Annotated in this window: 44 protein-coding genes (2 of these 44 running past the window's edge); 24 read left to right on the plus strand and 20 right to left on the minus strand. The window is 60.5% G+C overall.

Annotated features, from left to right (window positions below; translation table 11 throughout):
• From ACR9Y2_RS25440 to ACR9Y2_RS25455, 4 genes are all read right to left on the minus strand, one after another.
• Positions 1-164 carry the 5' portion of a BMC domain-containing protein gene (locus ACR9Y2_RS25440; RefSeq protein ID WP_323745317.1) on the minus strand. The gene continues 412 nt to the left of window position 1, outside the view, so the window shows 164 of its 576 coding nt (coding positions 1-164); it begins with the start codon at positions 162-164; its stop codon lies beyond the left edge, outside the window.
• A gap of 150 nt (positions 165-314) precedes the next feature.
• Positions 315-1049 carry a polysaccharide deacetylase family protein gene (locus ACR9Y2_RS25445; protein ID WP_435044518.1) on the minus strand — a complete coding sequence of 245 codons (735 nt, stop codon included), beginning with the start codon at positions 1047-1049 and terminating at the stop codon, positions 315-317.
• The gene (locus tag ACR9Y2_RS25450; RefSeq protein WP_435044519.1) at positions 1036-2379 is read right to left on the minus strand and encodes a glycosyltransferase family 2 protein; all 1344 of its coding nucleotides are present in this window, start codon (positions 2377-2379) and stop codon (positions 1036-1038) included. Before ACR9Y2_RS25450 ends, ACR9Y2_RS25445 begins: the two co-directional genes overlap by 14 nt.
• A gap of 60 nt (positions 2380-2439) precedes the next feature.
• Positions 2440-5100, minus strand: coding sequence for a glycoside hydrolase family 2 protein (locus ACR9Y2_RS25455; protein WP_435044520.1), 2661 nt, complete (start codon positions 5098-5100; stop codon positions 2440-2442).
• A 131-nt stretch (positions 5101-5231) separates the two neighbouring features.
• On the opposite strand from ACR9Y2_RS25455, the gene ACR9Y2_RS25460 reads away from it, so the two are divergent.
• Complete coding sequence (locus tag ACR9Y2_RS25460) at positions 5232-7229, plus strand: CocE/NonD family hydrolase (RefSeq protein WP_435044521.1); 1998 nt, start codon at positions 5232-5234, stop codon at positions 7227-7229.
• On the opposite strand, the gene ACR9Y2_RS25465 is transcribed toward ACR9Y2_RS25460, so the two are convergent.
• On the minus strand, positions 7226-7738 hold the full coding sequence (locus ACR9Y2_RS25465; RefSeq protein ID WP_435044523.1) for a PilZ domain-containing protein: 513 nt from the start codon (positions 7736-7738) through the stop codon (positions 7226-7228). The genes ACR9Y2_RS25460 and ACR9Y2_RS25465 overlap by 4 nt on opposite strands.
• 515 nt (positions 7739-8253) lie before the next feature.
• Here ACR9Y2_RS25465 and ACR9Y2_RS25470 point away from each other — a divergent pair.
• Together ACR9Y2_RS25470 and ACR9Y2_RS25475 are read left to right on the plus strand one after the other, a co-directional pair.
• Entirely contained in the window at positions 8254-9666 is a 1413-nt protein-coding gene (locus ACR9Y2_RS25470; protein ID WP_435044525.1) for a sigma-54-dependent transcriptional regulator, read from the plus strand.
• 218 nt (positions 9667-9884) lie between these two features.
• Entirely contained in the window at positions 9885-13223 is a 3339-nt protein-coding gene (locus ACR9Y2_RS25475) for a TonB-dependent receptor domain-containing protein (RefSeq protein ID WP_435044526.1), read from the plus strand.
• A gap of 80 nt (positions 13224-13303) precedes the next feature.
• Here ACR9Y2_RS25475 and ACR9Y2_RS25480 read toward each other — a convergent pair whose 3' ends face one another.
• Genes ACR9Y2_RS25480 through ACR9Y2_RS25490 form a run of 3 tightly spaced genes read right to left on the minus strand, consistent with a single transcriptional unit; the run spans position 13304 to position 15293 of the window.
• Positions 13304-14200 (minus strand): hypothetical protein, encoded by an 897-nt coding sequence (locus tag ACR9Y2_RS25480; protein WP_435044528.1) that lies wholly within the window; start codon positions 14198-14200, stop codon positions 13304-13306.
• A gap of 4 nt (positions 14201-14204) precedes the next feature.
• Positions 14205-14729 carry a hypothetical protein gene (locus tag ACR9Y2_RS25485; protein ID WP_435044529.1) on the minus strand — a complete coding sequence of 175 codons (525 nt, stop codon included), beginning with the start codon at positions 14727-14729 and terminating at the stop codon, positions 14205-14207.
• Between the two features lie 6 nt (positions 14730-14735).
• Positions 14736-15293 (minus strand): RNA polymerase sigma factor, encoded by a 558-nt coding sequence (locus ACR9Y2_RS25490; RefSeq protein ID WP_435044530.1) that lies wholly within the window; start codon positions 15291-15293, stop codon positions 14736-14738.
• Positions 15294-15677: 384 nt separating this feature from the next.
• On the opposite strand from ACR9Y2_RS25490, the gene ACR9Y2_RS25495 reads away from it, so the two are divergent.
• From ACR9Y2_RS25495 to ACR9Y2_RS25510, 4 genes are all read left to right on the plus strand, one after another.
• Entirely contained in the window at positions 15678-16436 is a 759-nt protein-coding gene (locus tag ACR9Y2_RS25495; protein ID WP_435044532.1) for a DsbA family protein, read from the plus strand.
• An 18-nt stretch (positions 16437-16454) separates the two neighbouring features.
• Positions 16455-17051 (plus strand): hypothetical protein, encoded by a 597-nt coding sequence (locus ACR9Y2_RS25500; RefSeq protein WP_435044533.1) that lies wholly within the window; start codon positions 16455-16457, stop codon positions 17049-17051.
• A gap of 130 nt (positions 17052-17181) precedes the next feature.
• Positions 17182-18063 (plus strand): cupin domain-containing protein, encoded by an 882-nt coding sequence (locus tag ACR9Y2_RS25505; RefSeq protein WP_435044535.1) that lies wholly within the window; start codon positions 17182-17184, stop codon positions 18061-18063.
• A 36-nt stretch (positions 18064-18099) separates the two neighbouring features.
• Positions 18100-19464: a mandelate racemase/muconate lactonizing enzyme family protein gene (locus ACR9Y2_RS25510; protein WP_435044536.1), complete on the plus strand. Its 1365-nt coding sequence runs from the start codon at positions 18100-18102 to the stop codon at positions 19462-19464.
• Between the two features lie 4 nt (positions 19465-19468).
• Here ACR9Y2_RS25510 and ACR9Y2_RS25515 read toward each other — a convergent pair whose 3' ends face one another.
• Positions 19469-22525: a glycosyl hydrolase family 28-related protein gene (locus ACR9Y2_RS25515; RefSeq protein WP_435044537.1), complete on the minus strand. Its 3057-nt coding sequence runs from the start codon at positions 22523-22525 to the stop codon at positions 19469-19471.
• Between the two features lie 198 nt (positions 22526-22723).
• Between ACR9Y2_RS25515 and ACR9Y2_RS25520 the strand changes: the two genes are divergently transcribed.
• Positions 22724-23092: a hypothetical protein gene (locus ACR9Y2_RS25520; RefSeq protein ID WP_435044538.1), complete on the plus strand. Its 369-nt coding sequence runs from the start codon at positions 22724-22726 to the stop codon at positions 23090-23092.
• A gap of 96 nt (positions 23093-23188) precedes the next feature.
• Positions 23189-24220 carry a uroporphyrinogen decarboxylase family protein gene (locus ACR9Y2_RS25525; protein WP_435044539.1) on the plus strand — a complete coding sequence of 344 codons (1032 nt, stop codon included), beginning with the start codon at positions 23189-23191 and terminating at the stop codon, positions 24218-24220.
• Positions 24221-24226: 6 nt separating this feature from the next.
• Here the strand turns inward: ACR9Y2_RS25525 and ACR9Y2_RS25530 are convergent, their stop codons facing one another.
• The gene (locus ACR9Y2_RS25530; protein WP_435044540.1) at positions 24227-25489 is read right to left on the minus strand and encodes a mandelate racemase/muconate lactonizing enzyme family protein; all 1263 of its coding nucleotides are present in this window, start codon (positions 25487-25489) and stop codon (positions 24227-24229) included.
• A 521-nt stretch (positions 25490-26010) separates the two neighbouring features.
• Between ACR9Y2_RS25530 and ACR9Y2_RS25535 the strand changes: the two genes are divergently transcribed.
• From ACR9Y2_RS25535 to ACR9Y2_RS25555, 5 genes are all read left to right on the plus strand, one after another.
• A complete protein-coding gene (locus ACR9Y2_RS25535; RefSeq protein ID WP_435044903.1) occupies positions 26011-28215 on the plus strand; it encodes a DUF5916 domain-containing protein in 2205 nt (734 codons plus the stop codon).
• Positions 28216-28513: 298 nt separating this feature from the next.
• Positions 28514-31435 carry a PAS domain S-box protein gene (locus tag ACR9Y2_RS25540; protein WP_435044541.1) on the plus strand — a complete coding sequence of 974 codons (2922 nt, stop codon included), beginning with the start codon at positions 28514-28516 and terminating at the stop codon, positions 31433-31435.
• Between the two features lie 14 nt (positions 31436-31449).
• Positions 31450-32079, plus strand: coding sequence for a response regulator transcription factor (locus ACR9Y2_RS25545; RefSeq protein ID WP_435044543.1), 630 nt, complete (start codon positions 31450-31452; stop codon positions 32077-32079).
• 72 nt (positions 32080-32151) lie between these two features.
• On the plus strand, positions 32152-32526 hold the full coding sequence (locus tag ACR9Y2_RS25550) for a response regulator transcription factor (protein WP_435044544.1): 375 nt from the start codon (positions 32152-32154) through the stop codon (positions 32524-32526).
• Positions 32527-32757: 231 nt separating this feature from the next.
• Positions 32758-33798: a sigma-54 interaction domain-containing protein gene (locus tag ACR9Y2_RS25555; RefSeq protein WP_435044545.1), complete on the plus strand. Its 1041-nt coding sequence runs from the start codon at positions 32758-32760 to the stop codon at positions 33796-33798.
• A gap of 152 nt (positions 33799-33950) precedes the next feature.
• On the opposite strand, the gene ACR9Y2_RS25560 is transcribed toward ACR9Y2_RS25555, so the two are convergent.
• Positions 33951-34772, minus strand: coding sequence for an enoyl-CoA hydratase/isomerase family protein (locus ACR9Y2_RS25560; protein WP_435044546.1), 822 nt, complete (start codon positions 34770-34772; stop codon positions 33951-33953).
• 1146 nt (positions 34773-35918) lie between these two features.
• On the minus strand, positions 35919-37238 hold the full coding sequence (locus ACR9Y2_RS25565) for an IS701 family transposase (protein ID WP_435044547.1): 1320 nt from the start codon (positions 37236-37238) through the stop codon (positions 35919-35921).
• Between the two features lie 237 nt (positions 37239-37475).
• Here ACR9Y2_RS25565 and ACR9Y2_RS25570 point away from each other — a divergent pair, with 237 nt between their 5' ends.
• From ACR9Y2_RS25570 to ACR9Y2_RS25585, 4 genes are all read left to right on the plus strand, one after another.
• Entirely contained in the window at positions 37476-38354 is an 879-nt protein-coding gene (locus ACR9Y2_RS25570) for an RNA polymerase sigma factor (RefSeq protein WP_435044548.1), read from the plus strand.
• A 113-nt stretch (positions 38355-38467) separates the two neighbouring features.
• On the plus strand, positions 38468-38869 hold the full coding sequence (locus ACR9Y2_RS25575; RefSeq protein WP_435044904.1) for a YybH family protein: 402 nt from the start codon (positions 38468-38470) through the stop codon (positions 38867-38869).
• Positions 38866-39294 (plus strand): DUF3788 family protein, encoded by a 429-nt coding sequence (locus tag ACR9Y2_RS25580; protein ID WP_435044549.1) that lies wholly within the window; start codon positions 38866-38868, stop codon positions 39292-39294. Before ACR9Y2_RS25575 ends, ACR9Y2_RS25580 begins: the two co-directional genes overlap by 4 nt.
• Before the next feature lie 547 nt (positions 39295-39841).
• Entirely contained in the window at positions 39842-41056 is a 1215-nt protein-coding gene (locus tag ACR9Y2_RS25585) for an NADP-dependent isocitrate dehydrogenase (protein WP_435044550.1), read from the plus strand.
• Between the two features lie 89 nt (positions 41057-41145).
• Here ACR9Y2_RS25585 and ACR9Y2_RS25590 read toward each other — a convergent pair whose 3' ends face one another.
• From ACR9Y2_RS25590 to ACR9Y2_RS25625, 8 genes are all read right to left on the minus strand, one after another.
• Entirely contained in the window at positions 41146-42063 is a 918-nt protein-coding gene (locus tag ACR9Y2_RS25590; RefSeq protein WP_435044551.1) for a glycoside hydrolase family 130 protein, read from the minus strand.
• Positions 42060-43097 (minus strand): glycosyltransferase family 4 protein, encoded by a 1038-nt coding sequence (locus tag ACR9Y2_RS25595; RefSeq protein WP_435044552.1) that lies wholly within the window; start codon positions 43095-43097, stop codon positions 42060-42062. Before ACR9Y2_RS25595 ends, ACR9Y2_RS25590 begins: the two co-directional genes overlap by 4 nt.
• Positions 43094-43948 carry a transglutaminase family protein gene (locus tag ACR9Y2_RS25600; RefSeq protein WP_435044553.1) on the minus strand — a complete coding sequence of 285 codons (855 nt, stop codon included), beginning with the start codon at positions 43946-43948 and terminating at the stop codon, positions 43094-43096. Before ACR9Y2_RS25600 ends, ACR9Y2_RS25595 begins: the two co-directional genes overlap by 4 nt.
• 15 nt (positions 43949-43963) lie before the next feature.
• The gene (locus tag ACR9Y2_RS25605; RefSeq protein ID WP_435044554.1) at positions 43964-45448 is read right to left on the minus strand and encodes a glycoside hydrolase family 130 protein; all 1485 of its coding nucleotides are present in this window, start codon (positions 45446-45448) and stop codon (positions 43964-43966) included.
• A gap of 7 nt (positions 45449-45455) precedes the next feature.
• Positions 45456-47744, minus strand: a complete 2289-nt coding sequence (locus ACR9Y2_RS25610) for a glycosyltransferase (RefSeq protein ID WP_435044556.1) — start codon at positions 47742-47744, stop codon at positions 45456-45458.
• Positions 47745-47791: 47 nt separating this feature from the next.
• Positions 47792-48055 (minus strand): hypothetical protein, encoded by a 264-nt coding sequence (locus ACR9Y2_RS25615; RefSeq protein ID WP_435044557.1) that lies wholly within the window; start codon positions 48053-48055, stop codon positions 47792-47794.
• 11 nt (positions 48056-48066) lie between these two features.
• Entirely contained in the window at positions 48067-49800 is a 1734-nt protein-coding gene (locus ACR9Y2_RS25620) for an NAD-dependent malic enzyme (protein WP_435044558.1), read from the minus strand.
• 315 nt (positions 49801-50115) lie between these two features.
• Entirely contained in the window at positions 50116-50307 is a 192-nt protein-coding gene (locus ACR9Y2_RS25625; RefSeq protein ID WP_435044559.1) for a Thivi_2564 family membrane protein, read from the minus strand.
• Positions 50308-50546: 239 nt separating this feature from the next.
• Here ACR9Y2_RS25625 and ACR9Y2_RS25630 point away from each other — a divergent pair, with 239 nt between their 5' ends.
• The 6 genes from ACR9Y2_RS25630 to ACR9Y2_RS25655 form a co-directional block, all read left to right on the plus strand.
• Complete coding sequence (locus ACR9Y2_RS25630) at positions 50547-52358, plus strand: sigma 54-interacting transcriptional regulator (protein WP_435044561.1); 1812 nt, start codon at positions 50547-50549, stop codon at positions 52356-52358.
• A 305-nt stretch (positions 52359-52663) separates the two neighbouring features.
• Positions 52664-53707 (plus strand): hypothetical protein, encoded by a 1044-nt coding sequence (locus tag ACR9Y2_RS25635; protein WP_435044562.1) that lies wholly within the window; start codon positions 52664-52666, stop codon positions 53705-53707.
• A gap of 249 nt (positions 53708-53956) precedes the next feature.
• Positions 53957-54652 carry a lipid-binding SYLF domain-containing protein gene (locus ACR9Y2_RS25640; RefSeq protein WP_435044563.1) on the plus strand — a complete coding sequence of 232 codons (696 nt, stop codon included), beginning with the start codon at positions 53957-53959 and terminating at the stop codon, positions 54650-54652.
• 30 nt (positions 54653-54682) lie between these two features.
• Positions 54683-56416 (plus strand): OmpA family protein, encoded by a 1734-nt coding sequence (locus ACR9Y2_RS25645; RefSeq protein ID WP_435044564.1) that lies wholly within the window; start codon positions 54683-54685, stop codon positions 56414-56416.
• Positions 56417-56488: 72 nt separating this feature from the next.
• A complete protein-coding gene (locus ACR9Y2_RS25650; RefSeq protein ID WP_435044565.1) occupies positions 56489-57268 on the plus strand; it encodes a slipin family protein in 780 nt (259 codons plus the stop codon).
• A gap of 80 nt (positions 57269-57348) precedes the next feature.
• Positions 57349-57671, plus strand: the 5' portion of a protein-coding gene (locus tag ACR9Y2_RS25655) for a DUF6804 family protein (protein WP_435044566.1). Its footprint extends 124 nt past the window's final position; 323 of the gene's 447 nt are visible here — the first part of the coding sequence; it begins with the start codon at positions 57349-57351; the stop codon falls past the right edge of the window.

The following is a 57671-nucleotide window of genomic DNA, read 5'->3' on the forward strand; positions in this document are numbered from 1 at the left end:
GCCTTTACCGCCGCCACATCACCTTCCACAAACGCCGTCACCAGGCCGCTGCCCACTGTTTCCCAGCCCACGAACGTCACGTTCGCAGCCTTCAACATGGCGTCCGAGGCCTCAAACAGGGCGACCAGGCCTTTGGTCTCGATCATGCCCAACGCTTGTCTCATCAGTCCTTTTCTCCTGTACGGCCGGCACCGGGGCCGCCGCCCGTCTTCCCGAAATCAAATCCTCGACCTATGCTGCATGCCACTCCCGCTGCCCTGGAGTACGCGCACGAGTCTGCGAATATCCTATCGACCTTTCCTTTTCAAAGTCAATCAGAAGCGAGCAAAAGGAATCATCGCTCGAATCCGCCGCAAAGATCGTCTCGCGGCCACATACTGCTCGGCTTTGCCCGCTACCAGGCTCTCGAACCGGGCCGCTGCCTGGAAGTAATACATATCCAGACGCGGCAGAAACGCCGGATCCGCGCCGGCGCGGACGAAATCCAGTTCCACACTGCAACACCAGTCGAACCGCTCGCCCGCCAATTGCCGCACTTGCGCGTCCGCGACCCCATAAGGATAGGCGAATGCTCGAACCTTTCGCCCGGTCCTCTGTTCAATCTCACACCGGCTCTCATCTAATTCGCCCGCCGCGGCCTCCGGAGCCAGCTTGCGCAGGTCGGCATGCGTCGCTGTATGCGCGCCTACACTCACCCGGTGGCTCCACAGTTGCCGCAATTGGCTCCAGTCCATCAGCGGCTTGCCCGGTCCCGAACCCGCCCAGGCGGATCGCTGCCCGCATAGCCGGGTCACCGCAAAAACTGTCGAGGGGAATCCGAAGTCGTCCAGCACTGGCAACGCCTGCTCGAAGAAGTTCTCATAGCCATCGTCGAAGGTGATCGCCGCCGCATTCGGTGTGACCGTAATCAATTCCAGAGGCACCACCTTCCGTCCACTCGCATTCAGGACTGCCATCTGGCGCCGGAAGAGCTGCGGTGTGACGGAAATGACAGACCCCGATTCATCCAGGGAATGATAGGTCAGGATGAAGGAATCAGCGCTGGCCATGGTCTGAGGTGGCGTGCACCGTGGGACGTTGGAACGCTTGCCGCCACGTATGCCGCACAAGCCCTACCGCGAACGACAGGCCGTTGTAGAAGTGATACAGAAGGTGGAACGGAATCGCCGCCAGCGCGAACCAGCGGCCTCGTTTCTCTGCCAGGAAGATGTAGAACTGCGAATTCAGGACCAGCACCAGCAGCAGAATCAACGCCGCCGGATAGGCCAGGGGATGGTGCGGCAGATACTTGCCGATCACCACCAGCGCCAGTACGAAATACAGCACCGTGACGATTTTGAGCATCAGGCCCCGCGTCCCGTGCTTGAGTTCGTACCTGTGCCTCAGCATTAGGGCAGGGAACGTCAGAACGACCAGCGGAATGATGCCCATCATGCGGTGCCACCACGCCAGGCCGACAATCAGCAAACCCGTACCGAACATGGTGATCAATACGCCCTTCGACCTCTTCGCCGCTCCATCCAGCCAGTAACGGCCCAGCAGGAAGAACACAAAGGCGAATAAAGGCGTCAGGAAGTACCCGCGCCAGTAGATCGAGCACGCCATCCCGAAGAGGGTCAGGACATACACCAGCGCGACGCTCACCCTCTGGCTCAACTGGATGTTGAGGTCGTTGGGCATGTGCTTGTCGCGCAGGATCAGTTCCGTCCACGGAATGCCGCGGTCGAAAATGTCGGTTTTCAGTAGATTCCAGAAGCTCCAGCGTTTCAGGTGCTTCACCTGGACATTACGGTCGAGCACCACCCGCCGCCCGGCTTCGGTCAACCGGTAGCCCAGTTCGATGTCTTCGATCGCCGGCCGGTCGTAGCTTTCATCGAAGCCGCTATAGGCGAAAAAGATCTCACGCCGGATCGCACCGCAGCCGCTCCAGAACGTGCACGCCTCGCTGCGGGAGGTGTGGTGCACGAAGCAGTGCATCAGGTTTTTATACTGCGACAGGAAGTCGGGTTCCGAAGGGTCGTCGTCGTATGACCCGATCAGGGCGTCCAATTGAGGATCCAGGAAGGCTTCCAACACCAGCGCAGTGGTGTCGGGATGCACGCAGACATCCGCATCCAGGAAGAAAAGAACATCGCCCTTCGCGGCCCGAGCCCCCAGATTCCGGGCGTGCGCCGGACCGGATTGCTTCGTGGTGTGCAGCACCTGTGCCCCAAACTGCTCTGCCACCGTAGCCGAATTGTCGGTGGAACCGTCGTCCACCACCAGCACTTCGAACGGCTTGACCCTCGACGCAGCCATGGCCGTCAGCGCCTGGGTGAGCACAGTGCTGCCGTTATAAACGGGGATGACGACCGACAACCTGGGAGCTATCGCGCTCATGGGGGAGACCGAATGACCATCTTCACACACTCCGCCCGATTCGGCGGGCTCGGGAGCGGTTTAGTTCAGCCGGTTTCCCTGCACGTTCCAACCCTCCACAACCACCACCGGTTGCCCGTGCTTCACTTCGGTCAGGCGATACGAGGCCGAAATGCTTCTCCGCTCTCCGGGCATCAGCACGAAATAGTTGTCCTCCCAGAGCACCGGCAGGATCTCCAGCTCGCGCTCGGGATCGGTCGGATTGTCCGGATCCAGTTCGCTCGTATTCACCTTCAGGTGGACTGAGAAGGCAAGCGACCGCGAGGGATTCTCCAAAGTGACGCGGGTTACGCCTCGCTCGCCATCCTTCTCGTTCCGGAAGGAATAATTCACCTTTACCTGCGGAAGGCTGTTCAATCCCTTCAGGTCCGCGAACTCTTTCGTCGGCGTCACATACCAGGTGGACTTCGCCCAATCCAGCACTTCCGGCTTGGTCGACAGCCAGTAGAAGTTGGTGCTGAGACTCTTACCCGTTGAATCGTCCAGCGCAAGCCGCACAAAGTAGGTTGTGGACAGCCCGTCAATCCCCGGTAAGGTCAGAATCCGGGTGGCACTATCCGCGCCGGCATCGATTACCGTCTCTTTCGACCACTTTTCCGTCATATCCAGGTTGTAGACCCAGACCTTCGCTTTCAAACCCGCAAACCGCTGATACAGCGAGTTCACAACGACAATTGACGCATCGTCGTAACTGTACTGGATATGCACCGGCTCACAGCCCTTCTTCGCCCCGAAGTAGCTGCCGCCCGGCCGCAGGTACCAGTCATACAGGTGCCAGATCATCGAGGGCCAGGCGTTGTTCAACATCCACTGGATCACCCCGGTCGACCGGTACTTATTCCGGCCAAAGGCCTCAAACATCGCCCGGTGTCCTTCGTACGCCATGACTTGAGCCTTGCGCGAATACTCTTCCACTCCGGCCGATCGCCCGTACCGCGCATCCAGCGCTTCCGTGAAGACCTTCACATCCTTGAAGACTGCGCCGCCCGAATGAAAGTCCCATACTTCATTGATAGGCCAGAGTTTATCCTCCGGCAGCATCGCCCGCAGACTTTCCAGCGGCGGCACCGCCGGCCCCGGGCTCGTCTCCGTGTTGAACCCATGCGCCCCGCCGCGGTCTTTGTCCAGTAGCCAATAGCTCGGTGCGATGTATTCATACGGACCGGTCATCTTTATACCCGGCAGTCCGGTGACCTCCGTGGGCTTCGACATAGCGGACGACTGGAATGGATTCGGCCAGTTCAACTCCTTCAGGATCTGGACGTACATTTTCTCGACGGCGGGCGGAGGCGGTCCATCACTGCCGTTCAACCACGTGAACACCGCAGGATGGCTCCGCAGCCGCCGGATCTGGTCCCTCAGCGAAGCCCCGGCGATCGAGTGATCCTCTTCCTTCCAGTTCTCCCACTTCTCCCAGTGATCGCAGCAGCACCAGCCGGCCATCACCAGAATCCCCATCTCGTCGCACATTTCCAGGAAGTGATCATCCTCGATCTTCCCTTCCATGCGCACCGTGTTCAGGTTCATGTCCCGGACATACTCCAGGTCGGCCCGCTGCCGTTCCGGCGAACTTCGCAACAGCATGTCGAACGAGTAGCCGGCGCCGCGTATGAGGATGTTCTTCCCATTCACCTGGAAGATCCGGTGATTCTCCTCGTTCAATACGGAGGTCACCTCGCGGATGCCAAACTTCATAACGCTCGAATCCGACACCGAGCCGCCGGTCTCAAACTCCAACTTCAGCGGGTACAGATTCTGGTGACCCGTCTGCACTGGCCACCAGAGTCTTGGGTTCTCTATCCTGAGTTGCGCAAACTCGCCGGGCGCAAACGCAACGACTTTCGTCTCTCCGGCGGCGAGTTGAACCGGTTTGGCGAAAGTAACCCCCTCAATCTGTCCTTTTAGGGTGCCTTTGACCGGCTTGCTGGAGCCATTGCGCAGATCCGCCGTCACAGTCAGCTCCGCTTTGGAATTCTCGGGCAGGTTCAGGTGCGTGATCACCTGCGGGAACCGGATGGCGACCGGCCCGGTGGCGTCGAGGTGAACGTTTCGCCACAAACCCATGCCCTTATCTGCGGGCGTGGGGTTCCAGTCGACAAAGGTGATGCCGAGATCGTCCGGCTGCGGCGGGAAGATCTCCACCGCCAGGGCGTTCTTCGAACCCGCTTTCACCAGTCCGCTCACATTGAACTCGAACAGCCGCCACGCACCGGCGGTCTTGCCCGCATCGGCCACCTGGCGTCCGTTCAGCCAGACGTTGGCACGGTAGTTGATTCCGTCGAAACGAAGCCAAAGTGTCTTGTCCCGGAACTCGGCCGGCGTGTCGAACTCGGTCCGGAACCACCACGAACCACGGAACGGGCTCTCCGGCGGCATGGCCAGATTCGAGAAATTGCCGGCGATTGGGTAGGTTGTGCCCGCAATCTGGCGCAGGTTCATCCCGTAATAGGGATCCGCATACACGCCCAGTTGCGCCAGGGCACTCACCACCGTGGAGGGCATGGTGGCTTTGTACCAGCCCTTCACGCTGAATCCCGGTGTCGACACAACTGCACCAGAACTTCCAGCGGCCGTGCTGGGTTGTATCGCCCAGTTCTCTTTCAAGGTCAAACTCGCACTGCGAGGGCTCTCCGCGGCCGTGGCCGCCAGGGTGACTGCTACCAACGTAAAGAAAAGCTTCATGGTCCGATCTATATGTCAACCCATCATAGCCGCCGAGTCCATCCCGCGGAGCCCCGAAAACGCTACACTGTTGGGATTCGCTCATGCTCCGCCACCTCGGAACGTGTTGTGGGGAAAGGCCTGCTTCCACCATGCATTCACCGACCAGCCGCCGCACACCCGGCCGCCTGCTCCGCCTCAGCGTCTTTGCCGCCTCCCTTGTTGCAGTAGCTGCGCTCGTCTCCCTGGTCCCGCCGCATACCGCGGCCCAAAAGAGAGAACCACCGGATCCCGATACCATCGCTGCCCGCAACAAAGTGGAAGCGGAACTCGCTTCCGTGGCGGTAATCGACCGCAAGTTGATGGTCCCGATGTCCGATGGCAAGCGAATGGCCACCGACGTCTACCGGCCCAGGGATACCACCAAGAAGTACCCCACGATCTTCGTGCGCACGCCCTACAACTTCAACTTCTGGGATGTGAAGCTGGGCGCCCCGCGTGACATGTCGACAGAACTGGAAGCCGTGAAGCGCGGTTATGCCTATGTCGTCATGAATGAGCGCGGTCATTTCTTTTCGGAGGGCCAATACGACATCCTCGGAGCGCCACTGTCAGACGGCAGCGACGCCATCTCCTGGATCTCGAAACAGCCGTGGTCCAACGGGAAGGTGGGCACGATTGGTTGTTCCTCTACCGCCGAATGGCAATTGGCCGTGGCGGCGATGGGCAATCCGGCCTTTACCACCATGATTCCGCAGGGGTTCGGCGCTGGCGTAGGCCGTGTCGCGCCCTACTTCGAGCAGGGCAACTGGTATCGCGGCGGCGCCGTGCAGATGCTTTTCATTGCCTGGCTTTACGGCGAGCAGAACCAGCTTCGGCCCATGTTCCCGGCCAATATGTCGCAGCAGGATCTGATTAAAGCCTCGAAAGCATTCGACCTGGCCGCGCAGCTCCCGTATGTTGACTGGTCGGTCGCCCTGCGCCACCTCCCCGAGATGGATATCATCAAGGCCGTAAACGGACCCAATGGCATCTTCGCCGACCGGATGGAAGTCTCCACCGGTGGGGCTATGATCAAGCGCGAGCCCAATGATCCTGCCTGGTACCGCGGTGGACTGTGGCACGACGATAAACCCATCAACATTCCCGGTTTCTGGTTTATGTCGTGGTATGACGTCTCGGTCGGACCGAATCTGGCCGCCTACAACTACGTTCGTAAAACTGCGAAGCCGGAGATTGCGAACCAGCAGTACGCCATCATTGCGCCGACGCTCCATTGCGGCTACAAACGTGCCACCGAGAATACTTACGTCGGGGAGCGCAGTGTGGGCGACGCCCGCCTGGATTACAACAACCTCACCTACGGCTGGTTCGATCACTTCCTGAAGGGCGAAGACAACGGCGTTCTGTCCAAGATGCCCAAGGTTCGCTATTACACCATGGGCATCAACAAGTGGCAGTCTTCCGAAACCTGGCCACCAGCTGGCGCCCAGCCCGTCGAGTACTACCTGACGAGCGGCGGATCGGCGAACAGTGCGGCCGGCGACGGACGGCTGACCACGGCTCCGCCACCCCAGGACAAGCCGGACCGGTTTGTGTACGATCCGGCGAATCCCGTCCCGTCGTATGGCGGCAATGTGTGTTGCACTGGCAACGCAGTCTCCGGAGGGGCCTTCGACCAGCGCCGGATGGAAGCCCGGCACGATATTCTTGTTTACTCGTCCGATGCTTTAACAGAGGGCGTTGAAGTCAGTGGGCCAATAGAAGTTACGCTCTACGTCGACTCAGACGCGAAGGACACCGACTTCACTGCGAAGCTGGTCGATGTCTACCCCGACGGCACGGCCTATAACCTGGATGAAACCATCCAGCGAATGCGCTACCGCGAGGGCTTCGACCGCCCGCCGGTATGGATGGAGCGCGAGAAGGTGTACAAGGTCACCCTGTCACCCATGAACACCAGCAACTTCTTTGACCGGGGCCATCGCATCCGCTTGGAGATCTCCAGCAGTAACTTTCCGCGCTTCGACCGCAATCTGAACACCGGCGGCAAAAACTATGACGAGGCCAAGGGCGTGACTGCGCACAACGGCGTTCACCACTCCATCGCGCATCCGTCCAAGATGAGTTTGACCGTGGTCCGCCCCTAAATCGGCGGCCCGTAGCGGACGGACGCCGTCTTCATCTGACAGAATGCGTCGCACAATTGTGCCTCGGAGTCCTGGCCATGCTGCGCGCCCCAACGGGCAATATCGGTTTTTGCGATCACCCAATCGGTGAGCGCTCCCAACCGGAACTCACCACACATCTGCTGCCGGCAATAGCGGACTTCACCAAAGACGGCCACATCGCCGAACTCGACCCGAATCCACGAACCGGCCGGAATCTCTTCCGCAATCACAATGCCGAGTCCGGAATGGGAGATATCGAGCAGGCGCGCTTCCCGGCTCTGCGGCTGATTCGGATTCAGCACCCATACGGCTGCCTTTTCTTCACGGACGTTGAATCTCGGTTCCGTGCGGGCATCCCTGCCGCCCAACGTTGCACGACGAATGGCAAACCCGATTGGCGTTGAAGGTCTTTGAACTGAATGCAACGATTCAGATTCCAGGTGCGCTTCCTCACCGTCCAAAGCCACCGTCAGTAGCTGCGAATCCATTCCCACGTTCCTCCCACGAGCGCCGCTGATTGACCGAATTAGCGGCACTTAATGAGCAGCACTTCATGGACCATCGCGAAAGTCGTTTAGAATCAATGGCTCGTCCGAGAAGGGGGTGCGCCATTTTGGATCAAAATCCCAACTTGATACATCCGTGAATTTCTCCTAAGTGCATTCTGTTTCAAGGGGTTAAGTGAAAGATCTGAGACACTGCTCAGTACAATTGTCTCGGTACGTATAGTACTATTCTAGATAGACCGATAGGAGTACAGGAGGTAAGCAGGGCTGATGCATCTCTCATTTGCCGCGACAGGCCCGTCCCCAGGGACCCGCGCCGTTTGCGCGAACGAAGCGAACCCATTGATTGCATCCACCCTGCCATGCGGGTCACGAACTGTGCCCGCGGAGTGCTCCAGTTTCTCGCGGCGTCTGCCCGTGCCTGTGCAACCCATAGTTGGACAAGCATTTGCAGCGTCCGCAGTATTGAGCAATTTGTGCATTCAGGCGGAATCCCTATGAGCTACTCTGCAGAGACACCGCTGGCCCACATGGCCGGTAATCAATGCGAACAGCGCGCCGGAGATCTGCCCCGCCTCCTAGTCGCGGATCGGGACCAACTCGCGCTGGAAACTATCCATGCCGCGGTACGCAATCAACCCTGGGCAGTTTCCTGGGCGTGCGACGCGGCAGACACCATAGCGGTCGTGAAGAAATTCCGGCCTCATCTGGTTCTGTTGGACCTGGCGATACCCGGAGGTGACGGAATCCAGGTGATTCGCCGGATCCATGAGATCAATCCGGAAACGCAAATCATTGTTCACACTGCGCTCCATTCCACGGAAACCGCGGTGAATGCGGTGCGTGCCGGGGCGGAAGACTACCTCACCAAACCATTGGCTTCGAACGTCCTGCGCGACCGGCTGAGTTATTGGCTGGCGCAGCGCGAGGTCCAGAACCGCGAGGTTCAGACCGAGTTGGACTTGCTTGATTCCTTTACGTTTGGGGGCGTTGTGGGCCGAAGTCCCGCCATGTTGCACCTGCTCGCCCGAGTGCGGCGGGTCGCCCCGCACTTCACCACCGCCCTGGTCAGCGGAGAAACGGGTTCAGGGAAGGAACTCGTGGCCCGCGCCCTGCATACCTGGAGCGGCGAATTGGGTTCGTTTGTCACCTGCAACTGCGCCTCGATTGTCGATACTCTCTTCGAAAGCGAGTTATTCGGTCATAAACGAGGCTCATTTACCGGCGCCACCGACGATCGGCCGGGACTCGTGCTGGCCGCCGCCAACGGCACGCTGTTTCTGGACGAGATTGGGGAGATGCCCCTGCTGCTGCAGGCCAAACTCCTGCGACTGCTGCAGAACCGCGAAGTCCGGCCACTCGGCGACAACAACGCGGTGAAAGTGGACCTGCGGATTGTGGCGGCTACGAATCGCGATCTGCGCAAACAGGTGGCTGACGGCACCTTCCGGGAAGATCTCTTCTTCCGGCTCTCTACCGTCCACTTCGCCGTCCCACCGCTGCGTGAGAGGCAGGAGGACCTGCCGCTGCTGATCCGCCATTTCCTGGTGGATTGCGCGGCGCGGTATGGCAAACCGGGGCTCAACCTGAGCCGCCGGGCTGAACTCGTACTGACCCGCTATTTCTGGCCAGGCAACATCCGCGAGCTGGAGAATTCGCTGAATTACGCCTGCATGATGGCCCAGAACGCCGTGGTGGACATTGGCGATTTGCCGGATTACCTGCTTACTCCGGCGGAGTCGGAACAAAGAACCACCCCGATGACCATGGCGGAGGTGGAGTATCAGCACGCGCTGCACGTACTGCAACTTTGCGATGGCAACCGCGTTCGAGCCGCGGAACTGCTCGGCATCGGCCGGGCTACTCTGTACCGAATGCTGGCGCGGCACGAAACGCCGCCACGGACCTAGCGGCGCAACATTCCTTGGAGTGACTCAGCTGCGGACCGGGGCCGACGGGAAGGCCGGCTCTGGTCCGTGGCCATGCTTTCGCCCGCTTGACGCGTCTGGACCGTCGCAGCCCGCAATTAATCCCAACAAAAGCGTCAGGCTCGTCATCCCTATCCAGTAGCCTGCCGTGCAGGCTTGCCTGGGACTCAGGCCCATTCTGGTCTTCTGAGGTATCTACGATGCGCAAGAGAGCCGTGACGCTCTGTGATGGTGTCCGCCAACTTCTCCTGTTGCTGGCGACCGTGTTCATCACTTTCTGCACCTTGTCTTCGAGTTGCTCTTTCGGGCAGACCCTTTACGGATCTTTGACCGGCAATGTGAGCGACGCCAGTGGGGCGGCAGTGCCTAACGCGAAGATCGAAGCACTGAACACCGACAAGGGCACGATCAAATCAACCACAACCGACGAGCGTGGATCGTACCTGATGGGCGACCTGCTGCCCGGCACCTATAAGGTGAGCATCAGTGCTCCGTCCTTCTCCAGCCGGGTCCAGGAAGGCCTGTTGATCAGCGTCAACACGGTGATCCGGCTGGACGCCAACCTGTCGGTCTCGCAGATCAACGAGAGTGTGACGGTGAGTGCGGCGGCCGTAACGCTGCAAACAGATCGCGCCGACATTAACAACCAGATTCAGTCGTCGCAGATCACCAACTTGCCGCTGATCAACTCGCAGGGGCGCAATTTCCAGGTGCTCTTCAAGATCCTGCCTGGCTTCACGCCACCGGTTGAGGTTCACTCGGAGTCGGGTAATCCGCAGCGGTCGATGGCGACGCAGGCGAACGGCATGCCGCAGTCGAGCAACAATACCAAGCTCGACGGAGCCACCATCAGCCACCCCTGGCTGCCTCGCCTGGTGGCCTATCTGCCGCCGGTGGAAGCGGTGGAGACGGTAAACGTGGTGAGCAACAGCTTCGATGCCGAGCAGGGCATGGCGGGCGGCGCGGCCATGAACGTCACCATCAAGTCGGGTACGAACGAGTTCCACGGCGCTGGTTGGGAGTTCCTGACGAATAGCGTGCTGAAGGCTCGCAATTACTTCTACTGCCTGTATTCGTGCACCGGCGACCCGAACCGGGCGCCGAAGAATGTGCAGAATCAGTACGGCGCCATGGTGGGCGGGCCCATCAAGAAGAACAAGCTCTTCTTCTTCGCCGATTGGGAACGCACGGAACGCCGCCTGGCTGCCTCGGCCCTGCGCACAGTGCCGACCGCCGCGATGCGGAGTGGTGATTACTCTGGCACGGGGACGACGCTGTTTGATCCGGCTACCGGCAATGCGGATGGGTCGGGCCGTACGCCGTTTGTGAACAACGCGATTCCTTCCTCGCGGATCGATAGCGCGGCGGCGATCATGTCGAGCCTGATTCCTGCTCCGAACCAGAGCGTCTTTCCGAACAACTACCTGGCCGTCGGCAGCTACTCGTTCCGGCGCGACAACATCGACTCGAAGATCAATTACATTCCGAACGACAAGACGCAGATCTTCGGCCGCTACAGCATTTCGCCGACGTTGGTGTTCGATCCGCCATCACTTGGCGCGGCCGGCGGCGATGCGACCAACGGCGGACAACCGGGACGCGCCCCGGGCCTGATCCAGAGCGCGGCCATCGGCGGCACGTATACCTTCAACTCGCGGGTTGTCCTGGACGCGGTGGTGGGCTACACAAGACTGCGGCTGTCGGCTGAGAACGTGGACATCGATAAGAATTACGGGCTGGATGTGTTGAAGATCCCGGGGACGAACGGCGAAGACAGGCTGCAGGCCGGGTATCCGCGCTTCACTTTCAGTACGTTCTCCTCACTGGGCAATCCGAACGTCTCGAACCCCTTCCTGTTCCGCGACCCGCAGTACGTCTTCAACACCAACGTGAGCGTCATGAAGGGATCCCACTCGATCCGTTTCGGGTTCGAGTACAGCAAGTACGACATCAACCACTTTCAGCCCCAGGCCTCGAACGGCCCTCGCGGCGGATTCAATTTCAATGGCGGGTTGACGTCACTGCGCGGCGGCGCTTCGACCACGGGATTCAACAGCTACGCCGACTTCATGCTCGGATTGCCACAGGCGATGGGCAAGGACGTCCAGTATATGAATCCGGCCACGGTGCGCATGCCGTCCTACGGTTTGTACATCCGCGACGCGTGGCAGGTGAATCGCAAATTGACCATCGACTACGGCATCCGCTTCGAGGTCTATCCGGCCCCGCGGCGCGACCATTGGGACGGTGAACGCTACGATCCAACCACGGATAAGGTTACGCGCGGCGGCTTCGACATGGGCAAGGGCCAGTTTGCGCCCCGCCTGGGCATGGCCTATCGCGTGAATGACAAGACCGTGGTTCGTCTCGGCGGCGGCATCAGCGTGGACCCGAATACATTCCGCTATCTGCGTGATGCCTATCCGGCCACGATCTCGAGCCAGTATTCCGGCGCTTCCACTTATCAGCAGGCCGGCACGCTACGGACGGGCATCCCGATCGTGGTGGGGCCGGATCTCAACCAGAGCACCTTCTCTTTACCCGCGGCCGTGGGCACGACGAGCTTCCCGCAGAAGTTCGATCGCGGCTACCTGGAGTCGTGGAACCTCACCGTGCAGCGTGACGCCGGGGCGGGGTTCAATGTCCAGGCGGCTTATGTGGGCAGCCGGGCCATCCGCCAGACCGTGATCCAGAACATCAACGCGGCGGGTCCGGGCGGTGGCAACCCGGGCCGTGCGCTGTACGCGCAGTTTGCCCGCATTTCGGACATTAGGTGGTTCACTCCGTTCAATACAGCGAGCTACAACGGCTTCCAGTCTCAAGTGACGCGGCGCGTGAAGGGCACGATGCTGGGCATGGCCTACACGTGGTCGCGTTCCATTGGCTATGCCGACGACACCGACGGCGGACTGACCTTCAACTGGGTACCGATGCTGAAGCGGAACAAGGCGGTTGCGGGGTTTGACCGCACGCATAACCTGCAGTTCTACGGCAACTATTCGCTGCCGTTTGGACGCGGTCACAATCTGGCTTCCAACGGCATCCTGGCGATGCTGGCCGGCGGCTGGCAGATGAACTGGATCCTGAGCCGGACCAGCGGCACACCGTTCACCGTGGGCACCTCAGGCAGTTCGCTGAATGCCGCGGGCAACACGCAAACGGCCGACCAGATCCTGGCCACGGTGAATATCCTGGGCGGACACGGGGTGGGGCAACCCTACTTCGATCCGAACGCGTTCGCGCCGGTGAACGACGTGCGTTTCGGCACCAGCGGCCGCAACCTGTTGCGTGGGCCAGGCGTATTCAACCTGGATGGCAGCGTGTTCCGGCACTTCCGGATCACGGAGAAGTTGGATCTGGAGTTCAGGACGGAGATCTTCGGAGCAACCAATACGCCGCAGTTCGGCAACCCTGGCGCAACCGCTTCCTCTCTGACGAGGAACGCGGATGGCAGCATCAGGGCCTTGAACGGTTTTGGTGAGATTACCAGCGCGAGCGGCGAACGGCAGTTCCGGTTCGCAATGAAGGTCACGTTCTAAGCCCAATCAGTCAGCGTTCGAGTCAAATGCGTCCGGGTGGTGCAGGCCATCCGGGCGCATTTTTATTCCCGGCGGCTGGTTCAGCGAAGAGTAGCGCCCCAGGAGTTGCCGGCGCCGGGCAGTGCCGCGCTGGAGTATTCGTCCGCCAGGCGGCGCGCCGATTGCGTCAACTGCCAGCGATAAGCGACGGCGAGCACGAATAACCAGGTGGCGCCGGCGAACACGCCGGCTCTCACGCCCAGCAGGATGACGGAAGGTGTTCCGTAATCGGGCAGCAGGCTGACAAATAGGGCTGGCAGGCGAAGCGCCAGGAAGCCCACCAGGCAGCGCAGGGAAAACGCCATCTGGCCATCGCCCATCTGCTGGCTGATGCGATGGAGGGCAATGCCGAGCAGCGTGGGGAGAGCCAGGAGAAACGGGCTCAGCGACTGGAGAAAGCGGATGATCGCGAACTGCGAGTGCGCATCGGACAGGCGATCGCGGAGTGCGAAGATGCCGGGGACGAAGGCCAGGATCGCGAGGGCAAACAGATAGTCGACGCCGCGGAAGCGAACCCGCATGCCAATGTCCTGGAAGGACCAAAGCATGGCGGAGAGCCCGCCGGTGAGCAGCACGAGGGAGATGACGACCGGAACCTGACGGAGGCTGACCAGGGTGTAGTGATAGCGGTCGATCCAGCCCAGCGCGTAAGTGAGCCATTCGAAGGTGTAGCGGATGAGGGCGGCGGTGGAGGCCGCGCACATCAGCAGCCAGGCGCGCCGCATGCGCGAGCCTCTGGGATAGTCGTCCAGGATCTTCCTCGAGAGAATGGAGGCTAGCGCATAGGCTGCTACCTGGAGTGCATGCGTGAGGAGGACGCCGGGGCCATGCCCGTTCGGGACCTTGTGCGACGACTGCTCGAACTGCACGGCTGAGGAGATCAGGGCGGCCAAGGCCGCGACAAGCCAAAGCCGGTTGGTCGTGAGGCGTTCCAGCACGCGGCTATCCTTCCTTCACCGCCAGAAGTGTGCCCGCGATACCCACCAGCCGGCCGGCGGCCAAGCCGCAGACTGATCCGAAGCAATCGCTGAGCGTGGCGACAAAGCCCGGCCACGTGCGGGCGGTCAGGTTGGTCTCAGGCTTGCATATGACTTTTCGCGAAGCCAGGGCGATGGTGGCCGCGGCGGCACCGGGTCCGCAATAGGGAACCATGAGCGTGCGCAGGACACACAGGGCCTGGTCGATGCGCCATTCGGGCGCCGGGGCCCAATCCCGCGGGCGGAGGCTGGAGAGCCGGTCGAGCGTCACCTCTAGCAGTTGCTCGACCTCAGTTGAGGACAACGGATCGCAGTGCCGCAGCCGCAGCGCTTCCGCGGACATCTCCTGCTGCCAGTGCTCGAGTTGGGCCAGAGTCGCCCCACATTCAGCGCAGGCGGCGGCATGCTGGCGCAGGGCGGCCGCACGGTGGAGCGCAGTTGTGCCGTCTATCAGCGCCAGCCACTCTTGCTCGGAGATTCCGTGTCGCATTGCCATTTATACGGGCTGCAGGCCGAAGCGTTGCGCCAGGCGCTTCTTAATGTTGAAGAGCCTCCATTGCACGGTGCCGGTTGGTGTTCCCAGCACTTCCGCAATTTCGTGATATTCCAAGCCTTGGACAAACCTGAGGAGTACCAGCTCGCGGTCTTCGGCGTGCAGCCAGCGCAGCCACTCGGCCATGGCGAGTTTTCGAAGGGGATCTTCATTCGTGGAGCAGAGGTGCTCCGACGTCGATTCGATATCGGAAGTGGAGACCTGGCGCGATGAACGCCGGACATGCTGAAGCCAGCAATTGCGGGCAATGCGGAAGAGCCACGGACGGAAGAGTTCGTGATCCCTGAGGGTGCGGCATTGCGTGTAAACGGCGAGCATGACTTCCTGGGTGAGATCCTCGGCCACGCCGCGCTCACAGCCGTGCAACCGGAGATAGCTGAAGACGCGCGGACTGATGATCCTGAACAGATCAGAGAACGTGATTTCGTCCTGACGGGCGAGGAACTGTTCGATGGCTGCCCGCTCGTCCAGCAACGACCCGGTTGCGGTGCGCCCTCCCATGGTAATTACAGCGCGGCCGGGCCCGACGTTAATAGAGATGCCGGGGCGGCGGGTTCTGTTGGCAGGAAGTGGTGACAAGTCATGCCGGCCGGGGTGGGGTGCGCCGCTGGGGAGCGGAGGCGAACAGCCAGTGCGTGCGCGGCGGTTGGCGCGATCCGGCGGGAACGGGGCCACGAAAACATCAAATCATTCTATCTCCGTCCTGTTACAGATGCGACGGGAAAATAGCACCGGAACCGGTGCGGTGAATCGGTGTGGAGCGGCGGCCCGAGCGGCTTCCGAAGGGCCCGGAGCCGGGAGTTGGGTTGCAAGGGGTTTCAGGCCGAGGGGGGCAGGTGGGGGAATTCCTGGTATTCTGATTGCCGGCCGGGATTCGGAGGGACGATGAAATCGACGCGTATTGCGATGCTGCTGCTGTGCTCGGCGCACATGGTGTGGAGTGCGGAGCAACCCAAGCCGGCAAAGAAGGTCGCCGAGGCGAAGGCGGAGGGCATTACACGCGAGCAGGCCGATGCCATCCTGTCTGAGCTGAAAACAATCCGGCAGTTACTGGAAAAGCAGGCGGCCGCTAATCCTGCGCCGCCAGGACCCCGGGCCACCAAATTGAAGCTCAGTCCCGGAGACAAGGTGCTGGGCCGGATGGATGCACCTGTCACGATGGTGGAATTCACCGACTACCAATGTGGCTTTTGCCGTGCCTTTCACTTCAACACGTTTCCACAACTGAAGAGAGATTTCATCGACACGGGGAAGGTGCGGTTCATCAGCCGGGACTTGCCACTGGACTTCCATGCGAATGCCCTGCGTGCCGCGCAGGCCGCGCGTTGCGCCGGGGATCAGAACAAGTTCTGGGAGATGCGTGAGGTGATGATCGCCAACGCCTCCAAGCTCGGCGAGGATGACCTGAACGGATATGCGGGGCAACTGGGTATCAACGTGCCGGCATTTCAGGCGTGCCTGAGCAGTAGGAAGTACGAGTCCGATGTCCGCTCAGAGACCGCACAAGCCACCTTGCTGAACATTGACGGCACGCCGAGCTTCCTGATCGGCAAATCGACGTTGGATGGGGTCGAGGGCGAGATCATGGTCGGGGCGCTGCCTGTGGCCGCATTTGAGAAACGATTGCGGGAACTGGAGAGATAGCGGGCATCGGAAGGGTGAATGACGGCGGCGGAAACAGCGTTGATCGTCACGCAGAATCGGACGCCTGCGATGCTGCTGGCTGTACTGGCGGGCGGCTTCGGACTGCTGTTGTTGGCCGGATTGGCGGCCCTCCTCCGTCAATGGGAAGGGCGGATCGTCCCGCTGTATGCGTTGGGCGCGGTGCTGATCGGCCTGATCTCGTGGGGTTGCACGTGGGGTGTGCATCGGGCCAGGCATCCCAAAATCGTGCTCGAGATTACGCGCCTGGGCCTGGTCCCGCATTATGGCGTCGGTCTGCTTCGCGGGCAGGAAAAGGGGCCTGGGGGAGAGACGGAAGGATCCGGACCGCTCATGCCGTGGCGCAGCATCCAAGGCTTCCGGTTGGTAGAGAAGGAGATGCCTCTGCGAAGCGAACCGGACGGCAGCGTCGAAATGATCGAAGTAGTGGAGGTCCGCCTGAAGCAGGGTGTGCAGTGGCCCTATACGGGAACGGCCCTGGTGACCTTGCCGGAGGAACGCGGTATTGCGTACTTGCCGTCGGGTGGGGAGCCCGGACGGGAGGCGCTGGTGCAATTGTTGCAGCAGCACCTGCGGGCGGCGAGTTCCGGCGAATAGCGTTGCTTGAGCTGCATCACTAGCCGAGCGTTCGTGGACCTTAACATCAATTACATTGAGTCGATGAGACCCCTAACTCCGTAATCGACCGCAAACAGGCATAGAATGGTCGCCGAGGCCGAGACCAGCTATGCCCTTTCGCCCACGCGGCGCCATCTTCCTGCTGCTAAGCACTGCTTCCTTTGCGTTTGCCGCCGATCCGACGTTCTTACGGCGCTCCATCGCGGCTGCGCCGGTTCAACCGGACGATCTCACGGCCGGAGCCAAAGGCGCCGCCTACCGCCCGCTCTTCGGAATGGGCGATCCGCAGGCCAGGTACCTCAAGAGCATCGCCCGGTACGGTGAGCTGACCGTCGAGCCGGCGGGGCAATCCGCCCTGGTCTCCTATCCGGCCGAAGAGCAGGTGTACTTCGTCCTCTCCGGAACCGGGGCTGTTCTTTGCGACGGTGCAACCCAGGCCGTCAAGCCCAACGATTTCCTCTACCTGCCGCCCGGCAGCCGGCACGGCGTCGTCAACAACTCAGCCGGGCAGATTCACCTGCTGGTGATGGGCTTCCGCTTGCCCGGCGGCAACATCGTCCCGCCGGCCCGCCAGTTGATGATCGCCAACACCGCCGACGTGCCATTACAGCAATTGGCGAGCCACGGACCCACCACGCAGTTCAAGCTACTGATGGGCACCACAGAGAGCAAGCGCGACAAACTGCCCGCCGCCAGCCAGATGGCCAGCCTCTTCCTGATGGACTTTGCTCCTGGCGGCACCAATATCCCGCACCATCACGAGACGGAGGAGGAAATCTACTTCATCCTTCAGGGCAGTGGTGAGATGGTCGCCGGCGGCGGTGTCGATGGCAATGAAGGGCGCTATCCCACCCGTCAGGGTGACGCGTGGTTTCTGCGTCTCAATACCACGGTCGGTTTCTACAGCGCTGCGCAGCCCGGCGGCGCCCACGACCTGGTGCTCGCCGTCCGCTCCAGTTTCCCGTTCCCGCCTTCGCGACGCGCGCCCTAGCCGCGACGCAGCTATCCAGAAAGGACTCATTCCATCATGGCTCGTTCCACCCTCTCCCGGCGCCAGTTGCTGGCCGCGGCTGCCTTGCCGGGGCTCTTCCAAATGACCGAAGCCTCAGCCTCTTCGCAGACCCTCAACAAGAACTCCGCGCCCAGCCAGTTGAAGATCACAGACATCCGGTCGGTGCTGGTGGCTTCCAACTACGACTATCCCATCATCCGGATCGATACCAACCAGGGTGTCTATGGTCTTGGCGAGGTACGCGATGCGGGCAGGGAAGGCACGGCGCTGGTGCTCAAGCCGCACCTGATGGGCCGCAACCCGCTGCAGATCGAACCCATTCTGGATAGCATCCGGAACTTCGCCAGCCAGCAGCGCATGGGCGGAGGCTATAGCGCGATCGACATGGCGCTGCATGATATCGCCGGCAAGGTGTATCGCGTTCCGGCCTGGCGCCTGATCGGGTCAAAGTACCGCGATTCCATCCGCGTCTACTGTGATACCGACCAGAGTAAAGACCCCAAGATCTTTGCCGATCGTCTGCGGAAGCGCAAAGCTCAAGGCTTTACCTTCTTCAAGATGGACCTGGGCACCAGCCTGGTTGTGGACCGTCCGGGTGCCGTCACCAGCTACAACACAGCCACCACGAAGGGCCTCCAGTATCTCTGCGAGTACATCCAGGCCATTCGTGACCAGATTGGCTGGGAGGCTCCGCTGGCGACCGATCACTTTGGTCCGCTCAGCCTGAACGACAGCATCCGCTATGCGCGCGCATTCGAGCCCTACAACCTGGCCTGGGCAGAAGACATGATCCAGGTAGGCCATTTGGGGGCCGGCGGCGATGCTCCAAAGAACTGGCGCGCTTACCGCGACCTGTCCGATGCCACGACAACGCCCATCGCCACGGGCGAGAGTCTCTTCGGGTTGGAGGAAGGCTTCAAGGCGCTCATCGACAATCGGGCGGTCGACATCATTCACCCGGATCCCCTCACCTCCGGCGCCATCCGCGAAACCAAGCGCATTTGCGACTATGCCTCGATGAATGGAGTCCAGACGGCCATCCATTTCGCGGGTTCTCCGGTGGGGTGCCTGGCGTCCGTGCATATGGCGGCCACCCTCAAGGATATGTTGGCCATGGAGAACCACGCGGTCGATATCCCCTGGTGGGGCGACCTCGTCACAGGCCCCGCGAAGCCCATCGTGGAGCATGGCTTCATCCAGGTGCCCGATGCTCCTGGCCTCGGGGTTGAACTCAACGAGGCGGTGGTGAAGCAGCACATCCGCAAGGGCGGCTACTTCGAACCCACCCCTCAATACGACGATTACATCCTGGACCGCTTCCGCCTGGGCGGGCCGTATCCGCATCTGGACGAGAACGGCCAACCCGTCGTGAAGCAGTAGTCGTCTACTTCGTCCGGATGGAGTAGAGACTCGACTGGGTGAGGATGAACAGCGTGTCGCCGCCAGGGCCGCCGAACACCAGTTGAAGCGGCCTTTCCGGCATACGGATGACATCGATCAATTGGCCCGCCGGTGTGTAGACATAGATCTGGCCGGCGGCCACATAGACATTACCCGCTTTGTCCTGCGCCAGGCTTTCGCCGCCTTGCTCGACAAACGTCTCCAACTGGCCCAGGGTTCCGTCGGGCTTGACCTGGCCGCGATACGTCCGCTGGTCCGATTCGTTGGTGACATAGAAGGGGCGCCGCGTGTCTGCCTTCACCAATCCATAGGTTTGGAGAATGTAGGCCCATTTGTAGCCCAGGTACGCCGGCCCCTGGACAATCACGTCATCCGAGGGAATGAACAGACTTCCGTCCGGCGAAACATACTGATTCTTCGTCCGCGTGGTGACCAGTTTGCGGAACATCTGGTCCAGGGTGACGTACTCCAGCTTGGCCGTATCGAGGGTATTCGTGAAGTCGCCATTCACCCAGAAGTTCACGGGCAACACCGCCGTTGCCCCGGGCCGGTCCGCGGCTGGCTGCGGCGCCAGGACCGTGACCTCGTCCTCCGGCCCGTCGGGCTTAAGTGAGTACACGGCCATCCCGCTGCCGCCCGATGAAACCACAATCAGGTTGCCGGCCTTGTCGAAGATGAGGTTCACGGGATCCAATGGGCTGTCGCGCACCACGTCCAGGCGCCTGGACTCCGGCGACCAGCGATAGATTCGATGCCAGTGCGCGTCCACGAAATAGAGTCGTCCCGCGGCGTCCACAGCTCCGCCGGCGCTGTTGTAGAAGCCTCCCGTGAGCTTTTCCACTTTGGAGCCGGGCGCGATGACGGTGGCCGGGTATGACATTGCAGGCGCTGGCCGCCCGCCGTTCCAGTCCAGGTTGGCGAACTCCCGGTCGCGTACTTCGACATTGGAACCCGGATCCCAGATTGCCGTCCCGTACGAGACCTTGCCTGATCGCACATACTGCCGGCAACCACCCTTTTCCGTACATTGCATCAGCGAGCTGTTGTTGTCCACGTGAATGTTCCGGAAGCGGATGCCTGTCGAGTTGGTGACCATAATCGCGTAGGGGAAGGGGTGATAGCTGCGCACCACCCGGTAGCCATGAAAATTCGCGAAGGTCAGGTTGCTGGAATTGCTGACCTCCAGCGCCGATGCGGACTCACTCTCGCCGCGCTCCCCTTCTGTCTGCAAGGCGTAGAAGTCCCAGTTCTGCACATGATCGACCTTCACCTCGGTCCGCACATGGTGTTCGCTCGACACCTGGTATACCTTGCCTGGCGTCGTTGTGTCGGATATGTAGAGTCCAGTCTGCGCGAAGGTGCTGGGTGTCCATAGATTCGAGAATGTGCCTCCTCCGCCATGAGTCACCCACAGGCTGGGATACTGGCTGTCCCAGCGGCGGCGCGGGTCAGGATCCGCGCTCAGGTTGCTGTTATAGGGCTGCTCCCGCTTGCCGGAAGGACCACGCGTGCCATGTCCGCCCAGGAAGCGAACGTCATCCATCTGCGAGTCCTTGCCCGCCATCCACAGCGCGCCGACGGCCCGGCTGTTGGCTCCGCCGGTATACAGGCCGATGCCGGTAACGAGATTGGTGCCGCCGCGGGGTGCCAGCAGCAGCGCTTTCGGACTACCGGGCCCCTGGAACGCTGCAGTTCCATCCAACACATCGAGTTGCGTCAGATCCGGATGCAAACCGATCAAAATGCTGTCCGGCCGCAACGTCAGGGTGTCGCTGACCACATAACGGCCCATGGGCAGGTAGAGCACCGGGTTCTCATTGATCGCCTTCTGCAGCGCCGCTGTCTCGTCGGTCACTCCGTCGCCCTTCAACCCGAGCGATTTCAGGTTGACCCATTTGTCCGTGGCAGGAGGATCCCTGAGGGCGCTGGGGCCGGTCGCGGGCAGGGCATTCAATGGCTCCGCGAGGAAGCCCGTCTTCCTCTCCGCTACCGCTGCCGGGCCCGCCAGAGCATAGCCGTGGGACAGTGATTTCACCTGATAGATGGGGCCCTTCGCCGTCAATTGCCTGCCGCTCTCGCGAAACTGCGCGAAGACGGGCACAGCCTGGCACACGCTGCTTTCCACATTGATCTGCGTCAGGCGGCTCTTCTCGTTGCTGATGAGCAACGCCGGCCCGCTGATGTTCACAAATTGCGAGTCCTTGATCCAAAGCTGGTCGGAGTACCCTGCATCGATAGCAACGGCTGCCGGCACATTGCGGAACTGGCAGCGCACCAGCGTCAACTGCGCCTCGTTCTCACGGATGGCGGCCTCTCGCTGCCCCTCGAAGGTCGCATCGATCACCGAGAACTGCCAGGCCGGTGACGGCTTCTTTGTGAAGATGCCGTATCGCCCACCATGAAAATGCACATCGTAGGCGATATTGCCCGCATCGTGGATCCCTGCCAGGCCGGAGCCCAGGCGGAAGTCCATATGCGCCAGGTAGCCGTGCTGCGCTACATGGAAGCGCACAGCGACGGCGGCCGCGTTGTCATTGCCGATCTCGAAATCGACGTTGCTCATCGCCGAGTAGAAAGTGCCCGGATTCGCATCGGCGATCTTGTCATTCGCAGGCACGGTGCCCGGGGGTGGCGGCGGCAGTCGAAACACCGGGTTTTGCACCGGCCGCATGCCGGCAAAGAAGAACATCGTTCCGATGCCCTGCTGGAAGCCCGCTGTGTGGTCTCCCAGGACAAAGACCGGCCGCTGCTCTCCGTAGCCGATAATGCGGATGCCCGGCCACACATAGATGGTCCGCGTGACGCGGTAACGCCCTTCCGGTACGAAGAGAATCCCTTCGCCGGTGGTTTCCTGAACCTTGTCGATCGCGGCCTGAATGCCCGCGCTATCGTCAGTCAAGCCGTCGCCGCGCACGGCGAAACGGTCCTGCGTCAGGTATACCGCCTGCGCATCGTCAATTCGCGTCTTATAGTAGGATGCCCCATCGCAGGGCAGAAGAAATCCGCCCAGGATCATGCCGAAGAGAATGAGTCGCGCCATCGATCAACACTCCTGAACTGCGAGCGTTTCGTTGCGTAATCATCATATGCCCAGGGTGGGCTTTGCGCGACTGGTGGCCGGACGCGTTGCTGGTCGAGGCGGTCGCCATCGGCCACCACGCCGAGGGAGAGGAGGGCACACCCACATCCGCAGTTGCCGCCATCTGATTGTGCGAGAATCACCGCAAGGAGTTTCCTTATGATCCTGCGATCCCTGATGCTCGCCGTCGTCTGCGCCGCAGTCGCATTTGCGGCTGACGTGACTGGAAAATGGACAGCCGAGTTCGACACCCAGATCGGCACACAGAAGTACACCTACGATTTCAAAGTGGATGGCCCTAAACTCACCGGCACGATCAAGGGCGGTCCAGGGGATATGGCCAGCGAATCGGAGGTGAAGGAAGGAAAGGTCACCGGCGACGAGATTTCCTTCGTCGAGGTCTTCAAGATGGAAGGCAATGAAATCCGGATCGACTACAAAGGCAAGGTCTCGGCCGACAGTATCAAGTTCACTCGCAAAGTAGCTGACTTCGCCACCGAGGAATTCACCGCCAAGCGAGCCAAGTAGGCTTACTCATTCTTCGGGCCGGTTACGCCGGGGCCTCCACTGGCCCTGATTGTGAAAAGCCGCGTAGCGAGGCCCCGGCGCGTGTATTCTTCTTACATGGACAGACGCACGTTTCTCGCACTCGCGCCGCTCGCCTCCGGCGCACTCCTTGGCAGCCGTTCCGCTGTTGCCGCCGCCCCGGCCAACAAGCGCGAGAGGATGCTCCGATGGCTTGCGGGCAAGACCGATCCCGGCTACACGCCAGCAGCGTTCTTCCTCCATTTCGGGCCGCAATATAAGACCGGATCTTCGGCCGCCAAGCGCCACCTGGAGTTCTTCCGCGCGACCGATATGGACTTCGTCAAGATCCAGTTCGAGCAGACCTACGACCGTCAACCCAACCTCAATACTCCGGCCGACTGGGCAAAGCTGAAGCTCCAGAAGCTCGACTTCTACGAGGACCAGCTGCAGACAGTGCGTGAACTGGTCAGGGAGGCCAAGAAGGACGCGCTCGTCCTCATGACCCTCTATTCACCCTATATGTGCGCCGGACATTGTGCCACCTCGCCGCTGCTGCATCGTCACCTGGAGGAGAACCCGGAGGCCGTGAAACGGGGCTTGGAAATCCTGACGGAAAGCCAGATGCTCTTCGTGCGCGCCTGTATCAAAGCTGGCGTCGACGGCTTCTACATGTCTACCCAGGGATCAGAGGCGAAGCAGTTCTCCACGCCGAAGATCTTCGCCAATTATGTGAAGCCGTCTGATCTGGTCGCCATGAAGGAGATCTCGGCTTCCTGCCCCTTTAACATCGTGCATGTCTGCGACTACAATGCCCCATACTCCGATTATTCGGCCACGCTCGACTACCCCGGCCATGTGGTCAACTGCAATCCGAAAGTGATTGGCAGGGAGCTCCCGCTGCCGGAGATCTCCAAAATGTTCAAACGTCCTTACATGGGCGGGCTCGATCGGCACAGCCTGCCGGCCGGGGCGACGCCACAGCAACTGGGCGACGAAGTCCAGCGAGTGGTGAAGAGCGCCCCTCGACAGTTCATCCTCGGCGCCGATTGCACCGTCGCCGGCGATACAGACTGGAAGCGGCTGCGCCAGATCATCGACGCGGCGCATCGCAGCGGACAGAAATCTTAGCCGCGATTACAGCCGTACGGGTTCGTGCTTCTTCACCCAATCGGGATCCAGATCCGCTCCGAAGCCCGGCGCGGTCGGCACCTTGATCTTCCCGTTCACGACTTTCATCGGTGCCGTTTTACATTCGTACTTCACGTGGGTTTTGAAGGACTTGAACTCGTGATGCTCGCCGGCATTCGGCGCGGCTGACACGAATTGGATGTCGTACAGGAAACCGAGCCCTCCGCCCGACATGTGCGGGACAATCGTCCGGCCGCAGGCGGCGGCCATGCGCGCCACCTTCATCGAGCGGATCAGGCCGCCAAAGTAGTAGTTGTCGGGCTGCACGATGTCGAGCCCATCATTGGCCATCAGCCAGCGGAAGCCGTAGTAGTCGAAATCCTGTTCGCCGTTGGCAATCGGGATTGTGAGTGCGTCGGCAACCTGCTTGATCTCTTCGATGTGATCGAACTTCACGGGTTCTTCGAAGTAGACAAACTTGTACTCCTCCAGCAGCTTTCCTACCCGGATTGCCTCGGGCACCGTGTAGAAACTGTTGGAATCGGCATACAGCGCCATCTTGTCCCCAAACGTCTTGCGAACCAGGGGGACGATCTTCTCCGTGCGGCCGGGAGGGCCCACGGCGTACATGTCCGTGGTCATGAACATCAGGCCGCCAATCTTAATCTTCAGCGCGTGGATGTCGTGTTCGGCCACCGCACCCTGGATCAGCTTGAGCGATTCCTCCACGGGCTTTTCGCGCCACTCCGTGGCCATGTAGACGCCCACTTCGCGGTTGTGAATCTCGCCGATCAACTCGCCCACCGGCCTCTTCGCCATGCGGCCCAGCATCTCCAGAATGGCGAATTCCACGGTGGCCAGCGGCAACCCCAGGGCCAGGCCGCTGAGACGGAAGTTGAAGCCGAAGATGAAGATCTTCTCGAGGATGAGATCCAGTTCGCGGGCGTCCTTACCCAGGAAGAATGGCGCCACGTTCCTGAGGAAAATCGGGAACAGGGTGTTCATCGAACTGTGGGCGACTGAGATGCCTTCGGCGCCATCCTTCGACCGTACCCGGCACAAGTAGGCGCCATCCAGGTGGAGCAGTTCCACGGATTCAATGATCACGGGCGTGGAGAAATACTGCCTCTTCAGGACGGGCTGTTGGAGGATCGCATCCAGCTTGTCATAGCGTGCCTGGACGGCAGGGGTGGGCGCGGCGGCAGCAGGCAGTGCGGCCATGCCTGCTCCGGCTGCGGCGCAAAGAAAACTGCGGCGATCGGCCTTCATCGGGTGAATTCCTCCTGTCGCGGGCCGCCCTGCGAAGGGAAGCCCGGTGCACGGCTGCATCCAGGGCGCGTGGCGTCCTCAGGACAGAGCCGACCTCAATCTATCACGCACAGGCAAGGTGCAGTACAGCTGCCATCCAGGGGGCGGTAAGTGCCGGCCGTGCACTCAGGCCCAACCATGGTTGAGGGAGTTGCCGCTCCTAAACACTTGGCTCACCAGGGAACTTCGCCGCTCCTCCTGGCTCCGGCCGGCCGATTCAGACCCGCCATGCCTTTTTCTGATACAAAAGTTCAGATGCCCGTTTTGCAGTTCGTCCCGGTCACTCATGCTGTATCGACCCTTCCGCTCAGTTCCCACAGGCCGCCCAAGGCAGGGGCAGGGAAGCGCCATACCCTCTCCGGCACACGTCACCAGGGGCTCGGAGCGGTTCGCGCGTGATTGGGCCAACCATTCGTCCCAAGCAGGCAGCACCCCGGCAACCGCTTGATCCTACCCGCCCCAGGCTCAGGAGCTTGGCCGTCATTCACATTCTGGCGCTCTGGGCGTGTTTGTTGCCTTTGGCCCAGCATGCCGCGGCCCAGAAACAGAACGAGTCGTACCAGCTTCACATCCACCGCGCTCCGTCGGCGGTAGTCATCGACGGCAGCGTGCGCGAGCCGGCCTGGAACTCCGCGGAAGTTGTCAACAACTTCTGGATGGTTTTACCGATGGATACAGGAAAGGCGAACGTGCGCACCGACGTTCGCATGATGTACGACGATCAGAATATCTACCTCAGCGCGGTCTGCTATCACGGCAACGTGCCGGGCCCCTTCATGGTCGAGTCCCTCAGGCGGGACTGGGGCTTCAGCAATAACGACAACTTCATCTTTTTCCTCGACACTTTCGACGATCAGACCAATGGGTTCACCTTTGGCGTCAACGCGGCCGGAGCACAATGGGATGGCCTCCTTTACGAGGGCGGCAAAGCGAACCTCAGTTGGGACAACAAATGGACCTCCGCGGTCAAAACCTACAGCGACCGCTACGAACTTGAGATTGCGATCCCGTTCAAGAGCATCCGCTACAAGAAGGGCATTCAGAGATGGGGGGTCAATTTCAGCCGCCTGGACCTCAAGACCACTGAGAAATCGTCGTGGACTCCCATTCCGCGGCATTTCCCCACCGCGGCGCTAGCCCTCACCGGTGTCCTCATCTGGGACGAGGCGCCACCTTCCCAGGGCCCCAATATCTCCCTCATCCCCTATGCGCTGGGCGGCATCAGCACAGATCACGAGGCGAACACACGGCGCGATATCCGCCACGACGTCGGCCTGGATGCCAAGGTGGCCATCGGCTCCGCGCTCAATCTCGACCTCACGGCCAATCCCGATTTCTCCCAGGTCGATGTGGATCAGCAGGTCACGAACCTCGACCGCTACGAGCTGTTCTTCCCGGAGAAACGCCAGTTCTTCCTTGAGAACGGCGATCAGTTCGCCAATTTTGGCTATGCCACCATACGCCCATTCTTTAGCCGCCGCATCGGCCTGGGCGGGGTCCCCATCCGGTTCGGTGCCCGCCTCAGCGGCAAACTGAATAAGGATTGGCGCCTGGGCATCATGGATATGCAGACTGGAGCCGAGGACGGCCAGGGTCTGCCCCCTCAGAATTTCTCCGTGTTCGCCCTGCAGCGCCGCCTCTTCAGCCGGTCCAATATCGGTATTCTCCTGGTGGACAAGGAATCCACTGCTTACCAGTCCGTCACGCGGCCGGCTGTCCCTTCCAGTTACAACCGTAACCTCGGCCTGGAATACAACCTCGCTTCAGCCGACAACCTCTGGACGGGCAAACTGCTCTACCTGCGATCGTTCCAGTCGGGCAATCAGAAATCCGGAGCCGTCTATGCCGGCCACCTGCAGTACAACAGCCGCCGCTGGCTCTTGCTGGGACAATCCGAGAACATCGACACTCATTATTCCGCCGAAGTCGGCTATGTGCCTCGCAATGGCTACCATCGGGCGTTTTCCACTGTTGGCTATACTTTCCTGCCGGAAGGCGGCCGCATCCTCAGCCATGGGCCCACGGTCAACAGCAGCACCTTTTTCGACTGGCAGGGCCGGCTCAGCGACTACGAGAACACGCTGGGTTATACGGTCACAACTCGTGGCTTGAATGTGTTTACGACCACTGCCGGAGCCGACTATGTGCGCCTTCTGCAACCCTTCGACCCCACCAACTCCGGCCGCGAGAAACTGGAAACCAATACGGTGCATCGCTGGAATTTTTGGACTACCAAGTTCGATTCCAAGCCGCAGAGCGTCTTTCGCTATGGGTTCTCGACCCTCTACGGCGGCTACTACGCAAATGGTACGCGCCTCAACCTGACCAGTACGATCGGCTATCGCATCCAGCCGTATGTCAGCGTCACGGGATCGGTCAGCTACAACGACATACGCCTGAAAGAGCCTTGGGGCCGCAATACGTTTTGGCTGATCGGCCCGCGCTTTGACGTAACCTTGACCAACACGCTCTACTTCACAACGTTTGTTCAATATAACGAGCAGCAGCAGAACATGAACGTGAACACGCGCATCCAGTGGCGCTATAAACCCGCCTCGGACGTCTTCCTTGTTTGGACCGACAACTACATGCCCGAGTACCTGCAGCCGGGTCAGAACACACCCGGGCTCTTCTCGGTGAAGAATCGTGCATTGGTCCTGAAATGGACCTACTGGTGGAACCTGTAAGGGCCTCTGTCAAACCAGGTTCTCCTCCCCGCCAGATTGCTATCTTTCGCCGCAACGATAGCTGGCTTCGTTTCGATTTGGTGAATGGGGATTCTCGTGCTCACCTCCACCGGCACCCATGACGGCTGCAGGCTCCCGCAAATCAAGCGTGGTGAATCTGTTACGCAGGCAACAGATAGGCGCGAGCGGATTGCTATCCACAGTTTCGGCGACCGGAATTATCCTCGACGCGCTCACCTTTTGCCTGAGCCGACAATCTGTACTGTTTCGTGCGTAAAATAACGATGAGGGGGGCACAGTGTCTGATCCCGCAACACCGCATCTCGATCCCTGCGTCGATTTCTCCGTCCCTCTCGAAGCGGTCCTTTGCGAGGGAGAGTTGCACCGCCGGCCCGTGCGTCCGCCTGACTACGAGAATGAGAATCGTGCCCTTGTTGCGTTAGCTAAAGCCTTGGTCGATTCTACGCAGGATGTCCTCCAAGTCCTTACGGAGAACATTCTCCACATCACGCAATCCGATTCGTCCGGCATCAGCTTGGTCACCCGGGATGACGGGGGAAGACGCATCTACTGGCCTGCGATCGCCGGTGCCTGGAACCCGCACACCGGCAGCGGTTCTCCACGCGAATGCGGCCCCTGTGGAGTTGCGCTGGAGCAGAATCGTGTACTCCTCTTCCACCGCTTCGAGCGTCGCTACACTCTGTTCCGGGCCGTGATGCCGGCGGCTGAAGAATGCCTGGTGGTTCCCTTCTATGTGGACGGGCGGGCCGTAGGGACCATGTGGGCGATAACACACTCAGATCGGCGGAAGTTCGACTCAGAAGATGAACGCGTGATGCAGGCGCTGGGGCAATTCGCCGCCGTTGCCTATCAGACGCGCAATCTCATCAATGGCCTCAGCGTCCAGATAGCGGCCCGCGAAGAAGCGGAATCAGCGCTGCGCCGGTCCGCCAGCGGCGTGGAACAGCGGGCACGCTCCATCATCGAATCTGCGCTGGACGCAGCCGTCGCCATGAACTCCGAGGGGGCGATCACGGAATGGAACAGGCAGGCGGAGCAGATCTTCGGGTGGCCGAGAGAAGAAGCACTGGGGAAGTCCCTGGCTCAGACCATAATCCCGGTGCAGTTCCGGGCGGCCCACGAACAAGGCCGTCGTCGCTTCTTCGAAACAGGCGTGGGGCAGGTGCTGAACCGCCGCATCGAAATGACGGCCATGCATCGAAGCGGTCGCGAATTTCCGGTGGAACTCAGCGTGACACCTGTGAAAGTAGGCGAATCCTGGAGTTTTCACGCCTTCGTTCGTGATATCTCCGAGCGCAAGCATGCGGAGGGTGCTCTCCGAGCCAGTGAACAGAACCTGGCGCTCATTATTAATACCATCCCGATTCTCGTCTGGTCCGCCAGCCCCGATGGCTTCGCTGATTATTTGAGCCAACACTATCTGGATTACTCCGGGCTATCAGCTGATCAGGCGCTGGGCTGGGCCTGGACCATCGCGGTGCATCCCGACGACAGGGGCGGCCTGACAGCTTACTGGCGATCCATACTATCGGCTGGAACGGGCGGAGAGTATGAGGCGCGGCTTCGAAGATTCGACGGCGTATACCGCTGGTTTCTCATTCGTGCTCGCCCCTTACGCGACGAACAGGGCTCCATCGTCAAATGGTACGGAACCAATACAGACATTGAAGATCGCAAGGTTGCGGAAGAGGCCTTGCGCGGGAGCGAAGGCTCCTTGCGCGAAAGCGAAGAGAGCCTCCTGGTGATGTTCAACGCGATACCTGCGCTGGTCTGCACCCTCAATGCCGCTTGGGAGGTTCAACAGGTCAATCAACAGCTTCTCGACTACTTCGGCATCCCACTGGAATCCCTGAAGAATTGGGCCTTCATCGGGGTGGTGCATCCAGATGACCTGGAGGACGTCGTGGCCCGCTGCCGTCACTCCGTGGAAGCTGGAACTTCGTATGACATTGAGCATCGCTGCCGCAGAAACGATGGTGTGTTTCGTTGGTTTCACGTTCGCGGCCGGCCGCTGCGCAATGCAGAGGGCCGGATCATCCGCTGGTATGTTGTGCTGATCGATGTCGAGGATCGGAAAAGAGCAGAGGAGACCCTCAGGAAGAGTGAACACGACCTGCGCAGATTGACTGAGACAATTCCTGCGATGGTCTGGAGCGCGAGGCCGGACGGCGAGATCGACTACTGCAACAATCGGTTCCTGCACTACACGGGGTTTTCGCCTGAAGAAGTGACAGGCGAGGGATGGCGGAAAACCATACATCCGGAAGACGCTGCGCGCGTTTATCCAATCTGGATGTCATCCGTCAGGGCCGGAACGCCCTATCGAGTCGAGGTTCGGACGTTGCATGCGGCGGATGGAACTTACCGCTGGTGCATGGTGACAGCCCTCCCGTTGATGGACCAACAGGGACAGGTCGTCAAATGGTACGGCACGATTGTTGACATGCAGGATTGGAAACGGGACCAGGAGGAGTTGCGCACGATGCAGGCGGAACTTGCGCATGTGACGCGCCTGATGACGATGGGGGAAATCACGGCATCCATCGCGCACGAGGTCAACCAGCCTCTGGCCGCGGCCGTCGCCAGCGGCGACAGTTGTGTGGCGTGGCTGGCGAATACCCCACCGAATGTGGACAAGGCGCGGGCCGCTGCGGACCGCGTCGTACAGGCTGTCACCCAGGCGAGTTCAGTCGTTCAGCGCATTCGCACCATGGTCAAAAAGGCTCCCGTTGTCAGAAGCCGGCTGGAGATCAACGAAGTGATTGTCGAAGCCGTCTCCTTGATTCAATCCGAGGTGGCGTCGAAACGGATTGCACTCCAGACAGACCTCGCGGAGAACATGCGGATGGTTGATGGAGACCGCGTCCAAATCACCCAGGTGATTCTCAATCTGGCGATGAATGGTATCGAAGCCATGTCTCAGTTGGACAGCCCGGCTCGCCGCTTGATGATCCGTTCCACGGCCGCGGATCACAAAGAGCTGCGGGTTGCGATCGCCGATAACGGGCCAGGCCTGGATCCTGACATTACAGGCCATCTCTTCAATCCGTTCTTCACCACGAAGCGTGAGGGGATTGGCATGGGACTCTCCATTAGTAAATCGATCATAGAAGCGCACGGCGGCCGGCTCTGGGCCACACCGAACGAGCCGCGTGGAGCGGTATTCCATTTCGCGTTGCCTACCACACCAGACAAATGAAACAGCCAGACTGCATGGTCTTTGTCATCGATGATGACCCGTTGGTACGCGAGTCCATAGTCGACTTGGTTGGATCAGCCCATCTTCCCGTTCTAGCGTTCGGTTCCACTGCCGAGTTCATGGCCTGTGCCCGCCCACCCGTCCCCGCATGCCTCATTCTCGACGTTGAATTGCCCGGGCTGAACGGCATTGATTTCCAATCAGAGCTCCGCAGCACCGGTGTCGAGTTGCCAATTGTCTTCGTGACTGGCCACGGCGATATACCCATGAGCGTCAAGGCCATGAAAGCCGGCGCTTTGGAATTCCTGACGAAACCTTTCAGGGGACCGGATTTGATCCAGGTCGTGATGCAGGCACTGGAAAAGGACCGCGATTCCATTCAGCGTCGGTCCGCTATGCTCGACCTCCGCACCCGTTTGGAAAGTCTCACCCCACGCGAGCGCCAGGTACTCACGCTCGTCGTCCGGGGTCTCCTCAACAAGCAGATCGCGGGCGAGTTGGGAACTACTGAGTTGACCGTTAAGGCGCATCGTGGCAAAGTGATGCGCAAGATGCGGGCCGCCTCTCTGGCCGATCTGGTCAGAATGGCTGAAAGACTCCAGGAGTCCACCGGAGAATCCTCGTCTTCGACCAAAGTGCAATAGACCGCGATGCGCCCATCCATTAAGATCCCAGTCAGGGACAAAGCCTACCGGAAGAGGGCCCTTCGGAGTTAGGTGAACAAGATACATTCGGGTCAAATCGCCATCGTCGACGATGACCCCTTGGTTCGAGATGGGCTAAGGGACTGCATGGAATCAGCAGGTTACTCGGTTGAGGCCTATGGCTCAGCCGAGGAGTTCCTGGCGGCGATACCGCTGCGCCCGCCCTTGTGCCTGATCGTCGACTTGGAATTGCCTGGTATCTCCGGCCTGGAAATGCAGGGAAGGCTGCGGGCGATGGGAAGCAGGGTTCCAGTCGTCTTCGTCACAGCTCATGGAAGTGATTTGAACCGGGAACTGGCTCTGAGGGACGGCGCGGCCGCGCTGCTACCCAAACCCATCCGGCGGGCAGAGTTACTGAAGACGGTGCAGGCGGCAATGGAGCGGTAACGGCCATCAGCCGCAATCTCGATGGACGTACGGTGGCCCCGGCCGGACCGCTATGGGCGCCGGGAACAGGGCCGGGATGATGTCGCCAGGTGCCAAACCGCAACGGCGCACGAGGGACGTCTCGCTCCCCAGCGAAACGCCCGCCCTTGATGTGGCATTCGGCCTCGCTATACGGTAATCACCACTGATCTTGGGAAGTTTAGCCGCAGATACTCACAAGGAGACTCATTCGTGTATTCCAAATCCGATGTATCCTCCGATTCCGAGATAGTCATCGGCGAAAGTGCGATATTTCGACATATTCTGTATCAGGTCGGCATTATCGCGAAGAGCGATTCGGTGACGTTGATCCAGGGCGAGACAGGCACAGGGAAGGAAGTGATCGCGCACGCAATTCACTCTCAAAGCCTGCGTAGCCAGGGCCCTTTCGTGAAGCTCAACTGCGCCGCAATCCCGGCGGCCTTGTTGGAGAGCGAACTGTTCGGCCACGAAAGAGGTGCCTTTACTGGCGCTGTTGCACAAACCATGGGCCGGTTCCAGCGGGCCGATCACGGAACCCTGTTTCTCGACGAGATCGGTGACCTGCCGCTCGAACTGCAGCCCAAACTGCTCCGCGCCCTGCAGGAGAGGGAGTTCGAGCGCCTGGGGGGAACCCAGACGATTCGTGTGAATGTACGCGTGGTAGCGGCCACCAACCAGGATCTGGCACAACTCGTCGCCACCAAACAATTCCGCCCGGACCTGTACTATCGGCTCAATGTCATTCCCGTGACGCTTCCTCCGCTCAGGGATCGAGTACAGGATATTCCCCTGCTGGTGCGGCATTTCGCCGAGAAGTTCTCAGCCCGGCTGCAGAGACCCATGTTGACCATTCCACCCGAGGTCATGGATGCTCTTCAGGCCTACGACTGGCCCGGGAACATCCGGGAGTTGCAGAACTTCATCGAGCGCTCCGTGGTACTCTCCGCCGGGCCGGTGCTGCGTCCCTCTTTGGCTGAGTTGTGTCATCTCACCAAACAGCGCACCGATTCCGTTGCTCAGACCTTTGCTGATGCCTCCCGCGATCATATCCTCGAAGTCCTGGAGCAAGCCCAATGGATGATCGGTGGCCGGCATGGGGCGGCCGAACGGCTCGGACTACCGCGTACCACTCTGATCTACAAGATGCGAAAGCTGGGCATCGAGCCGCGCCGTTCTCAACACGCCCGCTCAGCCCATCGCCTCGGACTTGGTTCCGGATCAGAACCGCTTGAGGCGGCGGCTCACTGTTGAGATTCCCTTTCGCACGCCTGGCCCCCGCCATCCAGTGCAACCGGTTGCCCAGGGAAAGCGTGCCCCAGCGATCGAGTGGCCGAATTGCGGCCTCGCGATGAAACCGGGGAGGGCCAGCGAACCGGCCCCCTTCCGTCAATTGGCTCGCTGCGTCAGACGGCCAGTTCTCCCAGGTAGTGCCCCAGGCGGGTCTCCACATCACCCGCTTGATGAAAGCCGCGGTCCATGAGCTTCCGGATGCGCTCTTGCGCCCCCTTTCGACCCAATGAGTCGATGAATGCGCCCCATTCTGGTGCGATCTCCGAATCCGGCGGCAAGCTCGCTGTATTCACCAGCCGCTTGGTTTCCGAGATAGCCTGCTTGTCGAACGAGGCAATTCTCTTGGCCAGGGCATCGACAAACCCGTTCAACTCAGCATCCGGCAATGAACGGTTGACGTAGCCGTACAACTCCGCCAATGCGCCGTCAACGTCATCCGCTCCCAGTAGGACTTCCAACGCCCTCCCGCGTCCAATCAGCCGCGGTAGCCGCGCCATCGGTCCTCCTCCCGGAACCAAACCGGCGCCCACCTCCCACTGCGACAGAACCGCTTTCTCCCGGCTCGCGAATCGCATATCGCACGCCAATGCGACTTCGCTGCCAACCCCCGTTGCACGTCCGCGAATCAGCGCGATCGAGACTACCGATGCGCGGCTCAGGCGAACGAGCATGTCCGGCAACGGCTGCAGACCAGTCGGCCCCGGAGGGAATTTCGTCGAATCCTCCAGCGGGGCGAGGAAGTCGTAGTGAGTCAGAAAAAACCCGTCAACCGCGCTGTCAAATACCACTACTTTGACCTTCCCATCGGTCTCAAGGCCAGACACGACCTCTTCCAGTTGTGGAATATTCGCTGGTCCAAAGATGCCGACGGGCGGAATATCGAACGTGACCTGCCAGTACTCGGCCGAGTGCTTGGTAGTCCGGATTGTGCTCATTCAGGGGCTCCTGTCGTGGGTTGTGTCCGAGAGGACACCTTGAGCATTTGCATACGACCGGCCATTCGCCTTCAGCTTTGTATCCCTTGCCAGGCTTGAGGTCGCCGCAACTCCGGCGTGTCGATAGTGCGCAGGCCGACACCAATGACGGACGCAGCCAGGAAAATACGGCGCTGAGCCTGTGCTGGTGCAGCGTGAAATGGAGAGCGGGCGATCCCCGTTAGCGGGTATATAGCCATTCCGACGGTCCAGTTTGGACGACAGCCCAAGCTACTGCCTGGTCCATGCACGCTGCTGAAGCTGGAACTGGTTTCAAAGAGAAATCAGGTTGGCTGGTCACCCGCTTCATACTCCATTGACACAGGGCGCACCGCACAAAACGAGACTGGCTAGCAGTCTGTGGCGGAAGTCCCGCTAGCCGCGCGGCAGGGGCTTGCGAGCCCATGGCGCGAAGAGCCGGCCGAACTAGTGCCGGCCACTCGGAGGCCGGCTCGACACTGCCATGGGCCGCAACCCCTTGTCGCCCTTTGGGTTCGCTCCGCCGCCGGCCTTCCTCCCGGAAAAAGGCGACTCTCTTCGGAGCGGCTTCGAAATCGCACTTCAGCTGCCATTCTGGTACCGGCGGTGGTGCGAACGCGGCTGCGCGACTTCCGCCACAGGCTGCTAGTACTACTGGGTCATAAAGTATCCGAAACTCCAGGCTCATCGAGGAAGCATTTCTTGATGAGGCATGACTCCTCGGCAGGTTTTTGGACAGGCTGTGAGTGAGGTACGTGGCCTTCTTTGCTTGGCGGCTGCCCGCCGACAGCAACAGGTGGCGATTTGTATCGGGCTACCCCGCCGGCCTTGCCATGCGCAGAGCCGGAAGCCCGGCCGACTCCGGGCAGTCGGCTATCAATCCAGTCTGGACCACCACCACCGCGGCGGCCTGCCGGCGTTGTCTCGCCATGCGGAGACGCAGCAATGTCGAAGTTCGCTCCAAAGCCTGGCATGCTGAGCCACGCGCCTCGCAGCATACCTGCCAGGGTTGAGATCGATTCTGCTGCCGGCCCTTAGCCTGATGTGGACCCGCAGTAAGGACAGTGAGGCAATTCCCTCAGCAGAAGGCGCGCCAACACAATGCGCAACGTCGCGATCGAGTGCGGGTTATGCCGCTCCGGGCGTGCTCGACGAACCGCGTGGCCGGAAGTCCGGCGCCGGCCCGAGGGCGGCGAATCCAAGATGACCGGCGCGGGCAGAGGGGGAAAAACGGTTCCGCTCGGCCACAAGGAACCCATAAGCTGCGATGCAAAGCGTAGCGTGATGGTGGAATCCGCGCCAGTTGCGACCTTCAAAATGGCCCAGCCCGAGTTCCTGTTTCAACTCCTCATAATCCCGTTCGATGATCCACCGGTGCTTAGCCATCCTGATCAACGCCTTGAGCTTGGTAGCGGGCGGCAACGTCGACAGCCAGTATTTGGTGGGTTCTTTCTCCCCTTGCGGCCATTCGATCAGCAGCCATTCTTCAGCACGCGGTTCCGCTTTTTCGTAATCTCGATGAGCCGGGCGTACGCGGACGGCGGCGAAGCGGGAATGCAACTTCCGGTCTGCGCCTTCACGCCATGTGATTTCCTGGAAGGCTGCCGGGGGCAGACTCATCGCCAACTGCTTGACCGAGACAGGTTGATGGTCGGCAGTCCGCTGCAATAGCCGCGGAGGTCTTCCCATCTTTCCTCGAGGCTTCGCCGGCAAAGGCTGTTGGCCGGGCTCCCAGACCGTGATCGAACCTTGCACCCCGACTGCATATTGCAGGTCGAGTGCGGTGAGTCCGTCACGAAACTCGGTGTTGATGCCGTAGGCCGCGTCGGCCAGAACCACGCCACGGTCCAACTTTGCAGCAACCGCCGCCCGGATCTGATCCAGCGCTATGTCCGGCTTGGTTTGAAACTCAACCTCCGTGGGGACTTCGGCCTTTTCCCGCCGCTCGGAATCATCGGCCCACTCCTTTGGCAGATACAGGCGATAGGCGATCGGCAGACTGGAACTCCATGTGGCCACTGACAGACTTACGGCTACCCGACAGTTGTCCTGTTTGCCCACTTGTCCGCAGTACTGACGGGCGACGCCCACCGAGTGCTTACCCTTCTTCGGGAAGCCTGTGTCATCCACGATCCAGGCCACCAGTGGCCCCTGTCTCCGCATCGCCGGCAAAACATGGTTACGCACTTCCGCGAGCACCGTCTCGTCGCTCCAGCGGGCCTTGGCCACCAAATGATGGAGAGACTGGCGCATCGGCTGGACGTTCTCCGGATCCAGGCGGGCGGCCATCGGCTCAATGCTCTTGCGTTCACCGGGCAATAGCAGGCCTTTGCAGTAGTTCTTCAAAGGGGCGTGCCGGTCTTCGTGCCCCGCGGCGTTCGCCAGGCCCTCCACATATGCCGCGAAGCGTCTCTCTTGTGGGCCTGGCGCAGTATGACGTGTTCCCACGAAACAATTCTACAACAAATTGTTCGTTTGTGACCCAGTAGTACTAGGGAAAGGAATCAATCACGACTGGAGTCCGCAGGCTGCGGCGGACAGTTTGGGCAAACGCTGGACGACTACCGAGGGGGGATCCGCCAATGGCGGCCGATAGAGAACGAACTGGAGCGGGAAGGCATCAGATCTTCAGACCTTTTGTGGGGGTTGCTGCGGACACGTACATGAGCTAAATTCCTGATTGCTATGGATAATCCCTTCCTCGAAAGCACCGAGGCCGTTTCTGACGAAGAACTGGTGTCGAGGGCGCAAGCCGGCGACAGCGATGTGCTCGATGAGTTGCTCACACGTCATCAGCCGTGGATCTTCAACATCGCCTTTCGGATGCTAGGTGGCCGGGCCGATGCCGAGGATGCCACGCAAGACATTCTTGTCCGTGTTCTGCAGTCCCTCCACACCTTTCGAGGCAACAGCAAGTTTCGGACGTGGCTATACCGCGTTGCGGCGAATCACCTGTTGAATGTTAGAAAGCAGAAGTGGACCGCGTCCGAGGCGATCTGCTCGTTCGCCGACGCTTCCGCCGGGCTGCGGCGCGTTCCCGACTTCGATCCTCCCGATCCCCGCACGGTGCCGGTTCCGGTGGAAGTACTGGTGGAGGAGACAAAGATCTGCTGCACGATGGGCACGCTCCTTTGTCTGGACGGGCGCCAGCGGCTGGTGTTCATTCTTGGCGAGGTCTTCGGCGTCAGCGACGAGGTCGGCGGGGAGGTCGTCGAGGTCACACCGGCCAACTTCCGGCAGATCCTCTCCCGCGCCCGGCGGGATCTCTATGAGTACCTGCGCGGCAACTGCGGCCTCCTCAACCCGGACAATGTCTGCAAGTGCGCGCGGAAAACACGGGCGTTCATCGAAGGCGGCTTCGTCGATCCGAGCAAATTGCAGTTCACCGCGGACTACCGCCGCCAGGTGCGCGAGGTGGCCGGCGAGCGCGCCGATGAGTGGGGCGAGGCACATGCCAAATTCGCCTCCAGCCTTTACCGCAACCATCCGTTCTACGAACCCGCCAAACAGGTCGCCATGGTCCGCGAGATGCTGGCCGCCATTTCGTTGGAACCCAGGGCGTGATTTTCCTGCGGCTGTTGTCACAGAGGACTTGGCGGACTGTCCAATAGGTTAGAGGTGGAGACTTGAGAAAAACAGTTTCGGTTCTTTCCTGCGTTGTTGCCCTGTGGATCCCGGTGGCTCGGGCGGGCTCTGACGCAGATACCGTTCGGGAGCTCCTCGTTTTGGAGCGGCAGGCGATGGACGGATGGCTTAAGGGTGATCCCGATCCGCAATTGGCGATCTCAGATCCCCGTATCACCTTCATCCATGACGTCGTGGGGAAGCGCCTCGAAGGGCTTTCGGCGCTGAAAGAATTCTACGCGCCATATCGCGGCGCGCCTTTGTTCGACAGTTATGAGCTTCTGAGCCCAAAGGTCCAGGCAGCCGGTGATGTCGCGGTCCTGACGTACCAACTTGCGCGGCACAACGGCTCTGCGACCACGTACTGGAACGCCACCCAGATCTACAGGAAGAACGCGGAAGGGTGGCGGATCATCCACACCCACTGGTCCGCTGCCAAGGAGCGGCAGCCGTGAGCGACACGGCCCCAAACGCATTCATCGGCAGAACAGAGGAGCCCTCCGACGCTGATCTCACCAAAGCGCTGGGTCCCGCCAAGCCGATTTGGGACGGGCTGGTTACCGACATGGCGGCTCAACACGGCGTGGCCACCCGGGAGTGGAAGTCATACTCGCCCAAGACCGGCTGGGCGCTGCGTCTGATGCGCGGGAAAAGAACAATTCTCCGGCTCGCGCCGTTAGAAGGCTGCTTCCAGGTGGGGTTCATTCTTGGAGATAAGGCCCTAGTGGTAGCGCGTCAATGCGGCCTTTCGGCTCAGGCCCTCCAGGCTCTCGATCGGGCGCAAAAGTATCCGGAAGGAACGGGTGTTCGACTCCTCATCAAGAGGCCAAAAGACATCCCGACGGTGAAGAAACTGGCTGTCGTCAAGCTGGAGAACTGATGACGACCTCCGGTATTCTCTTCGGTCGCCGCTCACTCCAATGCGCATGTGGGCACCGGGGTTTTTTGCGGTCCTCCCAAACGGCGTAGCGCTTACTAGAGTCCGCCAAAACCGACAATTGCCGTGACGGCCCTTCTTCACGCGGCCTGCTGCCGACAAATCTGACGCTGCTTTCGTGCCTCCTCCAGCTTCCGACCTCGCTCAGCATGGATCTCGTGCTGACGGCCGGCGAGCATGTCCTTCGTGGTGATGGAGCCAATGGCACTCTCCATTTCCAACTGAACCGGAACAGAGTCCACCCTTGCCCCCAATCGGTTGACGGCCGTCGCCCCTCAGCCCATCACGGCCATTCAGACCTCCAGAAGCTGCCATCCGAGGGCGCGGCTCATCAGTCAGTCCGTGCATGCGCGAGGCGAATCCGGCTCGTGAGCGGGGTACAGGCCTTGGTTGCCGGTTCGCCACTGGTGGCACAAGGCTCCCAAGCAGGCGGACGGCACCGCAGTTGGGAGATAATCAGGAGTCAACTCACTCTGGAGCTTTTTGTTTCATGGCTAAGATTCATGTGAAGAATCCCGTGGTCGAGATGGATGGCGATGAGATGACGCGGATCATATGGCAATGGATCCGCGAACGTCTCATCCTCCCTTACCTCGAGATCGACCTCAAGTATTACGATCTGTCGGTGCAGAAGCGCGACGAGACGAACGATCAGATCACCATCGACTCCGCGAATGCGACCAGGCAGTACGGCGTCGCCGTGAAGTGCGCCACCATCACGCCCGATGAAGCGCGTGTGAAAGAGTTCGGCCTGAAGCAGATGTGGCGCAGCCCCAATGGCACCATCCGCAACATCCTGGATGGCACCATCTTCCGCGAGCCCATCATCTGCAAAAACGTGCCGAGGATTGTCAGTCATTGGGACAAACCAGTGGTTGTCGCCCGCCACGGCTTCGGCGACCAGTACCGTGCCCAGGACTTCACGTTCCCCGGGCCCGGCACCCTGAAACTCGTCTTCACGCCCACCGACGGTAGTGCGCCCATTGAGCGTGTAATCATCGACGCTCCCAGCGCCGGCATCGCCCTGGGTATGTTCAACCTGGACAGCTCCATCTCCGGTTTCGCACGCGCTTGCTTCAACTACGCCCTCGACCGTTCGTATCCGGTCTACCTGTCAAGCAAGAACACGATCCTGAAGGCCTATGACGGGCGCTTCAAGAATCTGTTCCAGGAGATCTTCGATGCAGAGTTCAAGTCTGCCTTCGAAGCCAAAGGCCTGACGTACGAGCACCGTCTCATCGACGATATGGTCGCGGCGAACCTGAAGTGGAGCGGCGGCTATCTCTGGGCCTGCAAAAACTACGATGGCGACGTGCAATCAGACACTCTCGCACAGGGCTATGGCTCACTCGGCCTGATGACATCGGTCCTGATGTCGCCCGACGGCAAGACTGTGGAAGCGGAAGCGGCGCACGGAACCGTCACGCGGCACTACAGGATGCACCAGCAGGGGAAACCCACCTCCACCAACCCGATCGCGTCAATCTATGCCTGGACTCGCGGCCTGCATCACCGCGGCACTATGGACGGAACCCCGGACGTAGTCGACTTCGCCGCCACTCTGGAAAAGGTCTGCGTAGACGTCGTGGAGTCTGGAAAGATGACCAAGGATCTGGCCATCCTCATCAGCTCCGACCAGCCCTACTTGTCGACGGAAGCGTTCATGGCCGAGATCGACTCGGAACTGAAACGCCGTCTCTCGTAGAGGATTCTGCCAGTGGAACCGGGCGCCGTCAGGTTTGGCGGCGCCCTTTTTACTGCCCGGTCCAGCCTCATGAGTGGATTGGCGCGTACTCAGGCCAGGCAGAGCTTCACTAGTTCCGCGATGTTTGCTTCCCCGGCGCACATGACCGTATCCGCGCCACCCCAATAGATTTTCACCGTTCCGTCTGCCTCGGGCACTGCTCCGCACGTGAACACGACATTGTGTACATAGCCCGTCACTTCCCAGGGATCCTCGGGCTGGAGGATCCACGAGTCGCTCACGCCCAGCAACTTCGCCGGATCCTTCAGATCATGGAGTGCCACGCCCAGCCGGTAGATCGCTCCATCCATCGTCTTGAAGACTCCGTGATAAATGGAAAGCCACCCCTCCGCGGTCTTGAACGGCGGGGCGCCTGGACCAATCTTCATCTCATCCCAGTGGTACGGCTGGGGACGCATGAGAAGCTGGGAATCGCCCCAGTAGCGGAGGTCCGGAGAGTAGGAGATCCAGATCGACCACGGAGCGATCTCCGAGTGCGGACGGTCCAGCCGGGCGTAGAGTCCATTGAACCGCTCGGGGAAGATCACCACATTCCGGTAGTCGGCCTGTGTAATGAGCGAGACACGTTCAAGCTCGACAAAGTCCTTCGTTTTCGCCAGCGCCACGCGAACACCATTTCGTGAGTAGGCGCTATAAGTGATGTGATACTCGCCCTCAACCAGGCTGATCCGTGGGTCCTCCACTCCGAATTCCTCGTAGGCCGCGAACGGGCCCTCTTTGGCCGGGGTGAGGAAAGGCTGGGGATCAGCAATGAAGTGGTAGCCATCGTCGCTGCGGGCCAGGCCCAGGATCGACCGGCCAGTTCTAAGATGGGACCGGAAGAGCATGATGTACTCTGCGCCATGCTTCACGACAGCGGCGTTGTGCACTGTCTCCACGGGGTAAGGTATTGCGGCTTTGGTAAGAACGGGATTGCCATGGTAACGGCGAACGACATCCTGAGTCATCTCTTTTTCTCAGCCTCCAAGTCGAAGATTGTCTGGTAAACACGCTCGTACGACTGCACCATCGCCTCAACGGAAAAGAGCTGCTCCACGCGCCTGTGGCAGGCCAACCTGTCAATCCCAGGCAGCCGCTGCAGGCATTCCACTGCTTCCGCCACGCTGTTGACCATGAATCCGGTCCGGCCATCCTGAAGCACCTCGCGGCAGGAGCCTAGATCCATGGCGATGACTGGAATTCCAGCCGCATTTGCCTCCACGAGAACGAGTCCAAAACGCTCTGGAATCGTATTGAGGTGCAACAGCACCCGGGCACGTGAGAACAGCTCATTCTTGCCCGCGATATCCACTGGTCCGATGTAGCGGATCTGTTGATTCAGGTGCGGCTCCACCTTCTCCCGAAAATACGCCTGGTCCTGGATGATGCCGGCGATCAGAAGCGGCAATCCACTCAGTTGCGCCACCTCAATCGCCAGGTGGACGCCCTTGTCGGGGTGGATGCGCCCCAGGAAAATCAAGTCGTCCCCGGGACGTTCAATCAGTGGGTACAGCGACAGGTCGATTCCGTTGTAGACGGTGCCCAGGTAGTTCAGCCCCGGTGCGCGGTCGGAATCACTGATCGACACAAAGTAGCCGTCACGGTACTTGTCATATACCGGCATGATCCTGGGCGAGGAGAATCCATGGATGGTGGTGAGGACGGGCGTGCTGGTCAGGCGGGTGTAGCAAAGCGCCATGAAGTCGTAGTGGCTATGGATGAGGTCGAACTCCGCGGCGTGCTCGAACGTTTCGGAAATGTGCAGGTACTCAGCCACCTTCGCATCCACGCGATTGTCCTCCTCATAGCCGCGAGGCACCACCGCGTGCAAGCGGGCACGGGTCAATGAATCGCCGGTCGCGAACAACGTCACATCCCAGCCCCTGGCCGCCAGCCCCTCTGCCACATTGCTGGCGACGGTCTCCCAGGCGCCGTACTGCCTGGGCGGCGTGCGCCACGCCACCGGCGAAAGAACGGCGATCCGTTTGGAGGCGTTACTCATGGCGTCGCATCCGGTTCCACATGCATCTCGATCGAGGCCTCCATGCCCGATGAGATTCCACCGCTGAACACACCCGCGATCGGGGCGGCGAGATTGTGATCGAAGCCGGCCGCCACCGCCACGTGCGCATTCGAGACGACGAGTCCGCGGGAGGGATCATACCCGCGCCACCCGGCACTGGGCAGGTAGACTTCAGCCCAGGCGTGCATGTACGACTCCGCTCCCCCTGCGGCCGCGCACTCATACCCGCTGACAAACCTCGCCGCAATGCCCATCACACGGCAGATGTCGCAGAACAGGACAGCCAGGTCGCGGCACGATCCTTCCCTCGCTGCCAGCGTCTGGTCAGAGCTCCAGGGCGCTCCGTCCGGACGCGTAATGTGCCGGCAGGTGAGGAAGATCTGTTGATTCAGCGCGGAAAGGAACGCCAGGGAATTCCACTGCGCGCCCGCCGCCAGAACCTTGGCATACTGCTTCACGGCTTCGCTCACATGTCCGTCCAGGCGGTAAGAGGCCAGCGCCGTGCAAAGCGGTTCCAGGTACCACAAGGGCAGGTTCAACGATGCCTCACTGTGGGCAAAGTCGAACGGGTTGTCACGCAACATCTCGATGCGAAAACGGCTGCGGACGGTCAGCGAATCCGTTGTCGAATCGAACCACGCATTCAAGGCGAGGTTGCCGTCCTGGTCCAGGCACTCTGTGGTGCCTGCCGGGGCCGGAGTGATCCTCATGTCGAACGAGAGCAGCCGTTGCGTGCTGTTGGTGCGCGGCCGCAACCGGAAAGTATGCGGTTGGAGGCATACCGGAAAATCATAGCGGTACACGGTGGAGTGTTCGACGGAAATCCTCATACGGTTAATGGTCGTTCAGGCAGTGACAGACAATTCCGGCTCCATGGCAGCCAGAACCTCGGACAGGGGTACCGTGGCGAAGCCGGTGGCGTGATCAGCTAAGCCGTAGGGGATAATCAGCGTGCCTTCGTGGATCAGGAAGCCGCAGGTGTAAACGACATTGGGCACATAGCCTTCCCGCTCGTCCGCATTCGGCTTGAGCAGGGGCTCGCGCAACCGGCCCAGCACCTTCGTCGGGTCATTGAGATCCAGCAGGAAAGCGCCAATGCAGTATTCCCGCATCGGTCCTACACCGTGGCTCAGCACCAGCCAGCCGGCCTCCGTTTCTACCGGCGATCCGCAGTTACCCAATTGCACCAGCTCCCAGGGAAACACCGGCTTCAGCAAAACGGTGCTTTCATTCCAGAAGTGGACGTTCTCAGAGAACATGATCGAGATGTTCTCGTTGTCCTGCCGCGACAGCATGGCGTAGCGGCCGTCGATCTTCCTCGGAAACAGAGCCATCCCCTTATTGATGGCGGCCGGTCCGTTCAGGGTGATGAATCGGAAGTGGAGGAAATCTGAGGTCTCCACCAGCTCCGGCACCACTATTTTCCCATCGTAAGCGGTGAAGGTCGCGTAGTAGTCAAGGTGGCCGTCCTCGTTCTCGAAACAAACGAATCGCGCGTCTTCGATCCCATTCCTCTGGGAGGGAGTGGCCGGGAAGAGGATGCGTTCCGACATCTCCTGGTCTGCCTCGAATTGAACTTCGTAGTTCGATCGTCCCAGCATCCAGACGCCCTGCGCGGCGGCCTGATCCTTCTGCGTCATGCCGTCGGGCAAACGGAATTGTTCTGCCTTCAGTGCCGCCCTAAGCTCCTCCAATGTGAAGGAGGGCGCCAGCTTATTCATAATCCGCCGCGTGAACTCACCATTGAGATTCAACTCGGCCAGCTTCCGTTCGAAAAGCGGCTTATCGTACGCCGGGTTGGAGATCTGGCGGGGTTCTGTCAGGAAGCCCGTCGGCGTTTGGACTTCGATCCGCTTGTCGGGATGGACGATGCCAGTCCGGAAGGTAATGGAGGACACATGGCCTTCGCCCGTGGCCCTCAGGCTGAGAACAAATCGCAGTGCCCCGTCAGGAAGTCCGGATTGGTCCGGGTGGCGCACGATGGAGGGGTTGAACAGCGCGGCCGACTCCAGGGAGTACTCCGCCAGGAAGTAGGAGCCGATCAACAGCCGCCGCGTTTCAGAGACCTCCGGCCCGGGAGGCAGGAGGTCACAGACCTGGTCGTACCGTTCCAGGAAGACTCGATGGATATCCTGGTGGCGGTGGCGGAACCCCTGGCAGATCCCCTGCACCAGTGGTGCTATCTCTTCCTCACGGAGAGCCATAATCCGGCCGATAATCTGGCTGGTCCGCTGGTCATCTCCGGGGTTGAAGGGGCGCAGGAGCACACGAGACTGGTTGGGCTGCAAAATCGTGGATGTGCGAGTGACATGCACCGCGGGCGTCGTCATGAGTGGACTAGTTTCCGATGGCAATGGGTTCCTTGAAGCTGGTCATCATATTCTGAGCGAGTTTCATCTCGGCTAGAGAAAGCAGGAAGGCCAGCGTGGATTCAGCCCCCTGGTTCCGATTGACACGATCTACATGCAACCCATCCCCGCAGGCGCCGCTTTCTGGCGAGTAGAGTTCCAACCCAAGGTCGTTCCAGCCGAGAAACCAGTCGAACGCACGCTGCGACTGCTCATACCACCACACATCCGAGGTGGCTCGGTAAGCTTCCAGGCAGGCAGAGACCATCGCTTGCGCTTCAATGGGTTGTTGATCGAAGTCAGCCCGCGGTCCGCCCCGTTTGTAGAATCCATTGCTGCCAATAGGCAGAAAGTGGCCTTTTTCGGAGATCTGCACATCATTGAGCCACCGCAGGGCGTCCAGGCCTTGTTGAATGACGGCCGGTTGCCCCGTGGCCCGTCCGGTCAGGATTAACGCATGGGCCAGCTTCGCATTGTCATAGGAAAGCTCCTGCTCAAACCAGATCCAATCCGGTGATGCATTGCGCTTTAGAAGGTCCATCAATCTCGCCAGGAGAGTCTCTCGCGTCTGGTTCACCAGGCTGTCACCACTCAGGCGATGAAGGTATTCGTGAATCCCCAACAGGCCAAAAGCCCATGCGCGCGGGGAAGTGAACTCCAGCACCGCCGGCAGGGACAGTGCGAACAATTGCCCCGCCATCAACTGGAAGCTGCGAAACGGCGAACGGCCCACGCCCACGCCGAGCGCCCAGATCGCCCGCCCCTGGCAATCCTCTGATCCCTGCTCATCCAGCCACCGCCGGTCGAAACTCAAGTGGTTGTGGAAGCGGCTCGTCTGTGGCTCAAAGGCATGCTGAAGGAAGGAAGCACAGGTGGTGGCCAGGGCGCGAACGCGTTCCAGATCCTCACCCAGTTCACCCAGCAGCACTGCGAGAATGAAGGCCCGCGCGTTGTCGTCCGTACAATAGCCCTCAGAGAAGTTGGGGATGCTGAAGTTCGCGTGCTGGAAGACGCCGGTTGAATCGGTCATTCGCTGCAGATGGTTCAGCTTCAGGGCAGGGAGCTCCCTCGGCCGCCGGTCGAGCGTCTTGGTGAGCAGCGACTTCCGGGATGGCGCCGTGCCCTGCAGCCGCGATAGTTCGAATGAGTTCATGTAGAGCTGCGCGACGTTGCTCCACACCATTTCCCGGCCGATGCGGTAGGCATTCTTGCGCATCGCATGCCGGCGGGTATCATCCCGCAGTAACGCCGATACTTCGCGGGCCATCGACTCCGCATCCGCGAAAGGAACCAGGACACCACGCTCGTCGGCTAAGAGTTCGGCCGCGTGCCAATAGGGAGTGGACACCACCGCCTTGCCCGCCCCAAACGCGTACGCCAGTGTCCCCGACGTGATCTGCGCCTCATTGAGATACGGCGTGATGTACAAATCCGCCGCGCCAATGAACTCCTTCAGGCTCTCCAACTCCACAAAGTCGTTGTAAAAGATGACGTTCTTCTCGATCCGGCTCTTCTTGGCGAGCAGTTCGAGGCTCATCCGGTACGCCTCGCCGTGCTCCCGAAGTTCATTCGGGTGAGTGGCGCCGAGGACGATATAGACGACGTCGGGAAACTCCTCCAGTACCTTGGGCAGGGCCTTGAGCACATACTCAATGCCCTTGTTCGGCGAGAGCAGGCCGAACGTAAGCAGGACAATCTTTCCTTCTACGCCGAACTGGTCTTTGAAGTAGGTGGGGTCGACAAAACCCACATCGGGGATGCCGTGCGCAATGAGATCGATCTTCGCCAGCGGAGCCTCGTAGATGTCCTGCAGCATCTGGCGGCCGCGCTCCGCCATCACCACCACTCGCGTCGACAACGAAATGATCTCCTGCATGACGCGTCTCTGGTCCGACCTCGGCTCGCGCAGGACCGTGTGCAATGTCGTCACAACCGGCATCCTGAGTTCCCGCAGGAACGCCAGGATGTGGCCGCCCGACGGACCTCCGTAGATCCCAAACTCGTGCTGCAGGCATACGATGTCGACATTGCTGATATTCAGGAAGTCCGCTGCCCGGAGGTAGGACGACAGGTCCTGTTCTTCAATCTCGAAGCGCACAACTTCCGGATAGTCATAGCCGCCCTTGATGTCATTGACAGATACACAAAGGCACTGGCTCTGCGGATGGGCCGCGGCAACCGCGGACAATAAATCCGACGTGAACGTGGCGATGCCGCACTTGCGTGGTAAATGGTCGCCAACGAAGGCGATCTTATGAACTTTCGATATTTCTTTCATGAACTGTTTCCCGCGAAAATTGATCAGGCCGGCCTCACGTATTCCGTTCAGTCGCGGCGCTTTGGCCTTTCCTGCGCCGAAACCTTGCGGGAGTCGGGGCGGTTTGTTGTCCAGTCGTAGGCGATGTGGCGTCCGCACTCCAGGCACACTACGTACGTCGCCTTGGGAGGGATCTTTGAATCAACTGTCAAATCGTCGTTGCGGGCCGTCATCGGGAAGGTGGTCCGGCGATGGGAACAGCCGCACAGCCATCCAACCACACTTGTGATTCGATTCCAGAACTGCACGATCAGCGATCCGGTCTGTGCCATGGGCAACTCACTTAGCACGCCAGGATTCTGCGATAGCGCGGCTGCCACATCGAATCCTGCACTTCCTGGACGATGTCCTTGAATCTTACCTGCGCCAGGCCTTCGGAATGCGCTGTCTCAACCACAGCCACGGCGACAGTCGCCGACACGCTGCGCAGGTCATCAATGTGTGGCAGCAGCGAGGCGCCCGGCTGCCTTACCGTCACCAGGCTCGATACCGCGTTCGCCGCCGCCAGGAACATGCTGTTGCTGATCCTGGTCGCTCGCGAGACGACGACGCCCAGCGCCAGCCCCGGGTAAAGCATCGCATTATTAACCTGGGCGATGACGTACGTCACACCACGATAGGTCACCGGAGCGGAGGCGCTGCCCGTGGCAATGAGAGCCCGTCCACCCGTCCAGGCGATCAGGTCGGCCGGCTTGGCCTCAGCTCTCGCCGGCGGATTCGAGAGTACGAAGATGATAGGCCGTTCCGTGTGGGCGCTCATCTCCTTCACAATCTCCTCTGTGAAGCTGCAGTAAGCCGCCGAGGCGCCAATCAGGATTGTAGGCTTCACATGATGCACTACTTCGGCCAGGCCGATCCCGCCGCCCTGGTCCCGGCTCCACCCCTTGCTCTCAGATTGCGGGCGGGCATAGGGCTTCTGGTAATCGCCCAACCGGTCGGCCAACTCCGTAGTCAGCAGGCCTGCTCGATCCACACACCAGAAACATCGCGCTGCCTCCTCCGGCGAAAGACCCTCGCGGATCATCGCATCGCAAATCTGGTCGGCGATGCCAATGCCCGAGGTGCCGGCTCCGAAGATAACGACACGCTGATGCCGCAGCGGGGTCCCCGTCACACGCAGGGCCGATATCACGGCGGCGAGTGTGATGGCGCCTGTGCCCTGCATGTCATCATTGAAAGTGCATGCGCCGCCCCGGTATTTTTCCAGGATGCGCCGCCCGTTCCCAGGCGCAAAATCCTCCCACTGCAACAACGCATGCGGGAATAGCCTGGTCGCCGTCTTCACGTAAGACTCGATGAACGAGTCATATTGATCTCCGCGGATCCTGGGGTGCCTGTTTCCAATGTATGTGGGGTCGGTCAGCAGGCTTTCCCTGTTGGTCCCGACATCCAACATCACCGGAATCACCCGCGTGGGGTCGATCCCACCAGCGGCCGTGTAGATGGCGAGCTTGCCGATGGACACTTCAATCCCCCCGACGCCCCAGTCGCCAATGCCCAGGATCTGCTCGGCGTCCGTAGCAAGGATCAGGTCGATCTCGTCCGGTCCCGCCCCCAGGTTCGCAAACGCTTCCTCAATCGCCTCGGTGTGATCGATGGAGAGATATACACCGCGCGGCGGCCTGCACTCATGATGGTATTGCTCCATCGCCATCCCTACCGTGAGGTCGTTGACAATCGGGATCATTTCACGAAGGTGCTCCGAGAACAGACGGTAAAACAACACCTCGTTCCGGTCGTGCAGCGCCGTGAGGTAGATGTTCTTGCTCAAAGCATCGGAGAGCTCTTCATATTGGAGGTAAGCCCTCTTGACTTGCGTCTCCAGCGTGCTGATCTCCGGCGGCAGCAATCCTGTCAGGCCGAGAGCCTTTCGCTCTTCTATCGTGAAAGCAGTCCCCTTGTTCAGGGTCGGAGAGCTTAGAACGGCCAAACCACGGGCTGTGGTCGAGTAGTGGCCATCGTTGCTCTCCCTCTGCTTCGTCAACGGCGCGAGCATCGGAATCACTCGCTGTCGCATAGGGCAAACTCTCTTTTCGGTGCGCCTTGCCCCACGCCTTGGCGATGGCACAAAGGGCGCTCGATCACAAATCGGGCGCTGACCGGCAGCGCGCCAGCGTACTGGTTGATTCCGCCATCGGTCATACCCGTATTGCTTTGCACTCCATGGGCCTCAACGCTCAGGCCGCGTTTGCACTACTCCTCAACGCGCACAATGGGCGGTGATGAACCGGACACCTTGAGTGGACTTTGACCGAGTGATGTCACTTGACCAAATGTGGTCATCTGGCGGCAGGCCAAACCGGGTCTCGGATCCAGTCCCATGCGAAAGTCTTCACCTCGGCACGCGCACGCTGCTCACCGTGCTCCACAGCCCCACGGCCTGCAGCAACCAGATACATACGCAGACGACAACTACGACATTTAGAATCGATTTGATGCTCGACGCCATGGGAATGAATCTGTTCACCAGATACAACCCAACACCCACCAGAATCAGCATGACAACGATGTTCAGTAATGGCATTTCCTCTAGCTCCTGGAGAGGAAGCTAAGCAATCCGCGACCCATCGTCAAAGTGAGGATTCCTTTTTCTGACCAAATGCGGTCGGAATTCGGGGTGGACTACTGGCGGGCAAGTGGTAGCATGGTCCATAGTTGCCGGTTCCGGCAGCAGTTGGTTTCGAGATCCTTTCGGCTTCAACTGATTTCGTCTCTGGCGCGGCCGCCGGCCGCTTTGATCGAGGGCGGGAAGGGAGAAGCGCGATGTTTTCCAGGGACCGAGATTCCGAAGCCCTCCAGTGGCTTCTGGAGAATGGTCCAAAGGCGTGGGGACTGCTTCTCCAGGCCGTTGCCTCTTCTCCGTCTCAATACGCAAAAGTCATCGAATCCGCATCCGCCGCTGGCGCGGATGAGTGCGCGCTGTTCCTTCTGGACGCAGAGGGTCATATCGTCGACTGGGACGCCAGCGCCCAGCGCCTGTATGGTTATGCGACCGGCAGCATCCAGGGGCAACACCTCTCCGCGCTTTTTCCTGCGCAGGAGACACAGGCCCTGGAATCGGAAGACCGGCTCAACCGCGCCGCCACAGCCGGATACCTGGGCAATGAGGATTGGCAGGTCAGGGCGGATGGTACAAAATTCTGGGCCAACGCCCTGATTCTGGCGCTGCGGCAGGATGACGGAAGCCTGCGCGGCTTCGCCTGCGCCGTCAGGGACTTCAGCGATCGCCACGATCGGGATGAGAAATTGCGCCGCGCCCATGCACGCCTTCGGACCGGGCCTGCCCGGTCGACCATCGCAGGCGTAATCTCCGGTGAGTTGGATCGCGTCGTCGAAGTGAATGATGCCTTTCTATCCCTCGTGGGCTATGCCCGGGAGGAGCTTCTGGCGGGCCGTCCGCACTGGCACGAACTGACGGTGCCGGAAAACTGGCCGCTCGACGAACTCGCTCACGAAGAAGGCCTGCAATCGGGCGCCTGCACTCCTTATGAGAAAGAACTGATCGCACGGGATGGCAGCCGCGTGCCCGTGCTCGTCGCCACGGCCGTCTTGAAACTAGCGCCCTTCAGCTGGATCTCTTTCGTCCAGGACTTGCGCGACCGCGACCAGCGCGAGAGCATTGCCGACGAGGTCCTGGACCCGGCGCACGATTTCGGAGAGATTGTAGGCACCAGTGCCGCGCTCAGGAGAGTCCAGGGACAGGTGGAGTTGGTGGCGCCCACCGACGCCAACGTCCTGATCCTGGGAGAAACCGGCACCGGCAAAGAGCTCGTCGCACGCGCCATCCATCGCATGAGCCCGCGCAGAAACCTGCCCTTTGTCACCCTGAATTGCGCTGCGATTCCAACTGGACTGCTCGAAAGCGAGCTGTTCGGTTACGAGCGGGGCGCCTTCACCGGCGCACTCTCGCAGAAGATCGGGCGCTTCGAGATGGCGCACCGCGGCACCCTGTTCCTCGACGAGGTCGGCGATATCCCGCTCGACTTACAGCCGAAGTTGCTGCGCGCTCTTCAGGAGAAGTCCTTCGAACGCCTGGGCGGCACCAAGACCATTCCCATCGATGTCAGGCTCGTGGCTGCCACCAACCGCAACCTCACCCAGATGATGGGCGACAAGTTGTTCCGCAGCGACCTCTACTACCGGCTGAAGGTGTTTCCCATCACCACCCCGCCCCTGCGCGAGCACCCCGAGGACATTCCGACGCTCGCACGTCACTTCACCCGGAAATATTCACTGAAGATGAGCCGCAACATCGACAAGATTCCTTCCGGGACCATGACCGCCCTCGTCAGCTACGCCTGGCCGGGTAATGTCCGGGAACTCGAGAACTTCATCGAACGGTCTGTCATCCTGTCCAGCGGGGCGGTTCTGCGCGCGCCCCTGGCCGAACTGCAGCTGGATCAGGCCCCGTTCACCGGCAGCGTCACGCTCGAACATATTGAGCGCGAACACATTATCCGCATCTTCCGGGAAAGCGGCGGAGTGGTGACCGCCACCGCTACACGTCTGGGTCTGCACCGGACAACTCTCAACGCGATCATGCGCAAGCTCGGCATCTCCCGCAATGATCTGTGACCCGGGCTTGCCAGTTGACCACGGGCGGTCATTTGGGGCGTCAGTACAGCCCCCGAAAAGTGCTTTCACCAAGGCGAGGTAAGTCGCTCGCCCGCAGCGCAATGGCATCAGCCGTGCAAGATATGATTTCCAGGGCTTCTACCCAACCCCCACGGGGGAGGAGGTGGACGTCCACGCTGCGACCGTGCAACGGTGCATCGGTGGAATGTTGCGATCCAACATCGTTTCCAGTGCCGGAATGCTGGCGCTGGTGTTGTGGCGATGACCGGTCGCCCCTCAAGTTGCGGGCTCAGATAGGAGAGTTCATGTGGAAGGCGGCAGCCTTGGCTGGCCTGATTCTGTCGGGGATCATCTCAATCAACGGTCAGACGACTTCGGAGCTGCACGGGTTCTTTCGGAATCAGATGGGCTTGACGGAAGATCAGATCGCCATGGTGGACCGCGGCAAAGCGGTGGCCAAACTGATCAATTCAAAGGCGCCCGGCGAGGTCATCATCTTCGGAGCTGTTTTCGTGGATGCGCCCCCCGCCGACTATGTCCAACTTGCGCTCGACGTGGAACGGTTGCGAAGATCGCCAAGCTACCTGGCCGTGCGCCGCTTCAGCAGCCCGCCCGCCGCCTCCGATCTCGACGGCTTCTCGCTGGAACCCGACGATATCAGGAACCTGAAACTCTGCCGGCCCGGGAAGTGCGGTGTTCAATTGCCCGCCGACGCGATGCATCACCTTCAACAATCTCTCAACTGGTCGGCGCCGGACATCGAAGCGCAGGTGAACGAACGCATGCGAGGCGTCGCCCTCGACATCGTGCGCAGATACCAGACCGACGGCAATCGCGTGATTGGCAACTACCACGATACTGAGCATCCGTTCGACCTCGACAGTCAGTTGCGCGCCCTGCTGGGCCGCTCCGAAGCGCTTCCGCACTACCTTCCGCAATTGAGCCGCTTTCTGCTCGACTATCCGAATGCAGTGCCGGCAAACGCACAGTCAGTGCTCTACTGGGAGCGGGTCAGCTTCGGTCTCAAACCAACACTGCGGCTGAATCATGCCATCGCCTATCAGCCCACCGGACCGATGAATGGAGCACAGGTGGTGGTAGTAAAGCAGTTATTTGCCAGCCACTACTTCCAGCTCGCGCTCGATGTCACTGCCTGCGTCCCCGACAACGTTCGCCGCGGATTCTACCTCATCACGTTGAAGGGCTCGGCACAGCAGGGGCTGACAGGCTGGAAAGGCGCCCTGCTTCGGTTGATTGTCGTCAGCCGCACCCGTTCCGCCCAGGAGAAGATCCTGCTCAACATCAAACAGGTCCTCGAAGAGAAACAGCAGGCAGCCCGGGCCCGCTAATCTTCCGCCTGCCCGCCCGGTCGCAATCCCAATCCCGCCCCCCAACCTCGATTTCTGCCGCCCCAAATCGTATGACCGCGCCACGTCACTTGACCATGCGAGGTCATTCGCAGGCGCCTGATCCAGCCCAGCGGACCCATCGGGGTCGAATGGGCTCAACACAATGCAGGGATGGCGGGCGCCGTGCACTCTGTACTTTCGTCACCTCCCGGACTTGAAGGTCTGTGGGGGTGGCCGAAAAGGTGAAAAATGCGAATCATTCTAGTTGCAGCGCTCGCGCTTACGCCCATGTTTGCCAAGGACAATGAACCGGCAAAGCGTTTGGTTGAGGCTTCCGCGGTCTTCTCCGAGATCATGGCAGCCCCGGACAAAGGCATTCCCGAAGACCTGTTGGCCAACGCCCACTGCATCGTCATCGTGCCCAACCTCAAAACAGGCGCCTTTCTCGTCGGCGGGAAATACGGCAAAGGCTACCTGTCCTGCCGCAACATCAGTGGAATCGGCTGGTCGGCTCCTGGCACAGTGCGCATCGAGGGCGGCAGCGTCGGCTTCCAAATCGGTGGCTCCACCACTGACCTCATCATGCTCGTCATGACCAAGCGCGGCGCGGAGAAACTCATCGAGAGCAAATTCACGCTGGGCGGCGAGGGTTCAGTGGCCGCGGGTCCCGTCGGACGCACCGCCACCGCTCAGACCGATGCCCAGATGCATGCGGAAATCCTCTCCTGGTCGCGGTCGCAAGGCCTGTTCGCCGGTCTCGCGCTGGAAGGCGCCACCCTGCGTCAGGATCTTGATGACAACGCAACCCTCTACGGCAAGAAGTTGGAGAACAAGCAGATCGTGACCACGCGCGTGCGTACCCCCAAATCGGCGGTGAAGCTGATTGCCCTTCTAAACAGGTACTCCCCCCGCGAGCGCACGAATGCCGCTCCTTCCACCAAGTAGTTCCCAAACAAGGACCCTCAGGTAACACAAATGAAAATGATCGGCGCATTCCTCATGGTTTGCGGAGTTCTGTCGGCGCAGCAGCCACAGCAGCAGAGCGAGAATGCGGCCGTCATGGCCGCGGGCTCTACACCCATTTACCGCGTGACCGTCACCGCGCGGACCGCGAAAGCAATCAACTACCGCCACCGCAGCGGTGCCACCAAAATTGACTTCCGAGGCACGGAACTCATGGCGAAAGCCCGTGGCGAAGCCAAGGTCGAGAGCAAGCAAGGCTATATCGAGATCGAAGTCGAATTTGACGACCTCGTGCCCGCGAATCAGCATGGGTCCGAATACCTCACTTACGTTCTGTGGGCCATCACTCCGGAAGGCCGCACCTCGAACCTGGGTGAGATCCTGCTGAATGGGACCAAGAGCAAGCTCAATGTGACAACCGAACTCCAGGTCTTCGGCCTGGTCGTCACGGCTGAACCCTACTTCGCCGTCAGCCGGCCAAGCGATCTCATCGTCATGGAGAACGTAGTGCGTGCCGATACCACCGGCAAGATCGAGGAAATCGAAGCCAAGTACGAACTCTATGAGCGCGGACAATACCACCGCCTTTCCAATCCCCTGCAACTGAAGCTCGATTCCAAGCAACCGCTGGAACTCTACGAAGCGCGCAACGCAGTGCAGATCGCCCGTGCCGTGGGCGCTGACCGCTTTGCCACCGAGAGTTTCCAGAAGGCGGAAAAGAGCTTGGCTCAGGCTGAGGCCTACCAAGCCCGCAAGGCCGGCAGCAAGCCCATCACGATGACGGCCCGCGAAGCAGTGCAGACTGCTGAGGATTCACGCGCCATTGCCGTGAAGCGTCAGGACGAAGAGGCTCTGGCTGCCGAACGCCAGGCCGCGGCACAGCGGGAAACGTCCGCGCTGAACGCTAAGACGGCCGCCCAGGCCGAGACCGATCGTGTCACTCGCGACGCCGAAGCAGCTCGTCTCAAGGCGCAAGGCGACTCCGAACGTGCCACCCGCGACGCCGAAGCCGCCAGGCTTAAGGCCGACGCTGAAGCCGCACGCCTGACCGCGGAGAAGAATCAGCAGGCACTTTCCGCGGCCATGGAATCCGACCGCCTGAAGCGTGAAATGGAAGTCAAAGCCGCGGCCGCTGCCGCGCAGGCTGACCAACTCCGCGCTGAGAGCGACGCCCGTGCGGCTGCTGCGAACGCCGCGGCCGAGCGCCTCAGACTCGACAACGAGGCGCAACGGGCGGCCAGCCAGGCGGAACTCGACAAGGTTGCGCAGCAGAAGGCCCAACTGGAAGCCGAGAAGGCGGCACTGCGAATTGAACTGCTCAAACAGTTCAACGTGATCCTCCAGACACGAGACACGGCCAGGGGGCTGATCGTGAATATGTCGGACGTCCTGTTCGACACCGGCAAGTTCTCACTGCGCCCCATCGCCAGGGAGAAGCTCGCACGAGTCGCCGGCATCGTGGCGAGTCATGCTGGTCTGAGATTAGACGTTGAAGGCCACACCGATAGTGTGGGCGGCGACGACTACAATCAGACGCTTTCAGAACATCGCGGCACGGCCGTGCGCGACTTCCTGATGGTTCAAGGCATGAGCGACGCTTCGGTCACCACCAAGGGCTTCGGCAAGACCCAGCCTGTCGCCACCAACGACACAGCCCAAGGCCGGCAACAGAACCGCCGCGTGGAACTCGTCATCTCCGGTGAGGTGATTGGTACCCGCATCGGATCACCCCTTGCAGCCAGGTAGCTTGCTGCCATCTCGCGGGGGCTCTCCCAGCCCCCGCCGCCATGGTCTTAGCAAGCGTGTGGAGGATTTCGCATGATTGACATCTGGATCGTCATCCCCGTCTTCGTGATCTTGTATTTGTTGGCCTCGATCAAAGTACTCAGGGAGTATGAGCGGGGCGTGGTATTCCGCCTGGGCCGCGTCCTCGCGCAAGCAAAAGGCCCCGGCATCGTTCTCGTCTTCGCACCCATCGACCGCATGGTGCGCCTCTCCCTTCGCATCGAGGCACTCGAAGTTCCGGCCCAGGATGTCGTAACCCGGGACAACGTGACCGTCAAGGTAAATGCCGTCATCTTCTTCCGAGTCATCGATCCGCGCCTGGCCGTCCTCGAAGTCTCGAACTTCCTCTACGCCACCTCCCAGTTAGCCCAGACCACCCTGCGCAGCGTCCTCGGCGAGGCGGAACTCGACGAACTGCTCAGCCAGCGCGGGAAGCTCAACCTGCGCCTGCAATCCATCCTCGATCAGCACACCGCTTCCTGGGGGATGAAAGTCACCCTGGTCGAAGTCAAACAGGTAGAACTGGCCGAGCAGATGATCCGCGCCATCGCCCGTCAGGCCGAAGCCGAACGTGAGCGCCGCGCCAAGGTCATCCATGCGGAAGGCGAATACCTCGCCGCTGAGAAGTTGGCCATGGCCGCCGCGGTCATCCAGCAGCAACCGGCCGCCATTCAGTTGCGCTACCTCCAGACACTGGTCGAGATTGGCGCGGAACATAACACGACCATCGTCTTCCCCCTGCCCATTGACCTGATCACCTCCATCACGCAGGTGATGGCCGGTTCGAAGTCGCCGGTCCCTTCAGTTTTCTGAAGCTGGCCGCCAAACCATCTGCTTCCAGGGTGTCCGTGCAGCTTCCGCTCTTAGCCGGGCGGCGAAAGAGAGTTGACCATATGTCCACAACAACCGAACAGAAAGAAGTTCAGCCATCCTGGGTCGTGCCCGACATACAGCCGCTGAACCAGTCGATGTGGCGAGCCTGGGAGGCCAAAGGCCAATACCAGGATCGTCAGGCGAGCCGCAGTCAGGGCAAAGCCATTTACTTGGTTTCGATGGCCGCCTTGCTGGCCGCGGCAGTCCTCTGGTCCAACCTGCCGCCGTACGAAGTCGTCGTCAGGTTCATCGTCTGCATCGGCGCCGTCACCGCCGCATCCCAGGCCTACCAGTTGCGCCGCTTCGCCACGGTTGCAGTGTTTGCTCTTTTGATTGTGCTGTT

This window comes from Paludibaculum fermentans, from assembly GCF_051172195.1.
Lineage (GTDB): Bacteria > Acidobacteriota > Terriglobia > Bryobacterales > Bryobacteraceae > Paludibaculum > Paludibaculum fermentans_A.

What these genes read in the sequence shown, in the direction of transcription:
- ACR9Y2_RS25475 (WP_435044526.1), top strand. Translation starts at nt 9,885, where the DNA reads ATGCGCAAGAGAGCCGTGACGCTCTGTGATGGTGTCCGCCAACTTCTC.
- ACR9Y2_RS25460 (WP_435044521.1), top strand. Translation starts at nt 5,232, where the DNA reads ATGCATTCACCGACCAGCCGCCGCACACCCGGCCGCCTGCTCCGCCTC.
- ACR9Y2_RS25615 (WP_435044557.1), bottom strand. Translation starts at nt 48,055, where the DNA reads ATGGCACAGACCGGATCGCTGATCGTGCAGTTCTGGAATCGAATCACA.
- ACR9Y2_RS25610 (WP_435044556.1), bottom strand. Translation starts at nt 47,744, where the DNA reads ATGAAAGAAATATCGAAAGTTCATAAGATCGCCTTCGTTGGCGACCAT.
- ACR9Y2_RS25560 (WP_435044546.1), bottom strand. Translation starts at nt 34,772, where the DNA reads ATGAGCACAATCCGGACTACCAAGCACTCGGCCGAGTACTGGCAGGTC.
- ACR9Y2_RS25620 (WP_435044558.1), bottom strand. Translation starts at nt 49,800, where the DNA reads ATGCGACAGCGAGTGATTCCGATGCTCGCGCCGTTGACGAAGCAGAGG.
- ACR9Y2_RS25635 (WP_435044562.1), top strand. Translation starts at nt 52,664, where the DNA reads ATGTGGAAGGCGGCAGCCTTGGCTGGCCTGATTCTGTCGGGGATCATC.
- ACR9Y2_RS25630 (WP_435044561.1), top strand. Translation starts at nt 50,547, where the DNA reads ATGTTTTCCAGGGACCGAGATTCCGAAGCCCTCCAGTGGCTTCTGGAG.
- ACR9Y2_RS25500 (WP_435044533.1), top strand. Translation starts at nt 16,455, where the DNA reads ATGACGGCGGCGGAAACAGCGTTGATCGTCACGCAGAATCGGACGCCT.
- ACR9Y2_RS25450 (WP_435044519.1), bottom strand. Translation starts at nt 2,379, where the DNA reads ATGAGCGCGATAGCTCCCAGGTTGTCGGTCGTCATCCCCGTTTATAAC.
- ACR9Y2_RS25625 (WP_435044559.1), bottom strand. Translation starts at nt 50,307, where the DNA reads ATGCCATTACTGAACATCGTTGTCATGCTGATTCTGGTGGGTGTTGGG.
- ACR9Y2_RS25495 (WP_435044532.1), top strand. Translation starts at nt 15,678, where the DNA reads ATGAAATCGACGCGTATTGCGATGCTGCTGCTGTGCTCGGCGCACATG.
- ACR9Y2_RS25570 (WP_435044548.1), top strand. Translation starts at nt 37,476, where the DNA reads ATGGATAATCCCTTCCTCGAAAGCACCGAGGCCGTTTCTGACGAAGAA.
- ACR9Y2_RS25470 (WP_435044525.1), top strand. Translation starts at nt 8,254, where the DNA reads ATGAGCTACTCTGCAGAGACACCGCTGGCCCACATGGCCGGTAATCAA.
- ACR9Y2_RS25445 (WP_435044518.1), bottom strand. Translation starts at nt 1,049, where the DNA reads ATGGCCAGCGCTGATTCCTTCATCCTGACCTATCATTCCCTGGATGAA.
- ACR9Y2_RS25515 (WP_435044537.1), bottom strand. Translation starts at nt 22,525, where the DNA reads ATGGCGCGACTCATTCTCTTCGGCATGATCCTGGGCGGATTTCTTCTG.
- ACR9Y2_RS25585 (WP_435044550.1), top strand. Translation starts at nt 39,842, where the DNA reads ATGGCTAAGATTCATGTGAAGAATCCCGTGGTCGAGATGGATGGCGAT.
- ACR9Y2_RS25455 (WP_435044520.1), bottom strand. Translation starts at nt 5,100, where the DNA reads ATGAAGCTTTTCTTTACGTTGGTAGCAGTCACCCTGGCGGCCACGGCC.
- ACR9Y2_RS25485 (WP_435044529.1), bottom strand. Translation starts at nt 14,729, where the DNA reads ATGCGACACGGAATCTCCGAGCAAGAGTGGCTGGCGCTGATAGACGGC.
- ACR9Y2_RS25545 (WP_435044543.1), top strand. Translation starts at nt 31,450, where the DNA reads ATGGTCTTTGTCATCGATGATGACCCGTTGGTACGCGAGTCCATAGTC.
- ACR9Y2_RS25490 (WP_435044530.1), bottom strand. Translation starts at nt 15,293, where the DNA reads ATGGGAGGGCGCACCGCAACCGGGTCGTTGCTGGACGAGCGGGCAGCC.
- ACR9Y2_RS25505 (WP_435044535.1), top strand. Translation starts at nt 17,182, where the DNA reads ATGCCCTTTCGCCCACGCGGCGCCATCTTCCTGCTGCTAAGCACTGCT.
- ACR9Y2_RS25530 (WP_435044540.1), bottom strand. Translation starts at nt 25,489, where the DNA reads ATGAAGGCCGATCGCCGCAGTTTTCTTTGCGCCGCAGCCGGAGCAGGC.
- ACR9Y2_RS25595 (WP_435044552.1), bottom strand. Translation starts at nt 43,097, where the DNA reads ATGAGTAACGCCTCCAAACGGATCGCCGTTCTTTCGCCGGTGGCGTGG.
- ACR9Y2_RS25520 (WP_435044538.1), top strand. Translation starts at nt 22,724, where the DNA reads ATGATCCTGCGATCCCTGATGCTCGCCGTCGTCTGCGCCGCAGTCGCA.
- ACR9Y2_RS25510 (WP_435044536.1), top strand. Translation starts at nt 18,100, where the DNA reads ATGGCTCGTTCCACCCTCTCCCGGCGCCAGTTGCTGGCCGCGGCTGCC.
- ACR9Y2_RS25645 (WP_435044564.1), top strand. Translation starts at nt 54,683, where the DNA reads ATGAAAATGATCGGCGCATTCCTCATGGTTTGCGGAGTTCTGTCGGCG.
- ACR9Y2_RS25600 (WP_435044553.1), bottom strand. Translation starts at nt 43,948, where the DNA reads ATGAGGATTTCCGTCGAACACTCCACCGTGTACCGCTATGATTTTCCG.
- ACR9Y2_RS25590 (WP_435044551.1), bottom strand. Translation starts at nt 42,063, where the DNA reads ATGACTCAGGATGTCGTTCGCCGTTACCATGGCAATCCCGTTCTTACC.
- ACR9Y2_RS25650 (WP_435044565.1), top strand. Translation starts at nt 56,489, where the DNA reads ATGATTGACATCTGGATCGTCATCCCCGTCTTCGTGATCTTGTATTTG.
- ACR9Y2_RS25465 (WP_435044523.1), bottom strand. Translation starts at nt 7,738, where the DNA reads ATGGATTCGCAGCTACTGACGGTGGCTTTGGACGGTGAGGAAGCGCAC.
- ACR9Y2_RS25605 (WP_435044554.1), bottom strand. Translation starts at nt 45,448, where the DNA reads ATGACGACGCCCGCGGTGCATGTCACTCGCACATCCACGATTTTGCAG.
- ACR9Y2_RS25525 (WP_435044539.1), top strand. Translation starts at nt 23,189, where the DNA reads ATGGACAGACGCACGTTTCTCGCACTCGCGCCGCTCGCCTCCGGCGCA.
- ACR9Y2_RS25640 (WP_435044563.1), top strand. Translation starts at nt 53,957, where the DNA reads ATGCGAATCATTCTAGTTGCAGCGCTCGCGCTTACGCCCATGTTTGCC.